Consider the following 41,690-nt stretch of genomic DNA (forward strand, 5'->3'; position numbering starts at 1 on the left):
CCGATCGCGACGGCATCGCGTTGCCGTTCCGCATGCGCGGCTATCCGGCTCTGACGGTGCTGGCCCTGGTGATTCTGGCCGTGCTCTTCGTGCTGCTGGCCAGCTCGCCCGATACCCGCGCGCAGTTCCTGTCGATGGTGGCGTTGACGGCCGGCATCGCGGTCGTCAGCGAGCTCGCACGACGGATGCGACGCCAGCGCTAGTCAGGCGCTTCACGTGGTGGGAGCGCGCTTGACCGCGATCGAGCGTCACCGGTAGAGCGCTTCGCGCGCAAGCCGCTACCACCAGAGCAGGCGCCTGGGTGCTTGGCGCGGCGGAAAGCAGACGTGCGCATTGCACGATGCAGATAGCGCCGGGCTGGGCGCAACGGACACGACGTCGCGCTTTCGGCTTCGCCAGGCGTTGAGCTGGCGAGCAACCGAAAGCACGTCACCGGCGCGCAAGCGCGACGCTTTGACGCAGATGCGACGCCGTGTCGCATCGGGAACGGGCGCGACCGTCCCTATCATGCTGGTGCAGCGCAGGCGGTTGGGATCGGCCACCGCAGCGAGTTCCGGCGATCGATCTGCAATCGGCGCGCTGACGCTATCCACTTTCCTGGAGGGCTCTCCATGGACGCTCTGCTGTTGTCGCGGGTCCAGTTCGGGTTCGTCATCGCGTTCCACGTGCTGTTTCCGGCATTCACCATCGGGCTCTCCAGCCTGCTGGCATTTCTGGAATGGCGCTGGCTGCGTACCCGCCGACCGGTGTGGCGCGAGCTGTATTTTTTCTGGCAGAAGATCTTCGCCGTGTCGTTCGGCATGGGCGTGGTCAGCGGCATCGTGATGGCGTTCCAGTTCGGCGCCAACTGGCCGGAGCTGAGCCGCATTGCCGGCGGAGTGATCGGCCCGCTGTTGAGCTACGAAGTGCTCACCGCGTTCTTTCTCGAAGCCAGCTTCCTGGGCGTGATGATGTTCGGGTGGGGGCGCGTGTCCGAGCGCCTGCATTTCTTCGCCACCTGCATGGTGGCGCTGGGCACCTTGATCTCCACGTTCTGGATTCTTTCCTCCAACAGCTGGTTGCAGACGCCGGCCGGCTACGAAGTGATCAACGGCATCGTGCATCCGGCGGACTGGGTGAAGATCATCTTCAATCCGTCGTTTCCGTACCGCTTGGCGCATATGGCGCTGGGCTCGTTCATCACCACCTGCTTCGTGGTGGGCGCGGTGGGGGCGTGGTACCTGCATCGCGGCGTGCATCGCGACGCCGGGCTGCGCATGCTCAAGCTGGCGGTGGCGTTTGCCGCCATCACCGTGCCGCTGCAGATCTTCGTCGGCGACATGCACGGCTTGAATACGCTCAAGCACCAGCCCATGAAAATTGCGGCAATGGAAGCGCACTGGCACGCCGAAGAAGCGGGCGAGGGCGTCCCGCTGGTGGTGTTTGCTTTGCCCAATGCGCAGGCCGAGCGCAACGACTACGAGCTGGCGATTCCGCGCCTGGGCAGTGTGATTCTCACCCATAGCCTGGACGGCAGCATCGCACCGCTGACGTCGGTGCCGGCGAGCGAGCGCCCGCCGGTGACGCCGGTGTTCTTCGCCTTCCGCATCATGGTCGGGATCGGTTCGTTGATGCTGCTGGTGGCCTGGGTGTCGGCCTTCGCCTGGTGGCGCGGCAAGCTGGTGCAGTGGCGCTGGTTGCTGGCGACCTGGCGCTGGATGTTGCCAAGCGGCTTCATCGCGCTGATTTCGGGCTGGTTCGTCACCGAGATCGGGCGGCAGCCGTATGTGGTCTACGGGCTGCTGCGCACCGCCGATGCGGTCGGCCCGCAGTCGGCCTGGATGACCGCGATCTCGTTGGCGGTCTATGTGGCTGGGTACGCGTTCGTGTTCGGCTGGGGCATCTGGTATCTGGTCAAGATCGGCAAGCAGGGCCCCACGCCGCACGCCGACGCACCGCACCTGGACCATGGCGAGCACACGCCGGCGCGCCCGCTGTCGGCGGCCGATGCACCAATCGACGGAGCTGCATGATGGACATGACGACCGTGTTGCCGGTGGCGTGGTTTGCGGTGATCGGCTTCGGCGTGCTGATGTACGTGGTGCTGGACGGCTTCGTGCTCGGCATCGGCATCCTGGCGCCGTTTCGCTGCGACGAGCAGCAGCTGGACCTGATGATGAACACCGCCGCCCCGATCTGGGACGGCAACGAAACCTGGCTGGTGCTGGGCGGGGCAGGGCTGCTGGCGGCGTTTCCGAAGGCATACGCGGTGATGCTGTCGGCGCTGTACCTGCCGGTGTTGCTGATGGTGATGGCACTGGTGTTCCGCGGCGTGGCGTTCGAGTTCCGCTTCAAGGCGCAGCGTTCGCGGCGGTTGTGGAGCAATGCCTTTGCGGGTGGCTCGATCCTGGCCGCCTTCGCCCAGGGCGTGATCCTCGGCGCGCTGGTGCAGGGCTTGCCGATCGAGAACGACCGCTATGTCGGCGGCATCTGGGGCTGGTTCAGCCCGTTCGCGATGCTGACCGGCGCGGCGTTGGTGTTCGGGTATGCCTTGCTCGGCAGCACCTGGCTGATCCTCAAGACCGAAGGCCACGTGCAGCAGCTCGCGCGTCAGTTCACCCGGCCGTTGACCATCAGCGTGCTGATCTTCATCGGCCTGGTCAGCGCCTGGCTGCCGTCGTTGCAGTCGCATGTGATGGAGCGCTGGTTCGCTGGCGCGCATTACCTGTGGTTGCTACCGGTGCCGGTGCTGGTGGCCGTGGTGGGGTATGCGCTGTGGCGCTCATGCGATGCCGGGCGTGCGGACACGCCGCCGTTCCTGCTGGCTATGGGCCTGTTCGTGCTCGGCTTCCTGGGCCTGGTGCTGGGCATGTGGCCGTACCTGGTGCCGCCGGTCTACACCCTCTGGCAGGCCGCCGCGCCGCCGTCATCGCAGCTGTTCGCCATGGTGGGGCTGGTCATGCTGCTGCCGCTGGTGCTGGGCTACACGGTGTGGTCGTATCGCGTGTTCCGCGGCAAGATCACCGCCGACACCGGCTACCATCATTGATGGCCTGCGCTCGACGCCGTGCGTGCGGGCCGTGCGCATCCCTGGGCACAGGCGCCGCGCGCACCACGTGGCGGAGCGGTGTGCATGCGCGGCGGCGCAGGGTGATCGGCCAACGCCGGCCTGCGCCAGGCTCACATGCAACGGTGTTCAGCGCAGCCGCTGCGTGAACATCCACGCCCACATGGCCGGGTCGGCGTAGGTCGTGTCCCACACGTTGTGGCTGCCTTCGGGATATTCGCTGTAGCGCAGGTTGGCGCCGATGCCCTTGGCCGCGCGATACAGGGCGCGGTCGTCGTGCGGCGGCACGGCGGTGTCCTTGGCGCCATGGAAGGTCCAGATCGGCACGTGCCTGAGCTGGCTGACTGCCGCCGTGTACGGGTCGGCTTCCTTGAGCACCAGGCTGACGTACAGCGTGCGGCGCTCATCGCGCGGCGCCTTGAGCGCGCCGCAGATCGGCACGATTGCGGCAAGCCGCTGCGGTTGCATCAGCCCGATTTCCCAGGCGCCATAGCCGCCCATCGAAATGCCGGTGAGGTAGGTGCGTTGCGGGTCGGCAGCGAACTCGGTGCTGGCCGCATCCAGTGCAGCGATCGCCATGCGCGCATTGATGCCCAGCCATTCTTCGTTTTCGGGCACCTGCGGCAACACCACCAGCGCCGGGAAGTCGGCGCCGTGTTCGCTCAGGTACGGGCCCAGGCCCACCTCGGCCTGGTCGCGGCCGTTGTCGCCGCGTTCGCCCGAGCCGTGCAGGAACAACACGATCGGCCGCGGCTGCGGCGCCCTGGCCGCCGGCACGAACACCTGGTAGCGATACAGCCGGCCCTCCAGCTGCAAGGTGCGGGTGACGAAGTGGCCGTGCCGGCCGTCATGCCGGCGCTCAGCCATGCTGGAGCAGCCGGCAAGCACCAGCGCCAGGATTCCCACCACCAGGCAACGAACGATCACGCACTACTCCCCATCGGTCACAGTGCTGCAGTATCACCGCATGCACCCGCACTGGCACGTCGCACTGCGGCGATCGGCGTGTAGCCGTCACTCGCACGTGCTCACGTGGCTGCGCTCACGGCAGCAGCACCAACGTGGCCAGGCCGAGAAAGCTCAGGAAGCCCATCACATCGGTCAGGGTGGTCAGGATCACGCCACCGGCCAATGCCGGATCGAAGCCCAGGCGTTTGAGCGTCACCGGCACCAGCACGCCGCCGAACGCAGCGGTGAGCATGTTCGCGGTCAGCGCAGTGCCGATCACCAGCGACAGCATCGGTTGCCGGAACCAGGCCAGCACGATCAATCCAAGCCCCACGCCCAGGCACAGGCCGTTGATCAATGCGACGGTGAGCTCCTTCTTGAGCAGGGTCATCACGTTGGACGAGCCGATCTGGCCCAGCGCTAGGCCGCGCACCATCAGTGCCAGGACCTGGGTGCCGGCGTTGCCGCCCATGCCGGCCACGATCGGCATCAGCGCCGCCAGTGCCACCAGTTTTTCGATGGTGCCCTCGAAGCGGCTGACCACGCTGGAGGCCAGGAACGCGGTGCACAGATTGATGCCCAGCCAGATCAGGCGGCGGCGGAACGCACGCCGCGCCGGGCTGAACATGTCCTCGTCTTCGTCCAGACCGGCCGCACTCATGGCCTGGTGTTCGGCCTGCTCGCGGATGATGTCGACCACGTCGTCGATGGTGATGCGGCCGAGCAGGATGTTGTTGTCGTCCACCACCGGCGCAGAGATCCAGTCGTGGTCGGAGAAGCGCCGCGCGACTTCTTCGGCGCCATCGCCCACATCGATGGCCGGCTGCTCGTCGTCGATCAGCCGGTTGACCGGCGTGCTGTCTTCGTGGGTCACCAGCGCGGCCAGCGGTACGCGGCCCAGGTACTGGTGGCGCCGGCTCACCACATACAGGTGATCGGTGTGGTCGGGCAGCTCGCCGCGCAGGCGCAGGTAGCGCAGCACCACATCGACATTGACGTCGGCGCGCACCGTCACCACGTCCGGGTTCATCAGGCGGCCGGCGGTGTCTTCCGGATACGACAGTACCTGCTCCAGCCGTTCGCGGTTCTCGCGGTCCATCGACTTGAGCACTTCGTCGATGACGGTGTCGGGCAGATCCTCGACCAGGTTGGCCAGATCGTCGATGTCCAGGTCTTCGACCGCGGCCACGATCTCGTCCGGGTCCATGTCGGCCAGCAGGCTTTCGCGGACTTCGTCGCCGACGTGCAGCAGCACCTCGCCATCGTCCTCCGGGTCGACCAGCCCCCACACCACTTCACGCTTGCCGGGTGGCAGCGATTCGAGCAGGTTGCCGATCTCCGCCGGCGCCAACGTATTGACCAGCCGGCGCACTGGTCCCAGTCGCCCGCTGTCCAGCGCGTCGGACAGCAATCGCAGCTGGCGCGCAGTCTTGTCGTGGCGGACGGCTTCGGCCATGCGCGGCTCCCCGGAAGAGTGGACGCGCCGTCAGTGGAAGACGCGGTGCTGGGTCAGCACGGCATTATCGCTTGCGCATGGTGACGAAACATACAGTGCCGGCGCGCTTGCGGACGGTCGATCGGGCGCTGCCGGCTTGCTGGCGCGCCTGGCAAACGCTGCATGCAGCCACGACGAACCCGAGTTGGTCTGTCAGCATTGACCGGTGATTGATTGCCAGGTCGATGATCGACGCAGCGCCCACATCCGCCCTGCGGGCACTTTCCCCGCACGCGGGAGAAGGCCGTGCAGCAGCGCTGGTCTAGCTGCTCTTGCAGCTGCCGCCTGGTGCGATGGAGGCCAGCCACTTCTCGATGCTCTTGCGGTCACGTGCGCGCAGCAATTTCTCGCCATGCACGCGCAGCTCGCCCAGGTGGATGTCGCGTACCGCGCGGCGCACTTCCAGCAAGGTGGCCGGATGCAGGCTGAATTCGGTTAGTCCCAACGCCAGCAGCATCGGTACGAAACGCGGGTCGCCGGCGATCTCACCGCACACCGCCACCGGCTTGCCGTGGGCGCGCCCGGTGGCGATGACCTGCGCAATCAGCCGCAGCACCGCCGGGTGCAGCGGCGAATACAGCTCGCCCAAGGCTTCGTTGTTGCGATCCACCGCCAGCAGGTACTGCACCAGATCGTTGGTGCCGATCGACAGGAAATCGATGTCGTCGATGAAGCAGTCCAGCGCCAACGCCGCCGCCGGCACTTCGATCATCGCGCCCAGTGGAATGTGCTCGGCAATCTCGTGGCCCTCGTCGCGCAGCTGCGCGGCGATTTTTTTCAGTTGCTTGCGCAGCAACTGGATTTCTTCGCGGCCGCTGACCATGGGCACCAGGATGCGCACCTGCCCGTAGCCGGACGCGCGCAGGATCGCGCGCAGCTGCGACTGCGCAACCGCAGGGCGGGCCAGCGACAGCCGTACGCCGCGCAGGCCCAGCGCCGGGTTGTCCTCGTCGCTCAGGGTCAGCCCGGTGCGGTCGGCCTTGTCGGCGCCCAGGTCCAGCGTGCGGATGGTGACCGGGCGGTCGCTCATGCCCAGTACCGTGTCGCGATAGGTCTGGAACTGCTCGTCTTCGTCCGGCAGCTCGTTGCGCTGCAGGAACAGGAATTCGGTGCGATACAGCCCCAGCCCGCTGGCGCCCAGCGCATGCGCACGCGCGACGTCTTCCAGCGATTCTGCATTGGCCAGCAGGGTGATATCGACGTTGTCGCGGGTGCGCGTGGGCTTGGAGCGCAGCCGCCCGAGTTCGCGTTGCTCCTTGGCCAATGCGCGCAGCCGCTCGCGGTAATCGCGCAGATGCTCGGGGGTGGGGTCGACGATCACCTGGCCGGAGCCGGCATCGACGATCAACACATCGCCATCGTTGATGCGCTGGACGGCGTCGCTGACCCCCACCACCAGTGGCAGGTGCAGGCTGCGCGCCAGGATCGCGCTGTGCGACAGCGCGCTACCGGCGGTGGTGACGATGCCGACCACGCCCTGGGCCTGCAGCTGCGCCAGTTCGGACGGCGCCACGTTGTCGCAGACCAGGATCTCGCCGGCCACGCCTTTGAGATCGGGGGCACGCTTGTGCAGGAATGCATGGATGCGGCCGATGACGTGATCCAGGTCGTCCATGCGGCTCTTGAGGTAGGCGTCCTCCATGCCGTCGAACACCGCCGCCAGGCGGTCGCGTTGCACGCGCAAGGCATAGTCGGCGCTATAGCGGTGCGTGCGGATCAGCTCGTCCAGCCCCTGCAGCAGCTCCGGGTCGTCCAGCAGCAAGGCGTGCAGCTCGAGAAATTCGCCTACCTCGCGCGCCAGCGCGCCATGCAGGCGATCACGCAGTTGCTGCATTTCCACCCGTGCAGATTCGATGGCCGTGTGCAGGCGCTGCAGTTGCGTTTCCACCTGATTGGCAGGCACGCGTTGTTCGGCCACTTCCAGGGTGTGGCTCTGGCGCACGCGCGCACGCCCGAGCGCATTGCCGCGCGAGGCGCCGTGTCCGCGCAAACGCAGGCTCATGCGCGTGCCTGGCGCGCTGGCGCCGTGTCGGCTGCAACCGCACCGACGCCGCGCATGCTCAGCTGTCCTCGTCGAAACGACGCTCGAACAACTCCACCAGCGCCTGCAAGGCCTGCGCTTCGTCTTCGCCATCCAGCCGCACCACCACGCTGGTGCCTTGCCCGGCGGCGAGCAGCATCACGCCCATGATGCTCTTGGCATTCACTTCGCGGCCCTTGGCCGCCAGCGTGGCGTTGCTGCGATAGGACGACAGCGTCTGCACCAGCTTGGCGGTTGCCCGCGCATGCAGTCCGAGTCGGTTGGACACAATGAGTTCGCGTTCAAGCATCGTCGATGATCGCTCCGTTGCGGGTACCGGCCGCCGCAGTGGCGGGCAGTTCCTGCAAACCTTGTTCGGGGTAATTCATCACCCGCAGCAGCATCGGCAGGCTCAACGCGGACACACGGCGAACCGGCGTGCCCAGCTTGGCCAACCGACTGGCGAGATTGCTGGGGCTGGCGCCATACAGGTCGGTCATGACCAGCACGCCGTCGCCGCCGTCGACCCGGCGCATCGCCGCCGAGGCCTGGGGCAACAACGCGTCCAGGTCTGCATCGAACGGCACATCGAACGCTTCGGTCTTCAGCGGCAAATGCCGCAACAGCCCCGTCGCCACGTTCAACAACGCCGCGCCGATGCCGGGATGGGTAATGAGGAGAATGCCACAGGCCATGCCGAAACGTTAACAGGTCAGCATGACCGCGCGATAGCGTTTGCCCGCACCGATGTGTTGCGAACTGAATAGCCGTTTAGCTCCATCGCAGCGACCGGCGTGGCGACGCAAAGCGTTCGCGTTTTTCAGCCCTAGGGCGCGCTGATTCGTGATGTGGTCAGCATTGCCAATGCAGACCAGCTCGCAAGCGAGCGCTGCGGTACTTGCGACAGGGGCAGGGAGCAGTGCGACGCATGACCGATGCCACCAGCCACGCTTTGAACGCAACGTCGCAAGCACGTAGCGCGAAAGCGCAGAGCGACGTTTCAGGCACATCAGCAATCCAGCAGCACCGAATGCAGAGCGGCAACTCTCCACAGCACCCACCCAACCCAAGCCATCCACAAACAACCAGATTCAAAAAGGATCATGCATCCGCAACTCCTCCACGGATGCATGCAGCCACAGACCCCCGGATACCGCCTTGACGATTCCCGATTCCCGATTTCCGAATCCCGAATCCCAGCCCCTCAGTCCTGCTCGCGATGAAACGTCGCCACTTCCGGCCAACCCTGCTCGCGCGCATGCCGGGCCATGCGTTCGGCCATGTACACCGAGCGGTGCTTGCCACCGGTGCAGCCGAAGGCGATGGTCACGTAGCTGCGGGTGTCGTTGCGCAAGCGCGGCAGCCAGGTGTCGAGCAGGTCCACGATCTGCGCGCTGTAACGCTGCACATCGGCTTCCTTGTCCAGATACTCGCGCACCGCGGCATCGCGCCCGGTGAGCGGGCGCAGCTCCGGGTCCCAGTGCGGATTGGGCAGCACGCGCGCATCGAACACGAAGTCGGCTTCGGCGGGCACGCCGCGCTTGTAGGCGAACGATTCGAACAACAGCGACAGGCGATCATTGGAGCCGAGCGCAAACTCGGTCACCACACGGCGGCGCAGCTGATGCACGTTGAGCGTACTGGTGTCGATGATGGCATCGGCCTGCAGTCGCAGCGGTTCGGTCAACTGGCGCTCGCGGGTGATCGCTTCCGGCAAGGCCAGGCCAAGATGGCTCAAGGGATGGCGGCGCCGGGTGTCGGCGTAGCGCTTGATCAACGCCTCGTCGCTGGCCTCGAAAAACAGCAGCCGCGCCTCGATGCCGTATTCCTGCGCGGCCTGGCGCCATTGCGCCAGCTGGGTCAGGTCGCTGCGGCTGCGGACGTCGATGCCCACCGCCAGCCGCTGGTCGCCGAGCGGATTGCCACGCAGGCGGCTCTTGACGAAGTCCGGCAGCAACTCCACCGGCAAATTGTCCGAGCAGTAATAGTCCAGGTCTTCGAAGGTCTTCAGCGCGACCGATTTGCCCGAGCCGGACAGCCCGCTCACGATCATCAGCGTGGAGGGCGCGATACTCATGGCGTGCGTCGCTCCAGCAGGTTGCTGTGGCGGGCGATGAACATCGCCGCCGGGTCGATGCCCTTGGTGCGCAGGATATGCAGCCGGGTGGCCGCCTCGGTGAGCACGGCCAGGTTGCGGCCGGGCATCACCGGCAGGGTGATCAACGGCACGTCCAGGTCCAGCACGTGGCGGCTGCCGGAATCGCCGGTCAGGCGCTCGTAGCCGGACGGCGTGGGCTCGGTCATCGGCCGGGTCAGGTGCACGATCAGGCGCAGGTATTTGTTCTTCTTCACCGCGGTGTCGCCGAACATGTCGCGCACGTTCAACACGCCCAGGCCGCGCACTTCCAGCAGGTCCTGCAGCAGTTCCGGGCAGGTGCCGTCGAGCACGTCGGGGGCGATCTGGGTGAATTCGGGCGCGTCGTCGGCCACCAGCCGGTGACCACGGCTGAGCAGTTCCAGCGCCAGCTCGCTCTTGCCCGAGCCGGCTTCACCGGTGATCAGCACGCCGATCGAATAGATCTCCATGAACACGCCATGCAACGTGACCCGCGGCGCCAGTGTGCGCGCCAGATGGTAGGACAGGTGGTTGAGCAGTTCGTGGCCGCGCTTGGGCGAGATCCACAGCGGCGTGTTGGACTCGTCGGCCGCCGCGCGCAGGTCTTCCGGGCAGGACTGGTTCTTGCTGATCGCCAGCGCCAGCGGCTGTACCTGGATGATCTTTTCGATGGTCTCCCAGCGCTGCCGGGCATCCAGCGAATCCAGCCAGGCCAGTTCCTCGGTGCCCAGGATCTGCACCTTGTTGGGGTAGATCACGTTGAGATACCCGGCCAGCGACGGGCGCCGCGCATTGTTGCTGCCGGCCTGGATCTCGCGGTGCTCACCCTTCTGGCCGGCGACCCAGCGCAGCGCCAGCTTGTCGCGCTGCTGGTCGAACAACTCGCGTGCGGTGATGCTGGTATTCATGCCGCGCTGGCCTGTGGTGGCGGGACGTCGGTCAGCAACGCGAGCAGGGCATCGGCGTTGGGCGCTGCGCGCAATTGCTGGCGGAAGTCGGCATCGGAAAAGCGCTCGGCCAGTTCCGACAACAGCATCAGATGCTGGTGGGTGTAGTGCGCAGGCACGGCCATCGCAAAGATCAGATCCACCGGCTCGTCGCCGCCAAAGGCCACCGGCGTGTCCAGCCGCAGCAGGGCGCCGCGGGGTTCGGTCAGATTGGGGCAACGTCCATGCGGAATGGCAATGCCGTGGCCGATGGCGGTACTGCCCAGGGCCTCGCGCTCGCACAGGTTGGCGTAGAGCTCGTCGGCGCCGGCCTGGCGGCAGGACAGCAGATCGGCGGCGGTGTGCAGGACGGTGTCGCGATCGGCGGCCGGCGACACCACGGTGCGCACGGCCGCCATCAGATCGTTTAAAGGCATGAGGGCATCAAGCGGGAAGCGTCATGCGGGATTGTCGCGCACCTCGCGTGCGTGGTGGTTACATTTCTTTTCTTTGTGCTTGAGCACCAGGCGGTCGAGCTTGTCGACCAGCAGGTCGATGGCGGCGTACATGGTGGAACCGCTGGCATCTGCGTGCAGCGTGCGACCGGGAAGGTTGACGGTGGCGACCACATGGTGGTCCGGCTTGCGAACGGCCAGCTGCGTTCGGACTTCACAGTGCTGGTCGAAATGGCGCTGCAGTCGCTGCAGCTTGCTTGCCACGTACTCCCGCAGGGCAGGGGTCACTTCAAGCTGGTGGCCATACGTCTCGATGCGCATCGGATACCTCCATTGGTCGGTGGGCCAATGAACCGTTCCGGTGATCCGACAAACCCGGCGCAGGCCGGCGTTGCGGTGGTTGCAACGTCAGGCGATGCGGACGCGTTCGTGGGAGGCGGAAATGTTCATGGCCTCACGATACTTCGCAACGGTGCGCCGCGCCACTGGTACGCCGGAGGTTTTCAGCAGATCGGCCAACTTGGCGTCGGATAACGGTTTGCGCGGGTTTTCCGCCTCGATCAGGCGCCGGATCATGGCCTGGATGGCAGTGCTGGAGGCCTCGCCGCCGCTGTCTGTGTCGATGCCGGAGGCAAAGAACGAGCGCAGCGGGATGGTGCCGCGCGGGGTACGCACGTATTTGCGGGCGATGGCGCGGGAAATAGTGGATTCGTGCAGGCCGAGCTCGCCGGCGATCTCGCGCAGGGTCAGCGGGCGCAGCGCCTGCGCGCCGAATTCCAGGAACCCGGCCTGGTGCTGCAGCAGGCAGCGCACCACCCGGAGCAGGGTTTCGCCGCGCGCTTCCAGGCTCTTGAGCAGCCAGCGTGCTTCCTGCAGCTGCCCGCGCAGATAGCCGGCGTCGGACTCGCCGCAGCTGCGGATCAGGTTCTCGTAGCCGCGGTGGATGGTGACCTTGGGCTGCGCGCGGCCGGCCAAGGAGGCGCGCCAGACCCCGCGCTGGCGCCAGATCACGCAATCGGGCACCACATAGGTGTCCTGCGCCAGTTCGCCGATCTGCTTGCCCGGGCGCGGGTCCAGCGAGCGCACCAACTGCACCGCCTGCTCGACATCGGCGGTGGAGCGTTTGAGTTCGTGTGCCAGCCCGGCCACTCCGCTGCGCGGCAGCCGTTCCAGCGGGCCGGCGACGATCTGCTGGGCCAGCTCGCGCCCGGGGGTGGCCGGGTCGAGCACGGCCAACTGCAGCGCCAGGCATTCGCCCAGGGTACGTGCACCCACGCCGACCGGGTCGAAGCGCTGGATCTGGTGCAACACGGTGAGCACTTCGGCCTCGTCCACCGCCGCGCCCAGCGCCAGCGTCTCCAGAATGGCCGGCAGCGGCTCGCGCAGATAGCCGTCCTCGTCCAGCGCGTCGATCAGCATCGCGCCGATCTGGCGATCGCGCGGCGACAACGGCGACAGGTGCAGCTGCCATAACAGATGGTCGGCCAGCGTCTCGGACTCGGCCACACGTTCGGCGGCGTCACCGGACTCGTCGTCGTCGAAACTGCCGCCGCTGCCTGAGCCGCTCCACTGCAGTTCGTCCTGCGACCAGTCATCGTCGCGCTCGGCAGGGGCCGGATCTTCGCGCTGCGGTTCTTCGCTGGACGACGATGCGCTTGCCTCGGGCGCCGGCTCGTTGGCCGCATGCGCCGCTTCATCGGCCCATTCCAGCAGTGGATTGGTTTCCACTGCTTCGGCGATTTCCACTTCCAGCTCGGTGGTGGACATCTGCAATAGCTTGATCGCCTGACGCAACTGCGGCGTCATGACCAACTGTTGTCCTAGCGATGTCTGGAGCCGGGCTTTCATGCGGGCACTGACTGAAAAAAGCGTTGGCGCGGCGACGCGCTCAAAGGCGGAAGGTTTCCCCCAGATACACGCGACGGACGTCGGGATTGGCCAGCAGCGCGTCCGGTGCCCCCTGCGCCAGCACGCCCCCCTCGGCGAGGATATACGCGCGGTCACAGATTCCCAAGGTCTCGCGCACGTTGTGATCGGTGATCAGCACGCCGATGCCGCGTTCCTTGAGGTGGATGATGATGCGCTGGATCTCGCCGACCGAAATCGGATCGACGCCGGCGAATGGTTCGTCCAGCAGCATCATGCGCGGCTTGGCCGCCAGCGCACGCGCGATCTCGCACCGACGACGCTCGCCGCCGGACAGGCTCGCACCGAGCTGATCGGCGACGTGGGTGATCTGCAACTCGTCCAGCAGCGAAACCAGCTCCTTCTCGCGGCCGGCGTTGTCCAGCTCCTCGCGCAGTTCCAGCACCAGGCGGATGTTGTCGGCCACGGTGAGCTTGCGGAAGATCGACGGCTCCTGCGGCAGATAGCCCACGCCGAGTTTGGCGCGTGCATACATCGGCTCGGCGGTGAGGTCGCGGCCGTCCAGCTCGATGCGCCCGGCATCGGCCTCGACCAGACCCACGATCATGTAGAAGCAGGTGGTCTTGCCGGCGCCGTTGGGGCCGAGCAGGCCGACCACTTCGCCGGCTTCCAGCGTCAGGCCGAACTCCTTGACCACTTCGCGCTGCTTGTACTTCTTGCGCAGACCGGTGGCGACCAGCATTACTTCTTCCCCTGCGGCTTGGCTGCGGGCTTGGCGGCCGGCGCCGGCGTGGCCGCGGCAGGCGCAGCGGTCTTCGGCTGGATGATGGTGCGCACGCGGCTGCCATCGCCACCGCTCTGCATGTTGCCGGTCTTGGTGTTGTAGACCATGCGCTGGCCGGCGTTGGTGCCCTTGGGCGAGTCGACCTTGTAATTGCCGGTCAGGACGATGACTTCGTTGGCGACCTGGTACTCGATGTTGTCGGCCTGGCCGTTCATCATTGCGCCGTCGTCCATCTGCTGCTTGAGCGTGGCCTGCTTGCCGGTGAGCACCACGCGGTCGGTCTGCCCGTTCTTCTGGAAGATGTCGGCGGTGTCGGCATGGATCTCCAGCGTGCCCTGGGTGATCACCACATTGCCGCTGAAACGGCACTTGCCGCTGTCGTCGAGCATGTTGCAATCGTTGGCATTGGAGTCGATCGCCATTGGCTGATTGCGATCGCTGGTCTTGGCCAGGGCCATCGCGGGCAACAGCAGCGCGGCAAACGCCAGTTTAGCGGGCAGCATTCGGTTCATAGCGGGTCTTGACCTGAGAAAGGAGCTTGTACTGGCGTGATTTGAGATCGGCCTCGAAGCCGACCCCGCTCTGCATGATACCCGGCCGGCTCATGCTCACCGGCGCGGCGGTCTTGGCGAGATTCTGCTGCGGGAACACGTCCAGGCTTTCGGTGCGGAAGGTGGTTGGCGGGGTGTTGCCGGTGGTCGGGCTGTCGCCTTCGACACTGCCGCGCAGGCGCAGTTCGTCGCCCTTGGGGCTGACCCAACCGGTCTTGGCGCGCAGCGTCCACGGCTGGTTGGCGTTGTCGGGCAGCAGGAACACCGGCGTGGTGATGTCCGAGGTCTGGTCGGCGCGGTTGCGGTGCATTTCCGGCGCGCGCAGCGTCATCGATTCCTTGCCGGTCTGCTTGTCCAGCGCGATCAGCTCGAAGTCGCGCAGCACGTAGTCCGCCTTCGACTCGTCCACTGCCGCCGCGACCGGGCGCGCGCGCTGCTGCCATGCCGACCAGCCGGAGATCACGGCGGCGGCGAACAGCACCACGCCCAGGGTGGTTCTCCAGTTCCAGTTCATGCGGAAAACCTTTCGATGATGTCCTCGACCTGGCCCTGCGCGGCAAGCACCACGTCGCAGACCTCGCGGGCCGCGCCTTCGCCGCCACGGGCGCGGGTGTGCCACTGCACGCGCTCGGCAATCCAGGGGTGTGCGTTGGCCGGGGCCACCGGCAGGCCGACCGCCAGCAGGGCGGGCAGATCGGGCAGGTCATCGCCCATGAACAGCACCTGGTCCAGCGACAGGCCATGTTCCTGGCACAGCGCCAGGACCGCCAGTCGCTTGTTCCTGACCCCGATCTGCACATGCAGGCCGAGGTCCTGGCCACGTTTTTCCGCCGACAGGCTGGCACGTGCAGTGATCAGTGCCACATGGATGCCAGCATGCTCGAGTTGCTTGAGGCCCTGGCCGTCCAGCACGTTGAACGCCTTGCTCTCATTGCCGGCGTGGTCGTAGTACAGGCGCCCGTCGGTCAGGGTACCGTCGACGTCGAAACAGGCCAGGCGGATCCGCGCGGCGCGGTCGATCAGGTCGGCGGGAAGGTGCTGCAAGGGAGAGTAGGGCATCGGCACAAATCGGTAAGAACGGGGTCCGGCGGTTGAAAACTGAACCTGTTAAACCACCTTGGCGCGCAACAGGTCGTGAATGTTCAATGCGCCGACCGCGCGCTGTTGTGCGTCCACCACGATCAGGCCGTTGATCTTGTAGTCCTCCATCAGCCGTGCGGCCTCGGCGGCGAGCTGGTCGGCGCCGATGGTGCGCGGGTTGCGCGTCATCACCTCGGCGATGCCGGCATTGCGCACATCGATATCGCTGTCCAGGGCGCGGCGCAGGTCGCCGTCGGTGAACAGGCCGATCAGCCGGTCCTGGCCATCGACCACGGCGGTCATGCCGAGGCGCTTGCGGCTCATTTCCATCAACGCCTCGCTCAGGCTGGCGTCCTCGCGCACGCGCGGCAGGTCGTCGCCGGCGTGCATCACGTCGGTGATGTGCAGCAGCAGCCGCCGGCCCAGGCTGCCGGCCGGATGCGAGCGCGCAAAGTCGTCGGCGGTGAAGCCGCGGGCATCGAGCAGTGCCACGGCCAGCGCATCGCCCATGGCCAGCGAGGCGGTGGTACTGGAGGTTGGGGCCAGGTGCAGCGGGCAGGCTTCGGCGGAGACGCTGACATCCAGGTGCACGTCGGCGGCCTGGGCCAGGGTGGAACCTGCGCGCCCGGTCATGGCGATGATCGGGTTGCCCTGGCGCTTGAGCACCGGCAGCAGCATGCGCACTTCGTCCGATTCGCCTGAATACGACAGCGCCAGCACGATGTCGGCCTCGGTGATCATGCCCAGGTCGCCGTGGCCGGCCTCGCCAGGATGTACGAAGAACGCCGGGGTGCCGGTCGATGCCAGGGTGGCGGCGATCTTGCGTGCGATATGTCCGGACTTGCCCATGCCGGTAGCCACCACGCGCCCGCGCGAGGCCAGCACCAGCCGGCAGGCGGCAGCAAAGTCGCTGCCGATCCGCTCGCCCACGTTGGCCAGTGCGTCCTGCTCGATCTGGAGCACGCGCTGGCCGCTGGCGACCAGGCTGGCGTCGCTGACGGTGGCGATGGGCAGGGGCGAGACAGCCATGCAGGACTCGGGTGAAGAGTAGAATGTGCGCTCATTTTATGAGGAAACGCCCTTTGGACGCCGAAACCATCCGTAAACTCATCGAATCCGGCTTGCCCGAAGCCCGCGTCGACGTGCACGGCGACGATGGCGTGCACTTCGAGGCCACCGTGGTCAGCCCCGCATTTGCGGGCAAGGCCCCGCTGGCGCGCCACCGCATGGTCTACGCGACCCTGGGCGAGCTGATGGGCGGGGCGATCCACGCGCTGCAGCTCAAGACGCTGTCGCCCGAGGAAGGCTGAGCCCGGCAACCGCGCTCGCCGCCAGGCGGCCCGGGCCGGGAATCGGCATGCGGCTGCATCCTCGGCTCCCTGGCTTGGGTCCACGATCACCGCGTATCGGTGTCCAGCGCGTCCCGGGCAATGCACAGCGTGGCGCTCGGTCTCCCGGTCTCAGCGCCGTTCGCCTGAAGGCCGTCCGGCCGCACCTCCTTCCCCCGACATACCCTTACTTCGGACTTCTCAGATTCCCATGGCAAAAATCGTAGTGACCGGCGGCCAAGCGCTGCACGGCGAAGTCAATATTTCCGGCGCCAAGAACGCCGTGCTGCCGATCCTGTGCGCCACCCTGCTGGCCGACGCGCCGGTGGAAATCAGCAACGTGCCGCACCTGCACGACGTGATCACCACGGTGAAGCTGCTCGGTGAGCTGGGCGCCGAGGTCACCATCGACGAAGGCACGCTGGCCAAGGGCCGCTCGATCCTGGTCGATCCGCGTTCGGTCACCCATCAGGTCGCCCCGTACGAGCTGGTCAAGACCATGCGCGCTTCGATCCTGGTGCTGGGCCCGCTGCTGGCGCGCTACGGCACCGCCGAAGTCTCGCTGCCCGGCGGTTGCGCAATCGGCTCGCGCCCGGTGGATCAGCACATCAAGGGCCTGCAGGCGCTGGGTGCGGACATCAGCGTGGAGAACGGCTACATCAAGGCCACCAGTAGCGGGCGCCTCAAGGGCGGCCGCTATGTGTTCGACATGGTCAGCGTCACCGGCACCGAAAACGTGCTGATGGCGGCCGTGCTGGCCGAAGGCACCACGGTGCTGGAAAACGCGGCGATGGAGCCGGAGGTGACTGACCTGGCCGATTGCCTGATCGCGCTCGGTGCGCAGATCGAAGGCGCCGGCACCCCGCGCATCGTGGTGCAGGGTGTCGAGCGTCTGGGCGGCGGGCACCATGCGGTGCTGCCGGATCGCATCGAAACCGGCACCTTCCTGGTGGCCGCGGCGATGACCGGCGGCAGCGTCACCGTGCGCCGCGCACGCCCGGACACCCTGGATGCGGTGCTGGACAAGCTCACCGAAGCCGGCGCCAGCATCACCACCACCGCCGACAGCATCACCCTGGACATGCACGGTAAGCGCCCGCGTGCGGTCAACCTGACCACCGCGCCATATCCGGCGTTTCCCACCGACATGCAGGCGCAATTCATGGCGCTCAATTGCGTGGCAGACGGCGTAGGCGTGATCAACGAAACCATCTTCGAAAACCGCTTCATGCACGTCAACGAGCTGCTGCGCCTGGGCGCGGACATCCAGGTCGAAGGCCATACCGCCATCGTGCGCGGTGCCGAACGCCTGAGTGGCGCGCCGGTGATGGCGACCGATCTGCGCGCGTCGGCATCGTTGATCCTGGCCGGCCTGGTGGCCGACGGCGACACCACCATCGATCGCATCTACCACCTGGACCGTGGCTACGAAAACATCGAGGAGAAGCTGGGGGCGCTGGGCGCGACCATCCGGCGCAGCGCATGATCCTGCGCGGACGCTTCACCACCCGGCGCAAGATCCTGCTGGGCGTGATCGTGCTGATCCTGGCGTGGCTGGCCTATGCATGGAGCGTGGGCATGGCCATCACCCAGGGCGTCGAGTTCAAGGACATGGACTGGAACGGCGACGGCACCGCCAGCCGCAACGAGATCGCGCAATCGTTCTATGCGGTGGCGGTAAAAAAGACCGTCGAAGGCAAGCGCCATTGCGACTTGTTTTATTGGCGCGGCACGGATGAGCAGATCCGGGTGGACTGCCGCACGGTGTTCTCCAGTGGCGATGACAAGGCGGCGGCCAAGCCCTGAGGGTCGAGCGTTTCTGCGTGCTGCGGAGATTCCGCCGCATGCCGATCGGAATGAAGAGCCCGGCTCGCGGCCGGGCTCTCATCGCTGTCGGAGGCAAGATGCCTGTCGAGCAGGTTCCCGTGCTCTGGTAGGAGCGTGCCCGCGCGCGCCTGGCGCTTAGCGCAGGCCCTTGATGGTCAGGTCCAGCGCATCCTGGCCCTTTTCCTTCTGCAGCAGGCGCGCCGGCACCGGCAGGTCCTTGACCACCCAGGCGATCAATTCCTTGTCGCCGTCCACGCGCGAGACCTTGGTGGCCTGTTCCTGCTTGCCGTTGACGGTGATGGTTTCCTTGCCGACCACCTTGTAGCTCATCGGCTTGATGCGGCCTTCGTCCACCATGCGGTAGTTGAGCGGCTTGCCGGCGGCCAGGTCGCGGGTGATTGCCAGGTTGATCAGCAATGCGTCCATATCGCCAGGCTGCAGCTTGACCGGACCGCGACGGTCCGGCTTGATGTCGCCGCCCCAGGTGGCCTGGCTGGTTTTCCAGTCGTAATTGGCGGTGACGTTGCGGCGCTTGACCATCATCGACGAGGTGTCGTTGCTGCTCACCGGGCGCAATTGGCCGTTGGCTTCCTCGAACACCGTGCTCTGGGTCAGGTTGGCCAGCTGGTTCTGGATGGTCAGCGTGTAGCGCCACTGGTTGGCGCCGGCCGCGGCCAGGGTCATGGTGCCGTTGGCCTGCATACCCATGTAATTGGCCGAGTAGTCGGCCTGGAAGGGCTGCACGGCAAACGCCGGCAGGCTGGCCACGGCCAGGGCAGCGGCGGCGATCAATGCGCTGGGGCGGAAAGAGAATGTCATGGTCAGGCTCCTTGGTATTCGACCAGGCGGAGATCGACCTGATCCTCACCTTTGTCACGTTGCAGGATGCGCACCGGGGTCGGAACCCCGTTGGCGATCCAGAGGATGGTTTCGTTGTCGCCGCCGTTGACGCGATACACGCGCAACGCGTCGTAGCTCAGGTCGCCGACCTGCACCACCTCGGTGGTGTCGGCGGCGCGGTAGTCGTACTTGCGCACCTTGCCCACGTCGACATAGCGATAGCTCAGGCTGCGGCCGGGCTGCGCGTCGCGCATCAGCGACAGGTTCAAGGAGAGCGCGCTCTGGTCGCCGTGCTGCAGCGGAATCGGTTGTTGGCGTTCCTTCTTCAGATCGCCATCCCATTGCGCGGTGCCGGCCTGCCAGTTGTAGACGCCGGTGACCTTCTTGCCGAAGAACACCGCCTTGCGCACGGTGCTCTGGCTCAGCGGCACGTAGGTGTCACCGTCGACACGGAACACCGTGCTCTGCTCCAGGTTCAGGCCCAGGATGCTGGCAAAGCCTTTACGGCCGCGTACCGACATGTCGATGCGCCACTGGCTGCCGTCGCCGTGGCTGACCTGCATCGTGGCGTCGCCCGCTTCCTTGCCGCGATAGAACGCCTGGTAGGTCGCCACGAACGGCTCCAGCGGTGGCGGCGTCCAGGTGCTGGCAGGCAGGGTGGCGGCAGATGCCGGTGCCTCCGCAGCAGGGGGCACCGGCGTTGGCTGGGCGGGCACGGGGACGTGAGTGGCCTGTTGCGCGCGGCCGGGGCCGGCCTGGGTGAGCAGGGCGGTGGTCAACAGCGCGGCGGCGATCGGAAGGACGTTCATGCGCTGATTGGGGCACAGGGCCCACAAGGATGTCCGAGGCAGGATGAGGGGGGCGTCTGCGCATTCAGGCGAATGCGGTGTCAGCGGACTCTAGTCGTAGTGGCGTAAACAGGCACTGACCGTCGAGGTGGACCGCATCGCCGTGGATCTGCACACGCCCACTGGCCAGCAGGTCGAGGGTGGCAAGCAGCAGCGGATGCTCGCGGGCCAGGACACGCGCAGCCAGCTGGTCGGCACTGTCGCCAGGCAGCACCGGCACGCGGGCCTGTGCGATCACGCTGCCGGCATCCAGCTCGGGCACCACCAGATGCACGCTGGCGCCATGTTCGGCATCGCCGGCTTCCAGCGCGCGCGCATGGGTGTGCAGGCCGCGATACTTGGGCAGCAGCGACGGGTGGATATTGAGCATGCGGCCGGCAAAGCGGCGCACCAGCGGCTCGCCGAGGATGCGCATGTAGCCGGCGCAGACGATCCAGTCCGGCTGCACGGCGGCGATCGCATCGCCCAGCGCCGCATCGAACGCGTCCCTGTCGGCAAACGCGCGCGGGCTGGCGCTCCAGCGCCGTGCCGCGTCCACCTTCTGCAGGGCCGGCGCCTGCGGGCGATCGGAGAACACCCCGACCACGGTTGCGTGCAGGCGCCCGCTGGCGATGGCATCGAGCATGGCCTGCAGGTTGCTGCCGCGGCCGGAGGCCAGTACGGCCAGGCGGAGCGGGGCGTCAGTTGCGTGCATTGAGCAATGTCCTCACCACGGGGTAGGCCGCCAGGCTGCCGAGGGTGGCCAGCAGCATGTCGGTATGCGCGTCCCAGGGATCGCCCTGCTGGCCGTTGTAGGCTTCGGCGGCCTGCGGCGACAGCAGCAGCGCAATGCCCCATTCGAACCACTCGTAAATCAGGCTGACGCACATGATGCTCATCACCGTCAGCGCGAAGGCCTGACGCCGCGTCAATCGCGGCCATCGCCGCACCGCCAGCTGCATCACGGCCGGGGTAAAGCACAGCCCGAACAGCAGATGGATCAGCCGGTCGAAATGATTGCGCGTCCAGCCGAACGCCGTAGCAGGCGACCAGTGCAGCAGCTGCCGGCTCCAGTGTTCGTAGGGCACGTTGGAATACAGCCAGCGTGCGCCGATGCAGTGCATGCAGATGAACACGCAGATCGCTGTAAAGGCACCGGTGTCCATCGGACAGCGACGGTCGACACCCATCAGCGCAATCAGCCCGGCCACGGTCAACGTACTGTGCAGCGCCTGCTCGAGCGGCCACAGCGGGGCGATCCAGCTTGCTGCAAACACTGCCAGCGTGGCGACCAACGCGGCCAGCTTCGGACGGCGCATGGCGCGTGGGCTCGCCTTCATTTCAACCTGCGGCAGGCGCAGCGCCGAACAGTGCCTTGACCTGGGGGCGCAGCAAGGTGACCAGCGTGAAGACTCCAAGCACGGTCCCGAACGGCATGAAGCTGCAGGAGATGCCCGCCACGATCAGACAGAGCAGATGCCGCCGGCGCTGGGCGATGCAGCGCCCGGCATAGGCCATGAACCCGGCCAGGGTCAGGCCGCCGGTGATCAGGGCGGCCGCGAACACCACGAAGATCCAGCCGAACAGGCGCATCTCGGCAGGTGCGGGTTCCCCATTGCTGCCCTGCATCGGCAACTGCCCGGTGACAATGGCCAGCCCCATGACCAGATGGATCAGCGGGAACATCGAAAACAGCCCGGTGATGCCGGCCAGCACGTAATGAAAGATCGACAGCAGCTTGAGATGCTGCAGGTCGTCGGCGCTGGCCGACGGAGCGGCCAGGGGTGGGGAAGCGTCCATGCGAGGTTCCTGGTCAGCCGATCTGTACGCGTTCGTCGCCGCGCGCGGCGACCACCTGGCCGATCCGCCAGTGGGCGAGCGACTGGCCATCCAGCGCCTGTTCCAGCGCCGCCGCCTGATCAGGGGATGCGACCAGCACGAAGCCGATCCCGCAGTTGAAGGTGCGCCACATTTCGGCATCGGCCACCGCGCCTTCGCGCTGCAGCCAGGCAAAGACCGGCGGCAGCGTCCACGCCTTGGCATCGATCTCCAGGCCCAGGCCATCCGGAATCACGCGAATGATGTTTTCGGTCAGCCCGCCGCCGGTGATGTGCGCCATGGCGTGGATCGATTCGCCATGCGATTTCAGCAGCGCCAGCACCGGCTTGACGTACAGCGCGGTGGGCGCCATCAATGCATCGATCAACCTGGTGCCATCGTCCAGCACGTGCTCGGCCGGCGCACCGGCGCGTTCGTAGATCTTGCGGATCAACGAATAGCCGTTGGAATGCGGGCCGGAGGACGCGATGCCGATCAGCACGTCGCCGGCGCGTACCTGTGCGCCGTCCAGCAACTGCGACTTTTCCACCGCACCGACGGTGAAGCCGGCCAGGTCGTATTCGCCGGGCGGGTACATGTCGGGCATTTCGGCGGTTTCGCCGCCGATCAACGCGCAACCGGACAGCTCGCAACCGCGTGCAATGCCGCCCACCACTGCAGCCGCAGTGTCCACATCCAGCTTGCCGGTGGCGAAGTAGTCCAGGAAGAACAGCGGTTCGGCGCCCTGCACCAGCACGTCGTTGACGCACATGCCGACCAGGTCGATGCCGATGGTGTCGTGGCGGCCCAGTTGCTGTGCCAGCTTGAGCTTGGTGCCCACGCCGTCGGTGCCGGAGACCAGCACCGGCTCCTTGTACTTGCCGGACAGGTCGAACAGCGCGCCAAAGCCGCCCAGGCCACCCATCACCTCCGGCCGGAAGCTGCGCTTGACCAGCGGCTTGATGCGTTCGACCAGGGCGTTGCCGGCATCGATGTCGACGCCTGCGTCGCGGTAGGTCATGGGCGAGGGAGTAGAAGGCGTTGGGCTGGTCACGGGCGTGGGTGGCTCGGCAGTAAAGGCGGCGATTTTAACAGCCACGTTGGCGCTAGCGCCCCATTCGGGCAACAATTCACCCGGATACGCCTATGCCATGGAACCGTCGATGCGCCGCAGTCTCGCTTTCTTTCTCGCCCTCGTGGTCGCCATGCCCGCCGTTCCGGCCTTTGCGCAGGCCGACCTGCGCACCGAAGGCGACGTCGCCAAGGCGCAGAGCGCCTACGATGCCGAAGTGCCGGTCAACAGCCAGAGCGAATCCGATTGCCCCGGTGCCCTGGCGCGCGCGCTGGGCGCGGTGCTGGGCAAGGTCTCCGGCGATCGCTCGGTGATGAGCCGCCCGGGGGTGCCGCAGGCGCTGCGCAATGCGCCCAATTACGTCGAGCACTACGACTACCGCCAGGATCAGGGCACTTCGCGCTCCGGTGCGCCGACCTTCCGCACCACCCTGGTGGCACGGTTTCGGCAGTCCGATGTCGATGGACTGATCGCAGCGTTGGGCCTGCCGGTCTGGCCGCTGCCGCGGCCCAAGCCGGTGCTGTGGCTGGCCATCGATGACGGCAGCGGTCCGCGCCTGGTCGGGGTTGCCCAGGCCAACGCCGCCCGCAGCGTGCTCGACCGCGCCATCGAGCGTGGCTATCGGCTCGGCCTGCCGGGCGGCGCCGCTGCCGAGCAGGTACTGGCCGGTGCGATCTGGCGCAAGGACACCGCCGCGGTGTCGCGCGCCTCGGCCAAGTACAGCCCGCCGATGCAACTGATCGGCAAGCTCTACCGCAATGCCGCCGGCTGGACCGCCGACTGGGTGTTCGTGGACAACGGCAATGTGTTGTCCAGCTGGACCAGCAGCGATGGCGATGCGCGGCGTGCGATGGCGGCCGGTGCCGACGGCGCGGCCGATGCACTGGTCAAGCGCTATGCCAAGCGCGTGGACTCGGGGGTGCCGGGCGTATACCGCGCGGTGATCACCGGCATCCATAGCGCCGACGATTACCTGCGGGTTGCCGCTGCGCTGCAGGGCGTGTCGGTGGTGCGCAGCATCCGCCCGGTCAGCGCCAATGGCGACCGCATGGAAGTGGATCTGGAATTGCTCACGGGCATTTCCGGGCTCAACCGTATGCTCGGCGACAATAGTCCCCTGGTCTCGGTGTCGGTCCCGACCGAGGGCCCGATCATTCTCGAAAACGAGCGCGCCGAGTACCGCCTGAAATGACTTTGACTCCCGAAGCCGAGATCGCCTTATTCCTGCGTCGCCTCAAATGGGCGGCGGTGATCGTCGGTGTGCTGTGGGTGATCTCGCTGCTGGCGCCGATCCTGACGCCCTTCGTACTGGCCCTGCTGCTTGCGTGGCTGGGCGATCCGCTGGTGGACCGCATCGAGCGCGCCGGGCGTTCGCGCAACGTGGCGGTGGCCCTGGTGTTCGTGCTGGCCACGCTGTTGTTCGTGCTGGCGCTGATGATCCTGGTGCCGATGATCGAACGCCAGATCATGACCCTGATCGATGCACTGCCGCAGATGCGCGCCTGGGCGATCAGTACCGCCATCCCGTGGCTGGAAGCCAAGACCGGCGTGGAGCTGATGGGCTGGCTGGACCCGGAGCGGCTGATCGACTGGATCCGCAGCCATTGGGAACAGGCCGGCGGTGCCGCCAAGACCTTCTTCGGCTACGTGTCGCGCTCGGGCTTTGCGATGGTGACCTGGGTGATCAACCTGGCATTGCTGCCGATCCTGGCGTTCTACTTCCTGCGTGACTGGGACCGGCTGGTCGAGCGCGTGGCGGCGGTGATACCGCGTGCCTACATCGGCACGGTGAGCCGGTTGGCGCTGGAATCCAACGACGTGCTCGGCGGCTTCATTCGCGGCCAGTTCCTGGTGATGCTGGCGTTGGGCGCGATCTATGCCACCGGCCTGTCCATCATCGGGCTGAACCTGGGGTTGTTGATCGGCATCATCGCCGGTTTCATCAGCTTCATTCCGTACCTGGGCGCGACCACCGGCATCGTGCTGGCGCTGCTGGCGGCCATCGTGCAGGCGCAGGGCCTGGACCTGAAGCTGCTGATCGGCGTGGGCGTGGTGTTCACCGTTGGCCAGTTGCTGGAAAGCTACGTGCTCACCCCGCGCATCGTCGGCGACAAGATCGGCCTGCATCCGGTGGCAGTGATCTTTGCGGTGATGGCCGGCGGCCAGTTGTTCGGCTTCCTCGGGATGTTGCTGGCATTGCCGGTGGCGGCGGTGGCCAATGTGCTGCTGCGCTACGCGCATGAGCAGTACACCCGCAGCGACCTGTATGCAGGCGAGCGGGCCGGCATCGTGCTGCAGTCCACGCCCGAGCGCAGCATCATCATCGACCCGAGCAAGGACGCAGATCGGTCGTGAGCGTGCCGCAGTTGCCATTGGCGTTGCGCGCGCCATCCGACCAGCGTTTCGACAGTTACATCGCCGCGCCCGACGGCCTGCTTGCGCAGTTGCAGGCGCTGGCGGCCGGGCAGGTGAACGACTGGCTGTACCTGGCCGGTCCCGCCGGTACCGGCAAGACGCATCTGGCACTGGCGGTGTGCGCTGCGGCCGAGCAGGCCGGGCGCGCAACGGCGTATCTGCCCCTGCACGCGGCGGCTGGACGGCTGCGCGATGCGCTCGAAGCGCTGGAAGGGCGCAGCCTGGTCGCACTGGACGGCGTGGACAGCATTGCCGGGCAGCGCGACGACGAAGTGGCGCTGTTCGATTTCCACAACCGTGCGCGCGCGGCCGGCATCAGCCTGCTCTACACCGCCCGGCAAATGCCCGATGGCCTGGCCCTGGTCCTGCCGGACCTGCGCTCGCGCCTGTCGCAATGCATCCGCATCGGCTTGCCGGTACTCGACGATGCCGCGCGCGCGGCGGTGCTGCGCGACCGCGCGCAGCGGCGCGGCCTGGCTCTGGACGAGGCGGCGATCGATTGGTTGCTGACCCATAGCGAGCGCGAGCTGGCCGGTCTGGTGGCCTTGCTGGATCGGCTGGATCGCGAATCGCTGGCCGCCAAGCGCCGCATCACGGTGCCGTTCCTGCGGCGTGTGCTTGAGGATCGTGGGTCCTAGAGCAGTCGGCAGGATGACTGCGCTCGTTGTCGGGGAGGCGCGGTGTGCCTTGCGCTTCCCGGCCGCGCGTCTATCTGCAGCGCCCAGGCTGTCGGAGCACGACCCCTAGAGCTTACAGAGCGGATGGTCTGTTGCGCTGCTGCAAGGACCCGTCGGGATGGTCGGTGCGCCTGGTGCACGCAATGCCGATGCACACCGCGCGATGCGGCGTTGTGGCCACGATCAGCCGCCGTCGTGCAACAACTGCGCATCCAGGTCCGCCAGCCGCTGCGGCGTGCCGACATCGGTCCAGCGCCCGGAATGATGAATGCCATCGACCAAGCCTGCTGCCATCTGCGCACGCAGGATCGGCGCCAGCGCAAACCGCGGCGCCGCGCTGCCCTGCGCTGGCAGCGGGCCAATCACCGATGGCCAATCGCGTAGCAACGCCGGCCGATAGACACCGATGCCGGCGTAGGTATGCGTCGCAGGGAGATCGGCGCGTACCTTGCCATCGGCGTCCAGCGCGAAATCCGCACGCGCTGCATATGCAGGTTGGTCGACCAGCACCAGCTGCGCCAATCCCTCCGGCGCACGCGACAGGCGGGCAAAATCGAAATCGGTCCAGATGTCGCCATTGACCAGCAGAAACGGTGCATCGCCCAGCAGCGGCAGCGCATGCAGCATGCCGCCGCCGGTTTCCAGTGGCGTCGCACCTTCGTAGGAATAGGTCAGTCGTAAACCGAACGTGCTGCCGTCGCCCAATACCTGGGGAAACTGCTCGGCCAGCCACGAGGTGTTGATCACCACCTCGTCCACGCCCAGTGCCGCCAATTTGCGTAAATGCCACACGATCAACGGCGTGCCGCCGACGGATAGCAGCGGCTTGGGCGTGCGCTCGGTGAGCGGGCGCATGCGCTCGCCGAATCCTGCGGCAAAGATCAGCGCTTTCATGCGGTGACCTGCTGCACGCGTGCTGCCAGTGCGGGCTTGATCACCTCGTCCAGCAGGCCAAGCAACGGCGCAAGCTCGGTGTAGCGGGGCAGTACCTCGTCCAGATACGTGATGAAGCGCGGCACGTTCTCCAGATACCAATGCTTGCCATCGCGATGGCTCAGGCGCGAAAAAATACCCAGATTCTTCAGATGCCGCTGCACCCCCATCCAGTCCGCATCGCGCAGAAACTGCGCCAGTGGCGGTACCGGCAATCCGGCCGCACTTGCGCGCGCGTGGTAGCGCTGCAGCCAGCCGTCCACGCGGGCAATCGGCCAGCTCACCGAGGTGTCCTTGAACAGGCTGATCGGGTCGTAGGCGATCGGGCCGATCACGCAATCCTGAAAGTCCAGCACTGCCGGGCCATCGGCCACCGGCATCAGATTGCGCGGCATGAAATCGCGATGGGTGAACACGCGTGGCTGCGCCAGGGCGTTGTCCATCAAACGGCGCTGCACCAATTGCAGTTGCTCGGCATGGCCACAGTCCAGCTGCACGCCGAGATGGCGTCCCAGAAACCATTCCTCGAACAGTCCCGCATCGCGTTGCAGCAGCGCCTCGCCGAACACTCCGCTGTCGGCAGGCGGCGGAATCTGCTGCAGCAACAGCAACTGCGCGATGGCACCATCGATCAGGCCATCGGCGTTGGCGTCGGTCAACACCTGCGCCAACGTCGGCACGCCCAGATCCTCCAGCAGCAGAAATCCGCTCTCCAACTCCTGCGCCAGCACCTGCGGCACGCGAACGCCGTGCTCACGCAGCACGCCGTGCGTGCGCAACCACGGCGCTACATTCTCCAGCGCTGGGGGCGCGTCCATCACGATGCGATCGACGCCACTGCCCTGCGTGCGCCAGTAGCTGCGAAACCCGGCATCCGTGGACGCGCGCTGCAGCATGGCGCGTGGATCGTTGAGGGCCTGGCGCGCCCAGTGCAGGCGCAGCGCGTCGCGCGCAGTGTCCGAAGGTGATGACGTCATATTCTATGGTGTTTTGTCGTGGTGGGGCAGGCGCGCGGGCAGCGCTCAGCGTTTGCTGCCGCTGAACAACCGCAGCAGCGCGAGGATGGCGATGGCACCGAGCAATGCGCCAAGGAAACCGGCCGGCTCGCCTGCGCGGTACCACCCCATGTAGCGCCCAAACCAGCTGGCAACAACTGCACCGGCGATCCCGAGCACGATGGTCAGCAGGCAGCCCAGGCGCTGGGTACCGGGGGTGATGAAACGCGCCAGCAGCCCGACGACAAAACCGACCAGCAGGATGTAGAGCCAGCTATCGCTACCAAATAGATTGTTCATCGCAGCACCGCGAGTGGACGGGATCGGCAGCCTAGCATTTCGGATGTCGCTACCTGGCGCCGCGGGCGCAGGAGTGACCGCGCCGATGCATCGGCTTCAGAGAGCGTAGTGATTGGCTTCTGCCGCTGTGCGCTTTTGATTCGTGCGAAGCCATCTCCCCGACCAGCCGCTTCCCAAGAGACATGTCCGCAGAAAAATATCGCGGATGAGGTTTGCAAAACCAAAGGCATCGCAGGCGACGCTTCAGGGAAAGACAACGGCTCTGCATCGGCAAGCCACTCCCAAATCCGAAGAGGAGCAGATCCTAAGCCCCTCTCCCATTGGGAGAGGGGTTGGGGTGAGGGTACGGGGCCAGGCGACGCGTAAGGCCAGGCAGAGCCAAGTGCACCAGGAGCCTTCTCGCCAACCCGCCAGCCAGCCCACCCACCACGCAAGCACCCGCACGAACCGCCACTCACCTTTCCCAGCAACCGATGCAAGCCAACTGCATGCATCGGTTCAACCGCTAACTCAACAGCAACCGTGACCCCCATGCCGGGTGCCGCTATCGGCCGCCACCGGCGAGCCACTGGTTTCGCCTCGCAGACAGGCCGCGTGATGGTCGGCGATCACCTTCGATACGCAGGCGGTGACGCGCTTGCCCATCGGGATATGCAGGAACTCGTTCGGACCGTGTGCGTTGGAGTGGGGCCCCAGCACGCCGGTGATCATGAACTGCGCACCGGGGAACTTCTCGCCCAGCATGCCCATGAACGGGATCGAGCCGCCTTCACCCATGTACATCGCCGGCTTGTGGAAAAACGCCTGGCTGGCGTCGTCGATGGCCTTTTCCAGCCACGGCGCCATAGCCGGTGCATTCCAGCCGGACGAGGCCTTCTCCAGCTCCAGCGTCACCTGGGCGCCGTTGGGCGGATCACGCAGCAGCGCTTCCTTGAGCAACTCGCCGCAGGCCTTGCCGTCGGCCGTCGGCGGCAGCCGCAGCGACAGCTTCACCGCCGTCTGCGGACGCAGCACGTTGCCGGCCGAGGCCAGCGGCGGCATGCCGTCCACACCGGTGATCGACAGCGCCGGGCGCCAGGTGCGGTTCAACACCAGCTCGGTGAGGTCCTCATGCATCGGCACCAGGCCATCGACCATCGGGAACTTGTCGAAAATGGCGGTATCCAGCGTTGCCGCTGCAGCCTTGGCCTGGCTCAGTCGTTCCGCCGGCACCTCGACATGCAGGCCGTCCAGCAGGATGCGGCCGCTGGTTTCGTCTTCGATGCGCGAGAGCAGCTGACGCAACAGCCGGAAGCTGGACGGCACCACGCCGGACGCATCGCCGGAGTGCACGCCTTCTTCCAGTACCTTCACCGTGAGGTTGCCGCCGGTCAGGCCGCGCAACGAGGTGGTGCACCACAGCTGCTCGTAATTGCCGCAGCCCGAGTCCAGGCAGACCACCAGCGACGGCTTGCCGATGCGCTGTGCCAGGTGGTCCACGTAGGCCGGCAGGTCGTAGCTGCCGGACTCTTCGCAGGCCTCGATCAGCACCACGCAACGCGCGTGCGGCAGGCCCTGCGTGCGCAGTGCCAGGATGGCCGCCAGCGAGCCGTAGATGGCGTAGCCGTCGTCGGCGCCACCGCGGCCGTACAACTTGTCGTCGCGCAGTACCGGCTCCCAGGGGCCAAGGTCGGCATCCCAGCCGGTCATTTCCGGCTGCTTGTCCAGGTGCCCGTACAGCAACACGGTGTCGTCGCCCGATTCCGGGCCGGTGGCCGGGATCTCGATGAAGATCAACGGCGTGCGGCCTTCCAGGCGCACCACCTCGACCTGCATGCCGTCGATCGCCTGTGCCCGCGCCCAGCTTTCCATCAGGGTGACGGCCTGCTCCATGTATCCGTTGGCCACCCAATCGGTGTCGAACATCGGCGACTTGTTGGGAATACGGATGTAATCGACCAGTTGCGGGACGATCTCGCGGTCCCAGGTGTCGCTAATGAATTGGTCGATCTTGGCGCTGTCCATGGAGGCTCCGAATGCGTGACGTAGCGGCACATTCTACGCCGGTGACATGGGGTAGGGATTTCCCTACAAGGCGGCGCGCAGTTCACCGGCTGTGTGAAAAGTTCGTTGGCGATAGGATTGCTGCATGTGGCGCGGGACACTGGCTCCGCCGGCAGGAATGCTGGCTAGGACCATCACCCAAGCCACAAGGAGCGTTGCAATGAAGTCATTTACCGTAGTCCTGAAGTCCCTGCTACTGGCGTTGCTGTTGTCCTCAAATGCGTACGCGCTTGAGAAGGTCGATATCAATACCGCGTCTGCTGAGGAATTGGACAAGGTGCTGACGAACGTCGGGCGATCAAAAGCCGAGGCAATCGTCGAGCACCGTCAGGCAAACGGTCCCTTCAAAAGTGCCGAGGAACTGGCACTGGTCAAGGGCATCGGACTCAAGACGGTCGAACGGAATCGCGACCTGATCGAGGTAGGAGCCACGATGGCTCCCGCCAAGAAGGCTGCCAAGGGGGCGGCGGTGAAACCGGTGGGACGGCGTTAAGGGGAAGGGATCCGAGATACGGTTCGACGCGAGGATGCGTGGCCGCAACCTAACTGGACAGGATGTCTGGGGGATGGCTGGAAGCCGACAAGGACGTGGAATCGCCCGGTGTTGCACTTGGATGTGCAGCCGGGCGTTTTTCGTTGGGGCAGGCGGAACTGGCGGCTCCGCGGAAACTGGTCCACTCCATGAGCGAGGGCCGTGCCGGGCAGGCGGGGCAGGGCAGCGGTGATGTCTGCGTGCCCGGCCATCGAGGGCGGGTGACGCTGTGACGGCAGGGCTTGGGGCACAATGCGCCGATGCAGCTGACAGACCTGAGCAGCCGGGTGATTCCGGCCACCGACTACCGCCGCGAGCGCTGGCGCAATCAATTGGGGTGGACGCGCGAGATCCTGCGGCTTGGGGACGCCGAGCACTGGGCGCTACGCCTGTCGATCGCCGAGATCGAGCAGGACGCTGTGTTTTCTGCGTTTCCGGGCGTCGACCGCGAACTGGTGCTGCTGCACGGTAACGGCATGCGGCTGCAGTTTGGCAACGGCGAGCACGCCGCCGATGGTGATGCGGGCCATGGCGATGCTGCAGGTGCAGATGCAGATGCAGATGCAGATGCAGGCAGAGATACAGGTCAGAGCGGCGACCTTCTGATCAACGCGGCTGCTGGCGTGGCCTCCCCTCGTGCGGGCCGTCGTGTGGCGTTGCTGCCGCCTTACCAGCGCGTCCGATTTGCGGGCGAAGAGACGGCGAGTGCCGAACTGCTCGACGGGCCGACCCAGGACTTCAACCTGATGTGGCGGCGCGATCTATTGCGGACCGAGCTGCTGCATCGGCCCCTGGTCGGCACCATGCTGTTTTTCGCCGACCCTTCCAACGCCTGGGCGATCCATTTGCTGGCCGGTCAGGCCAGTTTTGGCCGCGATAGTGCGCTGCCGCCGTTGGCGGCCGGCGATACCGCCTGGCTGAGCGCCGCGACACGCAGTCGCTACGTTCTGGATGGCGGTGGCGAGTTGCTGGCGATTCGGGTGAGCCCGTATCCGGGCGCGGCCGAGTAGGCCACAGGCTCAGTACACGTCGCGGCGGTAGCGGCCGCTGTCCACCAGCGCCTGCCTGAGTTCGGTTCCTAAAATGGTGTCGAGTGCGCGATCGACGTCGGGTGCCATGCCGCGCAGGCTACCGCAGAGATAGAGGCGGGCGCCGCGGTCGACCCACTGGCGCAAGGTGTCGGCAGCGGCGGTGAGTACATGTTGTACGTAGCGCGGCGCGGCGTCCTGGTCGCGCGAGTACACCAGATCGAGACGGGCGATCCAGCCCTCACGCCGCCACTGCTGCAATTCTTCGGTGTAGAGCGCGTCGTATGCGGCATTGCGTTCGCCGAAGATCAACCAGTTGTTGCGCGCGCCCGCGGCAATGCGTGCGACCAGATGCGCGCGCAACCCGGCGATGCCGGTGCCATTGCCGATCAGCAGCATGGGGTGCTCCGGTACCGGTGGATGGAAGCCCGGATTGCTGCGCACACGCAGCGCGATGTGTGCACCGATCGGCGCATGCAGGCAAAGCCAGGCGCTGCCGACACCTGGGCGTCCATCGGCCTGCCGGTGTTCGCGGATCAGCAGTTCGGCGTGTCCTTCCTCGGGGATCGATGCCAGCGAATACTCGCGATGCGGCAACGCAACCAGGTTGTGCACCAACGCGTCGAGGTCTGCATTGAATATCGCGGCATCGGCATCGGCATCGGCATCGGCATCGGCATCAACATCAACATCAACGTCAACATCAACATCGTCAGGCAAACGCGCGCCGCTGAGCCAGTCGCGCAGCGGGCGGCCGTCGATCATCCGCGCGCCATCGCATCGGTGCTGCTGCAACCAGGCCTCCACCTGCTCCGGCGGATTTTGCGGGGCGATCTCGGCGATGTCGCCAGCCTGCCAGTGCGGCAGCGGCCCCTCGCAGGGCGTGAGCCGAAGCCGATGGACTGCTGCGCCGGCACTGCCAGGATTGACGTGGCAACGGTCGCGTAGCTGCCAGGCGGCATAAGTCGGCAGGCTCCAGTTCGGCTGCGCATCGAGCGCAGGTGTGAGTGCCGCCAGATGGTGCTGCCACCGTTTCAGCGCAAGCGGGTCGGCATTGTCGACCTCGATGCGCTCGAACAGACGGACGCCGCCACGCGCCTGCAGGCGATGATCGAGGCGACGACCGAACGCGCAGAACTGCGCGTATCGCCGATCGCCCAGTGCCAGCACCGCGTACTGCACGGCTGCCAGATCCTGCCCGTCGTCGCTGAGCCAGTCGCGCTCCGCTACCTGTGCGTGATCCGGCGCATCGCCCTCGCCGGTGGTGCTGACGATGCACAGCAACCGCGGTACGCGCGCCAGTTGCTCTGCACTGACCGCCTCCAGCGGCAAGGCGTGGGCGCCAATGCCTGCCAACTGGAATGCCGCTGCGCTGCGTTCGGCAAGCTCGCGTGCGAACCCGGTCTGGCTTGCCCACGCGATCAGCAGGCTGCTGCCGCGCCCGTGCCGCGCACCGGTCCGGGTGCGGCGGCGGAGGAAGATGGCGGTGCACAATCCTGCATAGCTCGCCACGCCAAGGCCGGCCCACTGCCAGCGATGCGGAGTGGGCGCGCTCCACCATGTGCCAGCATGCAGGCTGGCAAACCATGCGCCCAGCGCGGCCAGGGCGAGCAGCAGCGCGCCATTGCCAAACCAGATGCGGGCAGGTGCGCCGCTCACGACGCCGCCAGGTGCTGCTCGAACGCGGGGCTCATCGCTTCGCTCAGGGCGCCGTCCTGTCGGGTCAGAAAGCGCACGGCCAGGTTGGCGTTGCGTGCGTAGGCCAGCCCGGCATCGGCGCCAAGGACGGTCATTGCAGTGGCCCAGGCATCGGCATGCATCGCATCGCACGCGAGCACGGTCACGGCAGCGGGCGCATGCGCGATCGGGGAACCCGTGCGCGGGTCCAGCGTGTGCGTGTAGCGCGTTCCGTCCGCGTCGAAACGGTGCCAGCGATCGCCGGAGGTGGCCACGGCCAGTCCGTCCAGGGCGACTACGCGGGGTGGCAGTGCAGCGCCAGCCTCTTCATCGGGCGCGGATTCGACCAGCACGCGCCAGGCGCTGCCATCGGGCTTGCGTCCATAGCCGAACAACTCGCCGCCGACCTCGATCAAGGCGCTGGCAATATCGGCCTTGATCAGCGCGTGGTGCACACAATCCACGCCGTATCCCTTTGCGATGCCGGACAGGTCCAGCGCGACGGCACCTGACTGCAGCAGCCGCTGGCCATCCAGCTCCAGTCGCCGCCACCCGCAACGCAGGCTGGCCAATGCGATCTGCTCGGGGGAGGGCACGCGTCGCCGGCCGCCGGAAGGGCCAAAACCCCACAGCTCGACCAGCGGCCCGATGGTCGGATCGAACGCGCCACCGCTGGCCTGCGCGATCTGCAGCGCGGCGTGCAGCACGCGCTGGAAATCCTCGGGCAAGGGATGCCAGCCTCCCGCAGCAGCACGGTTGTAGCGGCTGATGTCCGAGCCCGCTTCCCAGGTGCTCATCTGCGCCACCACCCGGTCGAGCGCAGTCTGGATGCCTGCATGCAGGGGATGCAGGTCGCGCGTGCGTGGCGCCACCAGCTTCACGCTCCAGGTGGTGCCCATGCTGCGGCCGCCCAGGGTGGCAAGCGTTGCGTCTGCGGGAATCGGTGAGTTCATACGTGGACTGGTGGGCGGGCGCTGCGGCAGGAACGCCATGGTGAGGTGCGGCGCAGCCGATTGCATCCGCATGCTGGCGGTTCGACGATCAATGCCCTCTGCTGTTCGCATCCTTCCAGCATCCCGGCGTGGACCGTTGCGACGCGGACGGTAGCGCGGGGCGACGGCTCCCTCGTGCACGGTCCTGGTATGCCACCAGAACCGTTGCGCGCGCTGCCGTCACTGCGGCCAAGAAAGCTAGAAAGCAGTCGCCAGGTGGGCATCGGCCCTGCACATGAGCCGAAAGTGCACGAGGACACGCAGATGCCGAGCACCGACCGCGTCTGCCGGCTGGTGCGTAGCAATGGCGTCAGCCGCTCTTATTGCGGCAGCACTTCCAGCGTTGCCACATAGCCCAGGCGACGCTGCTTGGCCTGCGGCAGCGAGGTCCTGGTGTCTTCGCTGGTGGTCTCCAGCCAGTACATGCCCGCTTCCGGCCAGGTCACGCTGAAGTTGCCCTTGGCGTCGGTCTTGAGCTTGATTTCATGTTGCGCATCGCGATAGCGGGTGCCGCCTCGCACGATTTCGATCTCGAGGCCGGCTGCCGGCTTGCCATCCAGCTGCAGGGTGAACTGCGCCGCTTCGCCGGCCACCAGATCGTTGGGGTGGGTGACCGGTAGCAGCTCGATGCCCTTGCCGGTGGGCTTGAATACGGTGGTGGTGGGAGCGCCGCGGGTAACGAAGGTCTCTACGCGGTTGAGCGATTGCGAGACCTGCAGCTCCTGCGCATTTTTCGGCACGTCGGTGGCGAAGCTGGCTTCGTTGCCGCGCCAACGCTTGGGCTTGCCGTCTTCCTTCCAGCTGGCGAACAGGCCGGCGTTGACGATGCCGAGCTTGTAGGTGCCCGGCTGGGTGAGTTGCAGGTCGAACACGCTGCGGTATTTGCCGGTTGCCGGATTTTCCGGCTTGAGCGTGCTGCCGTCCGGCGCAGTGATGCTCAGGTTGTCCAGGCGCAGCGGCACGTGATTGAAGTAGAACAGGTCGTTGGACACCGCCGCATCGACGGTGATCCACGGGGCTTCGCCGGCCAGCACGGTCTGCGACGGCAGCAGCCAGGCCTTGTGGGCCAGCGCGCTGACAGGAAGTGCGGCAAGCATGGCGATCAGGGCGAGCGAACGTGTCATGACAACTCCTTGAAGACGATCAGGTCGATGGGGCGCGTGGTTGAGCAGCGCGCTGCGGCGCTGCGGGGGCAATAGGCCGGCGAGGTAGAGCGTGTTTGCTGCGAGGAAACCGCGTGCGTCCTGCGCGCCGCTGCATGCCTGGCCGCGGCGCGCTCGCGCATCACGGTTTGGCAGTCAGGGTGACCGTGCCCAGCTCGCTGCTGCCGCTGGCCTTGGCGGATTGCGCAGACGTGGCCGGCCAGGTGAAAGGCACCTTGACCAACTCACGCCCGCCCACTTCGCGCGCGGCCTCCACCACCAGCGTGTATTGCCCGGCCGGCAGCGCCTTCAGCGCGCCCTTGGTGTCGGAGAACGACAGCGCGTGCGCGCCGGCCGGGCGGGTCGGGCCGGTCACGCCATCGACCGGCACGGTCAGGGTGCGGCCGGACTTGCGCCACCACTGGCGCAGGTCCGGCAGCCACTTGGTGCCGTGGCCTTCGGCGGTGTCCTTGGACTGGTACCAGACCGCCAGGTTGGCCGCGACTTTCTGATCGGCGCCTTCCAGCCAGATCGCCACGTACGGGCGGTGATATTCGGCGACATTGAGCTTGGGGATTTCGACGTTGATGTCGAGCGTGGCCGCATACGCCGGCATGGCGAGCAGGCCACTCAGGGCGATGGTCAGGGTGGCGCGCATGATCGTCTCCGGTAACGAGGGTCAGTGGATCAACAGCAAGGCAAGCAGGAGCGGCACCAGCAAACCGAGGCCGACCAGCGGCCAGGTCATGCTGCGCTGACGGGCATGTAGGTGCAGCAGGAACAGGCCGGTGATGCAGAACACCAGGCAGGCGATGGCGAACACGTCGATGAACCAGCCCCAGGCTGGCCCCGCGTTGCGGCCCTTGTGCAGGTCGTTGAGGTAGGCGATCGCGCCACGCGTGGTGGATTCGTATTCGATCGCGCCAGTGTGGCGGTCCAGGCTCAACCAGGCATCGCCGCCTGGGCGGGGCAGGGCCACGTACACCTCGTCCGCGGACCACTCGCCGCTGCGCGCGCCGATGCCGGTGTCCAGTTCGCGCTCCAGCCAATGCGCCACGCGTGGCGGCAGTGGTGCGTCGCCCTCCTGCGTGTTGCCCAGGGTGGTCAGCAGCGCAGGCGGCAGGGTCAGTGCGCGCTGCTCGGTCGATGGGCTGGCTTCGATGCGTGCAGCGTGATTCAGGGTCAACCCGGTAAGCGTAAACAGCAGCATGCCGATCAGGCACAACGCCGAACTGATCCAGTGCCACTGATGCAGCATGCGCAACCAGAATCCGCGGCGTTGCCGGGCGTTGGCGACAGCGTCGTTCGAGGTGGACATGCGGGTCTATGCCACGTCCGCAGAGGCAGACGGCTGCGGGTGCGCCTGCCGCAGGGCCACCTGGCCCAGCAGTGCGCGCAGGCGCGGCTGCGGTGCATTGGCCAGCAGCGGCGTGAGCTGACGCAGGAAGCCGGCGTGTCCCCCGGCGATGGCGCGACGCATCCACTGTTCGGCCAGATCCAGTTCGCCACTGTCTGCCAGCAAGGTGGCATAGCTCGCCTGGCCACGGAAATCGCCGGCTTCGGCGGAGCGGCAATACCAGTGGCGCGCGGCCAGCGGATCGGGGCTGCAGGCCAGGCCCTGGTCGAGATAACGTGCCAGAAAGTTCATCGACTTGGCGTGGCCACGCTCGGCCGCGCGGCGATACAGCGCCAGGGCCTGCGCGTGGTCCTGCGCCACACCCCGCCCGGAGGCGTACAGATGCGCCAGGTTGTACATGCCCCACACCAGGTCGTGCTCGGCGGCGCGGCGGTACCACAAAGCCGCCAGCATCTCGTTGGCGGCAGTGCCAAACCCCAGCTCATGGCAGCGGCCCAGTTGATTCATCGCCTCCGGATGCCCGCCATTGGCGGCCACTTCGTACCACAGCATTGCCAGGGCCGGGTCTGCGGCGATGCCGCGCCCTTCGGCATAGATCTGGGCGAGCAGCAGTTGCGCGTTCGGATCGTGACCGGCCGCAGCCCTGCGCAGCAACGCAATGGCCTGGTCCGGCTGCGTGCGCAGCAGGCCGATCCACTGCGCAGGGTCCAGTGCAGGCTCAGACATCGGCCCATTGCCGCAGCAGGTTGTGATAGACGCCGGTGAGCTGGACCAGCGACGGATGGCCGGGGGTGTCCTGTGTGAGGCGCCTGATCGAGACATCCAGTTCGAACAACAGGCGGCGCTGCGCATCGTCGCGCAGCATGCTCTGGGTCCAGAAAAACGACGCCACCCGCGTACCGCGTGTCACGGGCATCACCTTGTGCAGGCTGGTGCCGGGGTAGATCACCAGGTGCCCGGCCGGCAACTTGACCGACTGGGTGCCGTAGGTGTCTTCGATCACCAGCTCGCCACCGTCGTAACTATCCGGGTCGCTGAGAAACAGCGTGCCCGACACATCGGTACGTACCGGTTCGGCGCCACCGCGACTGCGGTCGTACCGCACCGCGTTGTCGACGTGATAGCCGAACGACTGCCCGCCGCTGTAGCGGTTGAACAACGGCGGATAGATCCGGCGTGGCAATGCCGCCGAAAAGAACGTGCTGCTGCGCGAGAGTGCCTCCAGCACCAGCGCACTGGCGTCGCGCGCCACGGCGCTGTCTTCGGGCAGCTGCGCATTGTCCTTGGCCTGTGCCGATTGATGGCCGGCGGTGATGCGGCCGTCTGCCCAATCGGCCGCGTCCAGTCGCGCGCGCAACGTGTGCAGCTGCGCGGGCGTCAACACATCGGGAATGGGCAGCAACATGCGGTGTTCTCCACGCCGTCCGTGCCAGCCGGACGGCGTGCCGGGGGTCAGAAACTGAAGGTGGCGTTCAATACTGCCGAGCGGCCGTCGCCCGGCAATGCCCAGCCGTTTCCGGCGGTGACGGTGCCTGCGGCATTGACGGTCAGGTTGTTGCGCACGCTGGTGTAGTACTCCTTGTCGAACAGGTTGTTGACGTTCAACTGCAGGCTGAGCCAGTCGTTGACGCGTAGGCCGACCATCGCCCGGTGCACCCAGTAATCGTCGGTCTTGATGTAGGCCGCGCCCGACGCATTGTTCGGATAGAAGCCGCCCTGATAGGTGACGCCATAACCAAAGGTCCACTGGTTGAGCGAATAGGTGGTCCAGATGTTGCCGGCATTGCGCGGGGTCTGCACCAGTTCGCGTCCGGCGACCGGATCGCCGGTGAGGCTGGCGGTGCGATTGGACACGCTCTGCAGCACTTCGCTGTCCAGGAAGGTGTAATTGGCGAAGATCGACCAGCGGTCGGTCAGGTACCCGGCCGCACCCAGCGCGATGCCGTCCACGCGTGCCTTGCCGTCCAGCACCTGCTCGGGAATCAGCGGGTCGCCGCTGTTGACCTTGTAGTTTTCGCGCTCGTTGCGGAATACCGCCGCGGTCAGCGCCAGGCGCTCATCCAGCACGTCCCACTTGCCGCCCAGTTCGATGTTGACTGCCGTTTCCGGCGCCACATTGCAGTTGGCACCGGCAGTGGCAGTGGCGATCGGGGTGCACGAGCCGTTGACCGAGGCCTTGGAGGGCGTCTTGCTGTTGGCGTAGGACAGATACAGGCTGGCGTTATCGGCCGGCTTGAACACCAGGCCGGCACGATAGGAGAACAGGTCTTCTTCGTTGCCGGCCGGGAAACCTGCGGCAACGCCGGTGATGCCACCGGCGGCGTTGACGGTGTAGGTGGTGCTATCGCCTTCGTTGTGCTCGTAGCGCCCGCCGACATTGAGCATCCACTGCTCGTTGAACTGCAGCGTATCGAACAGGTAGATCGCCTGGTTGGTCAGGCTGCCCTTGCTGTGAGCGGTGCGGAAATAGTTCTGCGGGCCGGTCCAGATGTTGTACGGATTGTCGAAGCTCTGCAGCGGGTAGGTGATGCCTGTGGTGGAGCCGTCGGCATTGCGGAAGGTCGTACCGCTGTCCAGCTCGAAGTCTTCCTTGCTGAAGGCCACGCCGGCGACGATGCGATGCTCGATGGCGCCGGTGCGCAGCGTGGCGGTCAGATCGGTCTGGCTGTGCGCAATGAAATTCTCGGTCTCGCGCACCAGGCCGCGCGGGCCGCTGTTCGGATTCCAGGTGGCGGGCGGCTGGCTGACACAGGTACGACCGGTGTACGGGTCGGTGCCATCGGGCAGGCACCAGGTGCCCTGCAGCGCGGTGGCATTGAGGCTCTGGTCCACCCGCTGCAGGCGCGCCAGGCTGCGCAGTTTGAGGGTGTCGCCAAAATCCATGTCCAGCACGCCGGTGAGCATGTCCACGTCGATCTCCTGACGCGAGGTATTGCGATAACCGTAATAGGTTTCGCGGTCCACGCCCGGCAACGGGCCGTCGTTGAACGGGCTGAGCGCAAACGGCACGCCGTACTGCGGCAGGTTGTTGTCGTGCTGGTGCAGGTAGCTCAGGGTGAAGCGGGTGTCCGAGCCCAGGCCGAAGGCCACCGACGGCGCAAAGCCCCAGCGGTGACGGAATTCTTCGTCGCGGCCCGGCACGTCCTGGGTGTGGCCCATCGCGTTCAGTCGCACGGCGGCGCCGTTGTCGAAGTCGTGGTTGCTGTCGACGGTGAGGCGGCCGTAGCGGTCGCTGCCGCCACCGATCAGCACGTTGGTGAAGTCGCCCTGGCCGGCCGTCTTGGTCACCAGATTGATGTTGCCGCCGACCGAGCCGGCACCGGACATGGCCGAATTGGCGCCGTTGATCAGCTCCACCGCTTCCAGGTTGAAGGTATCGCTGCGGCTGTATTGCGCGCTGTCGCGCACGCCGTCGGTGGTGATGTCGCTGCTTGCCGTGAAGCCGCGCAGGTTGATGCTGTCGCCATAGCCGCCGCCGCCTTCGCCCGCACCGAAGGTGATGCCGGGCAGGGTGCTCAGCACATCGCGCAAGGACAGCAGATTCTGCTGGTCCATGGTCTGCTTGGTGACCACGGTGATGGTCTGCGGCGTATCGCGCAGGGCTTCGGTGTACTTGGGCGAGGACGGCTTCTGCGCACGCTCCTGCTGTACCCGGATGGCATCCAGATCCACTGCACCCGGAGGGGCCGGCGCGTCGCCAGGTTGGGCAAGGGCGGGGGCGGACAGCGTCAACAGCACGGCCGAGGTGAGCGGGGAAATCCTGGGAGTCATGAGATGTCTCGAAAAGGAAAGCGATGCTCCGGCCTGGCGATGGCTCGGCGGATGCGGGAAGGGTCGAACGCCGCCGCTAGCCCACCGCGACCCGCCGGCTGCCACCACACGCGCGGCGGCGCGGCGCTGAAAAGCGCAGGCCGGCAACAGGCGGATCAGAGGTGTCGGGCAGGGCAGGGCGCATGGGATCGCAGGCAGGTCAGATGTTAAGAAGACCTGAAGGGCTGCGATCTTAAATGCAAATCATTCTTCTTTGCAATCTTCGCCGATCGACGGCGCACGCTGTCCGCCGATGGCGGGCGCTAGTGTGGGGTTGCGGGTCGCCTCAGCGGTCGTCGCGGGTCCAGATGCCGTCGTGCTCGCGCTTGACCGGAAACTTGGGCACGGCAGTGTACGCGGGTGCACACAGCGGGCGGCCATCGCGGATATCGAAGCGCGCACTATGCAGCTGGCACTCGATGGTACCGGCCACCGGGTCGAAGCTGCCGGGCGACAGCTCGTAGTCTTCATGGCTGCAGCGGTCTTCCAGCGCGTACAGCTCGCCGTCGAGGTTGAACACCACGATGGGCGCGTCGGTCACTTCATCCCATACGGTTTGCAGTTCGCCGGGCAGCAAGGCTGCGCTGGCGCAGACAAAGGTCCACGTCTCGCTCACGGGGATGCGCCGTCCAGCGGTTTTTCCAGCACTTCGAAGCGCAGATCCTGACGCAGCGGCACGCCGAAGCGTTCGTCGCCGTACGGAAATGGCTTGAGGATGCCGGTGCGCCGATAGCCGCGGCGCTCATAAAAGGCAATGAGTTCGTTGCGCACATCGATCACGGTCATGCGC

The 41,690-nt window shown here is 66.4% G+C and carries 44 protein-coding genes and 2 pseudogenes; 11 read left to right on the forward strand and 35 right to left on the reverse strand.

The window, feature by feature from the left end; all coding sequences use genetic code 11:
- From OZ10_RS09625 to cydB, 3 genes and pseudogenes are all read left to right on the forward strand, one after another.
- Positions 1-203, forward strand: a pseudogene (locus OZ10_RS09625) (amino acid transporter); the annotation flags it as partial.
- 408 nt (positions 204-611) lie between these two features.
- A complete protein-coding gene (locus tag OZ10_RS09630; RefSeq protein ID WP_039409307.1) occupies positions 612-2,012 on the forward strand; it encodes a cytochrome ubiquinol oxidase subunit I in 1,401 nt (466 codons plus the stop codon).
- Positions 2,012-3,028 carry a cytochrome d ubiquinol oxidase subunit II gene (gene cydB, locus OZ10_RS09635; RefSeq protein ID WP_039564663.1) on the forward strand — a complete coding sequence of 339 codons (1,017 nt, stop codon included), beginning with the start codon at positions 2,012-2,014 and terminating at the stop codon, positions 3,026-3,028. Before OZ10_RS09630 ends, cydB begins: the two co-directional genes overlap by 1 nt.
- Positions 3,029-3,175: 147 nt before the next feature.
- On the opposite strand, the gene OZ10_RS09640 is transcribed toward cydB, so the two are convergent.
- From OZ10_RS09640 to OZ10_RS09710, 15 genes are all read right to left on the reverse strand, one after another.
- Positions 3,176-3,913: a prolyl oligopeptidase family serine peptidase gene (locus tag OZ10_RS09640; protein ID WP_081419418.1), complete on the reverse strand. Its 738-nt coding sequence runs from the start codon at positions 3,911-3,913 to the stop codon at positions 3,176-3,178.
- Positions 3,914-4,088: 175 nt separating this feature from the next.
- Complete coding sequence (gene mgtE / locus OZ10_RS09645; RefSeq protein WP_039409298.1) at positions 4,089-5,450, reverse strand: magnesium transporter; 1,362 nt, start codon at positions 5,448-5,450, stop codon at positions 4,089-4,091.
- 301 nt (positions 5,451-5,751) lie between these two features.
- On the reverse strand, positions 5,752-7,491 hold the full coding sequence (ptsP, locus tag OZ10_RS09650) for a phosphoenolpyruvate--protein phosphotransferase (RefSeq protein ID WP_039409295.1): 1,740 nt from the start codon (positions 7,489-7,491) through the stop codon (positions 5,752-5,754).
- A gap of 58 nt (positions 7,492-7,549) precedes the next feature.
- The gene (locus OZ10_RS09655; protein ID WP_039409292.1) at positions 7,550-7,819 is read right to left on the reverse strand and encodes an HPr family phosphocarrier protein; all 270 of its coding nucleotides are present in this window, start codon (positions 7,817-7,819) and stop codon (positions 7,550-7,552) included.
- Positions 7,812-8,204, reverse strand: coding sequence for a PTS sugar transporter subunit IIA (locus tag OZ10_RS09660; RefSeq protein ID WP_039409290.1), 393 nt, complete (start codon positions 8,202-8,204; stop codon positions 7,812-7,814). The genes OZ10_RS09655 and OZ10_RS09660 overlap by 8 nt, the downstream gene beginning before the upstream one ends.
- A gap of 509 nt (positions 8,205-8,713) precedes the next feature.
- Positions 8,714-9,586, reverse strand: coding sequence for an RNase adapter RapZ (rapZ, locus tag OZ10_RS09665; RefSeq protein WP_039409288.1), 873 nt, complete (start codon positions 9,584-9,586; stop codon positions 8,714-8,716).
- Complete coding sequence (gene hprK / locus OZ10_RS09670; protein ID WP_005993219.1) at positions 9,583-10,533, reverse strand: HPr(Ser) kinase/phosphatase; 951 nt, start codon at positions 10,531-10,533, stop codon at positions 9,583-9,585. Before hprK ends, rapZ begins: the two co-directional genes overlap by 4 nt.
- A complete protein-coding gene (locus OZ10_RS09675) occupies positions 10,530-10,988 on the reverse strand; it encodes a PTS sugar transporter subunit IIA (RefSeq protein ID WP_039409285.1) in 459 nt (152 codons plus the stop codon). The genes hprK and OZ10_RS09675 overlap by 4 nt, the downstream gene beginning before the upstream one ends.
- Positions 10,989-11,009: 21 nt before the next feature.
- On the reverse strand, positions 11,010-11,327 hold the full coding sequence (hpf, locus tag OZ10_RS09680; RefSeq protein ID WP_005913379.1) for a ribosome hibernation-promoting factor, HPF/YfiA family: 318 nt from the start codon (positions 11,325-11,327) through the stop codon (positions 11,010-11,012).
- 87 nt (positions 11,328-11,414) lie between these two features.
- Complete coding sequence (locus tag OZ10_RS09685) at positions 11,415-12,854, reverse strand: RNA polymerase factor sigma-54 (protein ID WP_039409266.1); 1,440 nt, start codon at positions 12,852-12,854, stop codon at positions 11,415-11,417.
- A gap of 40 nt (positions 12,855-12,894) precedes the next feature.
- The gene (gene lptB / locus OZ10_RS09690; protein ID WP_039409264.1) at positions 12,895-13,614 is read right to left on the reverse strand and encodes an LPS export ABC transporter ATP-binding protein; all 720 of its coding nucleotides are present in this window, start codon (positions 13,612-13,614) and stop codon (positions 12,895-12,897) included.
- Complete coding sequence (gene lptA / locus OZ10_RS09695) at positions 13,614-14,168, reverse strand: lipopolysaccharide transport periplasmic protein LptA (RefSeq protein ID WP_081419416.1); 555 nt, start codon at positions 14,166-14,168, stop codon at positions 13,614-13,616. The genes lptB and lptA overlap by 1 nt, the downstream gene beginning before the upstream one ends.
- Complete coding sequence (lptC, locus tag OZ10_RS09700) at positions 14,146-14,721, reverse strand: LPS export ABC transporter periplasmic protein LptC (RefSeq protein WP_039409260.1); 576 nt, start codon at positions 14,719-14,721, stop codon at positions 14,146-14,148. The genes lptA and lptC overlap by 23 nt, the downstream gene beginning before the upstream one ends.
- The gene (locus OZ10_RS09705; protein WP_039409257.1) at positions 14,718-15,266 is read right to left on the reverse strand and encodes a KdsC family phosphatase; all 549 of its coding nucleotides are present in this window, start codon (positions 15,264-15,266) and stop codon (positions 14,718-14,720) included. The genes lptC and OZ10_RS09705 overlap by 4 nt, the downstream gene beginning before the upstream one ends.
- Before the next feature lie 48 nt (positions 15,267-15,314).
- Positions 15,315-16,316, reverse strand: a complete 1,002-nt coding sequence (locus OZ10_RS09710; RefSeq protein ID WP_039564664.1) for a KpsF/GutQ family sugar-phosphate isomerase — start codon at positions 16,314-16,316, stop codon at positions 15,315-15,317.
- 53 nt (positions 16,317-16,369) lie between these two features.
- Here OZ10_RS09710 and OZ10_RS09715 point away from each other — a divergent pair, with 53 nt between their 5' ends.
- The 3 genes from OZ10_RS09715 (at position 16,370) to OZ10_RS09725 (ending at position 18,421) form a co-directional block, all read left to right on the forward strand.
- Positions 16,370-16,597 (forward strand): BolA family protein, encoded by a 228-nt coding sequence (locus OZ10_RS09715; protein ID WP_039415484.1) that lies wholly within the window; start codon positions 16,370-16,372, stop codon positions 16,595-16,597.
- A 229-nt stretch (positions 16,598-16,826) separates the two neighbouring features.
- Positions 16,827-18,101, forward strand: a complete 1,275-nt coding sequence (murA, locus tag OZ10_RS09720; protein ID WP_039564665.1) for a UDP-N-acetylglucosamine 1-carboxyvinyltransferase — start codon at positions 16,827-16,829, stop codon at positions 18,099-18,101.
- A complete protein-coding gene (locus OZ10_RS09725; RefSeq protein WP_039564667.1) occupies positions 18,098-18,421 on the forward strand; it encodes a hypothetical protein in 324 nt (107 codons plus the stop codon). Before murA ends, OZ10_RS09725 begins: the two co-directional genes overlap by 4 nt.
- Before the next feature lie 156 nt (positions 18,422-18,577).
- On the opposite strand, the gene OZ10_RS09730 is transcribed toward OZ10_RS09725, so the two are convergent.
- The 6 genes from OZ10_RS09730 to purM all read right to left on the reverse strand — a co-directional run bounded on the left by OZ10_RS09730 (position 18,578) and on the right by purM (position 23,056).
- Positions 18,578-19,261 carry a DUF3108 domain-containing protein gene (locus tag OZ10_RS09730; RefSeq protein WP_039564668.1) on the reverse strand — a complete coding sequence of 228 codons (684 nt, stop codon included), beginning with the start codon at positions 19,259-19,261 and terminating at the stop codon, positions 18,578-18,580.
- Between the two features lie 2 nt (positions 19,262-19,263).
- Positions 19,264-20,091: a DUF3108 domain-containing protein gene (locus tag OZ10_RS09735; RefSeq protein ID WP_039564670.1), complete on the reverse strand. Its 828-nt coding sequence runs from the start codon at positions 20,089-20,091 to the stop codon at positions 19,264-19,266.
- 64 nt (positions 20,092-20,155) lie between these two features.
- Positions 20,156-20,824: a phosphoribosylglycinamide formyltransferase gene (gene purN / locus OZ10_RS09740; RefSeq protein ID WP_039404654.1), complete on the reverse strand. Its 669-nt coding sequence runs from the start codon at positions 20,822-20,824 to the stop codon at positions 20,156-20,158.
- The gene (locus tag OZ10_RS09745) at positions 20,811-21,428 is read right to left on the reverse strand and encodes a DUF2238 domain-containing protein (protein ID WP_039404828.1); all 618 of its coding nucleotides are present in this window, start codon (positions 21,426-21,428) and stop codon (positions 20,811-20,813) included. Before OZ10_RS09745 ends, purN begins: the two co-directional genes overlap by 14 nt.
- Positions 21,429-21,450: 22 nt before the next feature.
- Complete coding sequence (locus tag OZ10_RS09750) at positions 21,451-21,909, reverse strand: hypothetical protein (protein ID WP_039404656.1); 459 nt, start codon at positions 21,907-21,909, stop codon at positions 21,451-21,453.
- 13 nt (positions 21,910-21,922) lie between these two features.
- The gene (gene purM / locus OZ10_RS09755; RefSeq protein ID WP_202902997.1) at positions 21,923-23,056 is read right to left on the reverse strand and encodes a phosphoribosylformylglycinamidine cyclo-ligase; all 1,134 of its coding nucleotides are present in this window, start codon (positions 23,054-23,056) and stop codon (positions 21,923-21,925) included.
- A 22-nt stretch (positions 23,057-23,078) separates the two neighbouring features.
- On the opposite strand from purM, the gene OZ10_RS09760 reads away from it, so the two are divergent.
- The 3 genes from OZ10_RS09760 to hda are packed head-to-tail and all read left to right on the forward strand — an operon-like array spanning position 23,079 to position 26,052.
- Positions 23,079-24,191, forward strand: coding sequence for a DUF2066 domain-containing protein (locus tag OZ10_RS09760; RefSeq protein WP_039564672.1), 1,113 nt, complete (start codon positions 23,079-23,081; stop codon positions 24,189-24,191).
- The gene (locus tag OZ10_RS09765) at positions 24,188-25,354 is read left to right on the forward strand and encodes an AI-2E family transporter (RefSeq protein WP_039404666.1); all 1,167 of its coding nucleotides are present in this window, start codon (positions 24,188-24,190) and stop codon (positions 25,352-25,354) included. Before OZ10_RS09760 ends, OZ10_RS09765 begins: the two co-directional genes overlap by 4 nt.
- Positions 25,351-26,052, forward strand: a complete 702-nt coding sequence (hda, locus tag OZ10_RS09770) for a DnaA regulatory inactivator Hda (RefSeq protein ID WP_039564673.1) — start codon at positions 25,351-25,353, stop codon at positions 26,050-26,052. Before OZ10_RS09765 ends, hda begins: the two co-directional genes overlap by 4 nt.
- Before the next feature lie 222 nt (positions 26,053-26,274).
- On the opposite strand, the gene murU is transcribed toward hda, so the two are convergent.
- From murU to OZ10_RS09790, 4 genes are all read right to left on the reverse strand, one after another.
- Positions 26,275-26,985 carry an N-acetylmuramate alpha-1-phosphate uridylyltransferase MurU gene (murU, locus tag OZ10_RS09775; RefSeq protein WP_039564675.1) on the reverse strand — a complete coding sequence of 237 codons (711 nt, stop codon included), beginning with the start codon at positions 26,983-26,985 and terminating at the stop codon, positions 26,275-26,277.
- Entirely contained in the window at positions 26,982-28,001 is a 1,020-nt protein-coding gene (locus OZ10_RS09780; RefSeq protein ID WP_039404674.1) for an aminoglycoside phosphotransferase family protein, read from the reverse strand. The genes murU and OZ10_RS09780 overlap by 4 nt, the downstream gene beginning before the upstream one ends.
- A 45-nt stretch (positions 28,002-28,046) precedes the next feature.
- Positions 28,047-28,319 (reverse strand): GlsB/YeaQ/YmgE family stress response membrane protein, encoded by a 273-nt coding sequence (locus tag OZ10_RS09785; RefSeq protein WP_039404677.1) that lies wholly within the window; start codon positions 28,317-28,319, stop codon positions 28,047-28,049.
- Between the two features lie 510 nt (positions 28,320-28,829).
- Positions 28,830-30,323 (reverse strand): M20 family metallopeptidase, encoded by a 1,494-nt coding sequence (locus tag OZ10_RS09790; protein WP_039404680.1) that lies wholly within the window; start codon positions 30,321-30,323, stop codon positions 28,830-28,832.
- Between the two features lie 157 nt (positions 30,324-30,480).
- Between OZ10_RS09790 and OZ10_RS09795 the strand changes: the two genes are divergently transcribed.
- Together OZ10_RS09795 and OZ10_RS09800 are read left to right on the forward strand one after the other, a co-directional pair.
- Entirely contained in the window at positions 30,481-30,855 is a 375-nt protein-coding gene (locus OZ10_RS09795; protein WP_005993268.1) for a ComEA family DNA-binding protein, read from the forward strand.
- A 299-nt stretch (positions 30,856-31,154) separates the two neighbouring features.
- On the forward strand, positions 31,155-31,904 hold the full coding sequence (locus tag OZ10_RS09800; protein WP_039564677.1) for a HutD/Ves family protein: 750 nt from the start codon (positions 31,155-31,157) through the stop codon (positions 31,902-31,904).
- Positions 31,905-31,913: 9 nt separating this feature from the next.
- Here the strand turns inward: OZ10_RS09800 and OZ10_RS09805 are convergent, their stop codons facing one another.
- The 10 genes and pseudogenes from OZ10_RS09805 to OZ10_RS21195 form a co-directional block, all read right to left on the reverse strand.
- A complete protein-coding gene (locus OZ10_RS09805) occupies positions 31,914-33,581 on the reverse strand; it encodes a sulfite reductase subunit alpha (protein WP_039564678.1) in 1,668 nt (555 codons plus the stop codon).
- Positions 33,578-34,552, reverse strand: a complete 975-nt coding sequence (locus OZ10_RS09810; RefSeq protein ID WP_039564684.1) for an FAD:protein FMN transferase — start codon at positions 34,550-34,552, stop codon at positions 33,578-33,580. The genes OZ10_RS09805 and OZ10_RS09810 overlap by 4 nt, the downstream gene beginning before the upstream one ends.
- A gap of 359 nt (positions 34,553-34,911) precedes the next feature.
- Positions 34,912-35,715, reverse strand: a complete 804-nt coding sequence (locus tag OZ10_RS09815; protein ID WP_039564679.1) for a DUF4198 domain-containing protein — start codon at positions 35,713-35,715, stop codon at positions 34,912-34,914.
- A 160-nt stretch (positions 35,716-35,875) separates the two neighbouring features.
- Positions 35,876-36,391: a DUF2271 domain-containing protein gene (locus OZ10_RS09820; protein WP_039404693.1), complete on the reverse strand. Its 516-nt coding sequence runs from the start codon at positions 36,389-36,391 to the stop codon at positions 35,876-35,878.
- Between the two features lie 21 nt (positions 36,392-36,412).
- Positions 36,413-37,051, reverse strand: coding sequence for a PepSY-associated TM helix domain-containing protein (locus OZ10_RS09825; RefSeq protein ID WP_039404696.1), 639 nt, complete (start codon positions 37,049-37,051; stop codon positions 36,413-36,415).
- Between the two features lie 6 nt (positions 37,052-37,057).
- The gene (locus OZ10_RS09830) at positions 37,058-37,816 is read right to left on the reverse strand and encodes a tetratricopeptide repeat protein (protein WP_039404699.1); all 759 of its coding nucleotides are present in this window, start codon (positions 37,814-37,816) and stop codon (positions 37,058-37,060) included.
- A complete protein-coding gene (locus tag OZ10_RS09835) occupies positions 37,809-38,495 on the reverse strand; it encodes a Fe2+-dependent dioxygenase (RefSeq protein WP_039564681.1) in 687 nt (228 codons plus the stop codon). Before OZ10_RS09835 ends, OZ10_RS09830 begins: the two co-directional genes overlap by 8 nt.
- A gap of 47 nt (positions 38,496-38,542) precedes the next feature.
- Positions 38,543-40,861 carry a TonB-dependent receptor gene (locus OZ10_RS09840; RefSeq protein ID WP_039564682.1) on the reverse strand — a complete coding sequence of 773 codons (2,319 nt, stop codon included), beginning with the start codon at positions 40,859-40,861 and terminating at the stop codon, positions 38,543-38,545.
- A gap of 325 nt (positions 40,862-41,186) precedes the next feature.
- The gene (locus OZ10_RS09845; RefSeq protein WP_039404706.1) at positions 41,187-41,516 is read right to left on the reverse strand and encodes a non-heme iron oxygenase ferredoxin subunit; all 330 of its coding nucleotides are present in this window, start codon (positions 41,514-41,516) and stop codon (positions 41,187-41,189) included.
- A pseudogene (locus OZ10_RS21195) lies at positions 41,513-41,690 on the reverse strand (GNAT family N-acetyltransferase); the annotation flags it as partial. The gene OZ10_RS09845 and the pseudogene OZ10_RS21195, both read right to left, overlap by 4 nt.

Origin of the sequence: Xanthomonas cannabis pv. cannabis, from assembly GCF_000802365.1 — a bacterium.
GTDB classification, from domain to species: domain Bacteria; phylum Pseudomonadota; class Gammaproteobacteria; order Xanthomonadales; family Xanthomonadaceae; genus Xanthomonas; species Xanthomonas cannabis.

Coding starts and splice junctions, on each gene's coding strand:
- OZ10_RS09630 (WP_039409307.1), top strand. CDS start 612: ATGGACGCTCTGCTGTTGTCGCGGGTCCAGTTCGGGTTCGTCATCGCG.
- cydB (WP_039564663.1), top strand. CDS start 2,012: ATGGACATGACGACCGTGTTGCCGGTGGCGTGGTTTGCGGTGATCGGC.
- OZ10_RS09640 (WP_081419418.1), bottom strand. CDS start 3,913: ATGGCTGAGCGCCGGCATGACGGCCGGCACGGCCACTTCGTCACCCGC.
- mgtE (WP_039409298.1), bottom strand. CDS start 5,450: ATGGCCGAAGCCGTCCGCCACGACAAGACTGCGCGCCAGCTGCGATTG.
- ptsP (WP_039409295.1), bottom strand. CDS start 7,491: ATGAGCCTGCGTTTGCGCGGACACGGCGCCTCGCGCGGCAATGCGCTC.
- OZ10_RS09655 (WP_039409292.1), bottom strand. CDS start 7,819: ATGCTTGAACGCGAACTCATTGTGTCCAACCGACTCGGACTGCATGCG.
- OZ10_RS09660 (WP_039409290.1), bottom strand. CDS start 8,204: ATGGCCTGTGGCATTCTCCTCATTACCCATCCCGGCATCGGCGCGGCG.
- rapZ (WP_039409288.1), bottom strand. CDS start 9,586: ATGAGTATCGCGCCCTCCACGCTGATGATCGTGAGCGGGCTGTCCGGC.
- hprK (WP_005993219.1), bottom strand. CDS start 10,533: ATGAATACCAGCATCACCGCACGCGAGTTGTTCGACCAGCAGCGCGAC.
- OZ10_RS09675 (WP_039409285.1), bottom strand. CDS start 10,988: ATGCCTTTAAACGATCTGATGGCGGCCGTGCGCACCGTGGTGTCGCCG.
- hpf (WP_005913379.1), bottom strand. CDS start 11,327: ATGCGCATCGAGACGTATGGCCACCAGCTTGAAGTGACCCCTGCCCTG.
- OZ10_RS09685 (WP_039409266.1), bottom strand. CDS start 12,854: ATGAAAGCCCGGCTCCAGACATCGCTAGGACAACAGTTGGTCATGACG.
- lptB (WP_039409264.1), bottom strand. CDS start 13,614: ATGCTGGTCGCCACCGGTCTGCGCAAGAAGTACAAGCAGCGCGAAGTG.
- lptA (WP_081419416.1), bottom strand. CDS start 14,168: ATGAACCGAATGCTGCCCGCTAAACTGGCGTTTGCCGCGCTGCTGTTG.
- lptC (WP_039409260.1), bottom strand. CDS start 14,721: ATGAACTGGAACTGGAGAACCACCCTGGGCGTGGTGCTGTTCGCCGCC.
- OZ10_RS09705 (WP_039409257.1), bottom strand. CDS start 15,266: ATGCCCTACTCTCCCTTGCAGCACCTTCCCGCCGACCTGATCGACCGC.
- OZ10_RS09710 (WP_039564664.1), bottom strand. CDS start 16,316: ATGGCTGTCTCGCCCCTGCCCATCGCCACCGTCAGCGACGCCAGCCTG.
- murA (WP_039564665.1), top strand. CDS start 16,827: ATGGCAAAAATCGTAGTGACCGGCGGCCAAGCGCTGCACGGCGAAGTC.
- OZ10_RS09725 (WP_039564667.1), top strand. CDS start 18,098: ATGATCCTGCGCGGACGCTTCACCACCCGGCGCAAGATCCTGCTGGGC.
- OZ10_RS09730 (WP_039564668.1), bottom strand. CDS start 19,261: ATGACATTCTCTTTCCGCCCCAGCGCATTGATCGCCGCCGCTGCCCTG.
- OZ10_RS09735 (WP_039564670.1), bottom strand. CDS start 20,091: ATGAACGTCCTTCCGATCGCCGCCGCGCTGTTGACCACCGCCCTGCTC.
- purN (WP_039404654.1), bottom strand. CDS start 20,824: ATGCACGCAACTGACGCCCCGCTCCGCCTGGCCGTACTGGCCTCCGGC.
- OZ10_RS09745 (WP_039404828.1), bottom strand. CDS start 21,428: ATGCGCCGTCCGAAGCTGGCCGCGTTGGTCGCCACGCTGGCAGTGTTT.
- OZ10_RS09750 (WP_039404656.1), bottom strand. CDS start 21,909: ATGGACGCTTCCCCACCCCTGGCCGCTCCGTCGGCCAGCGCCGACGAC.
- OZ10_RS09760 (WP_039564672.1), top strand. CDS start 23,079: ATGGAACCGTCGATGCGCCGCAGTCTCGCTTTCTTTCTCGCCCTCGTG.
- OZ10_RS09765 (WP_039404666.1), top strand. CDS start 24,188: ATGACTTTGACTCCCGAAGCCGAGATCGCCTTATTCCTGCGTCGCCTC.
- murU (WP_039564675.1), bottom strand. CDS start 26,985: ATGAAAGCGCTGATCTTTGCCGCAGGATTCGGCGAGCGCATGCGCCCG.
- OZ10_RS09780 (WP_039404674.1), bottom strand. CDS start 28,001: ATGACGTCATCACCTTCGGACACTGCGCGCGACGCGCTGCGCCTGCAC.
- OZ10_RS09785 (WP_039404677.1), bottom strand. CDS start 28,319: ATGAACAATCTATTTGGTAGCGATAGCTGGCTCTACATCCTGCTGGTC.
- OZ10_RS09790 (WP_039404680.1), bottom strand. CDS start 30,323: ATGGACAGCGCCAAGATCGACCAATTCATTAGCGACACCTGGGACCGC.
- OZ10_RS09795 (WP_005993268.1), top strand. CDS start 30,481: ATGCTGGCTAGGACCATCACCCAAGCCACAAGGAGCGTTGCAATGAAG.
- OZ10_RS09800 (WP_039564677.1), top strand. CDS start 31,155: ATGCAGCTGACAGACCTGAGCAGCCGGGTGATTCCGGCCACCGACTAC.
- OZ10_RS09810 (WP_039564684.1), bottom strand. CDS start 34,552: ATGAACTCACCGATTCCCGCAGACGCAACGCTTGCCACCCTGGGCGGC.
- OZ10_RS09815 (WP_039564679.1), bottom strand. CDS start 35,715: ATGACACGTTCGCTCGCCCTGATCGCCATGCTTGCCGCACTTCCTGTC.
- OZ10_RS09820 (WP_039404693.1), bottom strand. CDS start 36,391: ATGCGCGCCACCCTGACCATCGCCCTGAGTGGCCTGCTCGCCATGCCG.
- OZ10_RS09825 (WP_039404696.1), bottom strand. CDS start 37,051: ATGTCCACCTCGAACGACGCTGTCGCCAACGCCCGGCAACGCCGCGGA.
- OZ10_RS09830 (WP_039404699.1), bottom strand. CDS start 37,816: ATGTCTGAGCCTGCACTGGACCCTGCGCAGTGGATCGGCCTGCTGCGC.
- OZ10_RS09835 (WP_039564681.1), bottom strand. CDS start 38,495: ATGTTGCTGCCCATTCCCGATGTGTTGACGCCCGCGCAGCTGCACACG.
- OZ10_RS09840 (WP_039564682.1), bottom strand. CDS start 40,861: ATGACTCCCAGGATTTCCCCGCTCACCTCGGCCGTGCTGTTGACGCTG.